This is a genomic window from Solirubrobacter phytolaccae (assembly GCF_027587195.1).
In the GTDB taxonomy this organism is placed as follows: domain Bacteria; phylum Actinomycetota; class Thermoleophilia; order Solirubrobacterales; family Solirubrobacteraceae; genus Solirubrobacter; species Solirubrobacter phytolaccae.
In genome coordinates, this window is record NZ_JAPDDP010000051.1 from 1 (window position 1) to 52581 (window position 52581).

The following is a 52581-nucleotide window of genomic DNA, read 5'->3' on the forward strand; positions in this document are numbered from 1 at the left end:
CATCGGCGTCCGCCGACGCGCCGACGCCGGCCGTCGTCGCCGGCTCGCCGCCCGCGAGCTCGGCGTCCGCCGTCGCCGCCGCGACGCGCGTCCCGTCGACGCCGCCCGTCTCGGCCTCGAGCGCCACGCCCAGCGCGTCCGGGTCGACGGTCAGCACGTCCGCGAGGCTCTTGCCGGACACCGGCTCGGCGGCGGTGAGCAGCAGCTGGCCGTCCGCGGTGCGCACGCCCTCTCCCGCCGGCACGGCGGTGAGCAGGCCGCTGGCCTCGAGCGCCGCTTCCAGCCCGTCGCGTTGGGCGGCGGTCAGGCCGTCCGCGAAGTCGACCAGCTCCCACAGCGCCGGGCCGTCGGCGTCGTCGCGCCACTCGGCCAGGCCGGGCCGGCCGTTGACGCCGCGCGCGAGCTGCTCGAGCTCCTCACGCGCCGCGACGAGCGCCGCGTCGATCCCCGCCAGGCCATGCTCGGCCGCCGCGCGCGCGGCGCCGATCCGCTCGCGGTGGTCGTCGTGGATGATCGCGACCGGCGCGAGGTCCAGCGCGGCGCTCTCGCCTTCGAGCCCGGCGACGATCTCCGCGACGCGCTCGCCGTCCGCCACGAGCTCGACCAGGTCGCCCGCCCACCAGCGCACCTGTTCCTCGACGTCGTTGCGCGCCGCCGCCACGGCCTCGCTCGCCGCTGCCGCTTCCGCCTGCTTGGCCTCCAGCGCGCCGACAAGCGTGCCGGCGTGCCGCTCGGCCCGCTCCAGCGCCTCGACGCTGCGGTCCAGGTCGGCGTCCAGCTGCGCGGCGCGGGAGAGGAGCTGCTCGCGATGGCGGCGGTCGCGCTCGGTCTCCTCCACGTGCGCCGTGAGGTCGTCCAGGGACTCCGGCCACGGCTTGACCGGCACGCCGGACGCGTCCAGCCCGACCTCGATCGCGGTCTGCGCGGCCCGCAGCTGCGCCTCCGCCTCCTCGGTGTCGGACGTCAGGCGCTGCAGCTCGCCGCGCCGCTCGTCCAGGTCCTCCCGGAGGCTCAGCGCGCGCTGGTTGAGCGCGACGTAGGTCTTCTCGGCGGCCTGCGCGGCCGCGGTCGCCTCGTTGAGCCGCTGCGCGCCCGGGCTGTTGAGCTTGCGCATCAGCGCCTCGCGCTGGCCCTCGAGGCGCTCGCGGCGCGCGTCGGCGTCGACGAGCTGCTCGTCGTGGCGCACCTGGTCGCGCTGGAGCTGCTCGCGGTCGGCCTGCAGCCCGGCCTCGGCCTTCTCGGCCGACGCGCGGATCCGCTCCGTGTCGAGCAGCCGCGTCGCGCGCTCATGCGCGAGCCGTGCCACGTACCGCTCGTAGACCTCGCCGAACGCGACCGCGGCGTCCCGATCCGCGCGCAGGCCCTCGATCCGCCCGCGCATCCGCTCGAGCATGTCCAGCCGGTCCGCGCCCTCCTTGACCAGCGTCAGGTCCAGCTCCGGCAGCGAGTTCGTCAGCTGCTCGTCGAAGACCTCGGGCGTGAGCACCTCGGCCAGCTTCGGGCGACGCAGCAGGAACAGCAGGTTGACCATCGACTGGTACGCGTCCATCGACGGGAACCCGAACAGCGCGTCGTTGACGGCGCGGCGGTAGTCGATCGCGGTCGTGTACGTGCGCCCGCTGGTGCCGAGCGCGGTCGGCAGCGAGCGGCGGCCGAGCGGCTGCCCGTCCGGCGCGAGATCGACCTCGCCGACCGCACGCGCGGGATCGAGGATGCGCGCGCCACGCAGGATGAAGAACCACGTGCTGTCGGTCGTCTGGCTTCCGCCCGACTGCCCACCGGACGCGCCCATGCCGATCGTCACGTACTCGGTGTCGCCGTCCTCGCCGACCGGCATCAGCGTCTCCAGCCACACGTACCCGACACGCTTGGTGTAGACGTCGCCGAGCGACAGGTTCCAGGCGAACGGCCGGCCCTGCTTGCCCGACGTGTCCACGCGGTACTCGGCGATGTTGCCTTCGAGCAGCAGCGGGAACGTGAGCTCCAGCGCGCGCGACTTGCCGACGCCGTTGGCGCCCTTGATCACGAGCTTGCCGTCCTCGAAGACGAAGACCTCGTTGGCGTACTCGTAGAGGTTGATCACGCCCATGCGCGTGAACTGGCCGCGCGTGGTCACAGCAAACTCTCCTGGGGATCAGCGGGTTCTTCGGTCGTGCCGACCGCCTCGCGGAAGCGCCCGAACGCGGGCAGCAGCCGCAGCGTGGCGCCGTCGGTGGCGAGCAGGTCCAGCGCCGCGAGCTGCTCGACGGCGTCGCGCGCCATCGTCTCCTCCGGCTTGGCGAAGTACTTGGGGTGCGCGGTCAGCAGGTCGCGCGCGGCGCGGCGGACGTCCTCGGTCGTGAACCCGGTGCGGCCGTGCTCGGCGGCGAGTCCCGCGCCGATCAGCAGCGCCGCCTGCCGGTCGCGCTGGAACGTCGGGAAGCGCACGTCGGTGGCCTCGGCCGCGGTCGGGTCGATCAGCGCCGTGCCCTCCTGCCGGTGCTCGGCGACGAGCCCGGTCAGCGCGCACACGCGGTCGGCGATCGCCCGCCGCTGGTGGCGGAAGTGCAGCTGCTCGTCCAGCGAGAGGTCCTTGAAGTAGACGGCCGGGTCCTCGGCGAGGCGGCGGGCGGTGCTCAGGCGCAAGCGGGTGCGGCGACCGTCCTCCGACGGCGGGAACGGCTCCGCGAGCGCGCGCCGCTGCATCTCCTCGCGGTCGGCGTCGGCGATCAGGAAGCTCGGGGCGAGCCGGTCCAGGCGGACGCGATCGATGTTGTAGAGCGCCTCGACCGCGCGCGGGTCGCCGGTCGCGAACGCCTCGCGGTCGCCGTCCACGACCGCCAGCACGCCGTGGTCCTCCAGCCAGCGCAGCACGTCGCACAGCACGCGGCGATGGGAGGACTGGGTGTAGTCGAGCGTCTCGCCCTGCTGCGTGACCGCGCGCCGGACCTCCTCGGCGAGCGTGGAGATGAGCGCCTGCGGGCGCGCGGCGTCGCGTTCGAGCTCGGCCAGCAGGCAGAACAGCACGAGGTAGTGGCGGTAGCCGAAGCTCGCCCACCAGTCGCGGGTCGGGCCGCCCTTGGCCTCGGGGCGCACGCGCGGGCCGCGACCACGGGGATCGGCGATGCGCGGCCGCTTGCGCAGGCGCGCCATGTCGCGCTCCACCTCCAGCCGGTAGCCGAGCACCTCGAAGACCTCGGCGATCACGTGCTCGCGCTCGCGCCAGAGGACCTCCATCAGCTCGGGCTCGTCGCGGCGCTCCAGCCAGCCGTCGCGCAGCAGCAGGCGCAGGGCCTTCTGCCGGGCCTCGAGGGAGTCGGGCGAATCGCTTCGCGGATTCGCTCTCACGCCGCTTCGCGTCGTCCCGTCGCTCACGCGGGCTTGACCTCGAGCTTGAGGTCGTCGAGCTCCCACTCGCCCGCAGCGGTGCGCAGCCGCGCGCGACCGGGCTGCGGGGTGAGCTCGACCGTGAGCTCACGGCCGGCGTCCACGTGCCGCCACGGGCCGGGATCCTCGATGCTCGTCGCGCGGGTCCCGCACTCCATGATCCACTCGTCGATCGCGGCGATCGTCTCCTCATCGAGGATGTGGAACTCGCTGAGGCGCTTGCCGTGCAGCGCGAGCAGCCGGGTGCGCAGTGCGGCGTCCGCGCGGGCGTCCTCCTCGGCTTCCACGCGCGCGAGCTGCCGCGCCTGCGTGACGTCGGGGATGCGCGTCGTGCGGCCCTGGTTCGTGCGGCTCGACGGCAGCCGCAGCGTGCGGTCCATCAGCAGGCCGGGCACGGTCCACCACGACTGCGTGGCGCCGTTCTCGAGCTGGTCCTCGTCGGGGTCGGGCACCGAGAGGTGGCGCGCGGGGGACATCGCGAACGCGAGGTGGAAGAGCTCCGGGCCGGAGTCGGGGTCCTCGACCAGCATCGCCGCCAGGCGCCGGTAGTCGCTGGAGCGGTCCAGCCGGCCCGACTGCTCGGACGCGAGCCGGTTCCACGTGTCCAGCAGCCAGTCGACCGCGCCGTTGATCGACCGGCGCAGCTGCTCCCACGGCGTCGTCTCGCCGCGGCCGACGAGCCAGTCGTGCGCCTGGCGCCACTCCTCGCGGACGGCCTCCGCGCGAATGCGGTCCGCCTGCTCGGGCGCCTGACGGTAGCCCGCGACCTGCCCGCCGGCGGCGACCACGGCCGCGACCAGCGCGTCCAGGTGCTCCTCCACCGTGCGCGCGGCGACGGTGAACCGCGCGTGCGACTCGCGCTGCATCGGATCGAAGTGCTGCAGGTGGTCGACGACGCGCGCCTTGTAGGCCAGGAACGGCTCGCGCTCCAGCCGTTCGCCGAGCGTCATCACCTCGCCCAGCTCGCGCATGAAGGCCGAGATGCCCTGCACCGTGTCGGCGATCTCCGCGCGCAGCGTGACCAGCAGCTGCTCGGCGCGCTGGCCGTCCACGGGGCTGGTCTGGGAGAGCTGCGCGAGCTCGTCCAGCGTGCCCGCGATCCGGCGCAGGCGCTGCTGGCCGAGCGACGCGACCCGGCGCTCGAGCGTGAGCACGCGCTGGGCCGCCTCCCACGAAGCCTCACCCGCCGCGGTGATGTCGTACGTGTTGCGGGCGCGCTTGAACTCGGCGGTGCTGCCGGCGCGGCCCGTGTCCGCCTGGCGGTCGACGGCCTCCCACTCGTAGAGCTGCTCGAGCGCGACGACCAGCTCGTCCACCGTGGGTGCGCTGTCGGGCGCGACGTCCTGCCACATCACGAGCAGCTCGCGCGGCGCGAGGCGCAGCCCGAAGCGCCGCTTGTGCGTGACGAACAGCTCCATGATCTGCACGTACCGCTCGGCGTGCGGCGCCGTCAGGTAGGCGAAGACCTTGAAGCGGCCGGGTTCCGGCGCAGGCTCCGGCGCGGGCGCGAAGTCGGGGACGTGGACGTCGAGTTCGGACACGGACCTAGCGAGGCTAGGGGCCGCATCGGCGGACCCGCTACGGATTCTCGCTGTTTGCGGTGATGATCCAGCAGGCCGCCGTGTAGCGAACTTCGCCGTTTTGCAGGAAGGGATCGAACGCGGGACGCACGACCTCGATCACCCGCGCGCGGGTGGTGTCGTTGGCCTCCTGCAGGGCCATCCCGACCGGGCCGAGCCGCGTGTAGTAGCCCTCGAGGGCGTCCTCGGGCATCGTGCTCTCGACGTCGAGCGGCTGCAGTTCGACGTCGCTCCAGCCGGCTTGGGTGAGAATGCCGCGCACCCGGTCGGCGTTCCCGAACGCGAACTGCCCGGCGGCCTCGTTCGTGCGGTCGGGAAGGTCGGGCATCAGCGGCTTGGCCGCGCGCTCCGCGGTGGTGTGGAACGGGTTGTCCTCGGCGCCGCGCCAGGCGATCACGCGCAGGTGCGTGCCCGCCCGCGCCAGGTTCGTGAACGCCGCGACCGGGTCTTCGAAGAACATCACGCCGAAGCGCGAGATGACGAAGTCGAACCGCTCGTGGAACGGGTGGGACTGCGCGTCGGCGACGATGAACTCGGCCGCGTCCGTGCGCTTGCGCGCGGCCTCGATCATCGGCGCGGAGATGTCGACGCCGACCGCGCGGTCGGCCTGGCGCGCGACCGCCTCTGTCGTCGATCCCGTGCCACAGCCCACGTCCAGCACCGAACCAGCCACGCCGTCGATGAGCGGCGGGATGAACGGCGCCATCGCCCGATCGAGCAGGTCCTGCATCTCGACCCACGCGTTCCCGCCGGTCGTGTTCCACCGCGTCTTCTGATCCATGTCGGCTACCGTGCCACTTCAAGTCGACTTGAGGTCAAGGTCATGGACATCGGCGAAGTCTCTCGCACCACGGGCGTCGCGCCCTCCGCGCTCCGCTACTACGAGCAGCGTGGCCTGATCGAGCCGGTCGGCCGGACCGGTCTGCGCCGCCAGTACGACGACGCGGTCGTGGAGCGTCTGCGCCTGATCGCCCTCTGGCGCCGCTCGGGCTTCTCGCTCGACGAGATCACGGGGATGTTCGGCGCGGACGGCGAGCCACGCATCGAGCGCGCGGCGCTGACCGCGAAGGCCGACGAGCTGGACGAACGCATCCGCGAGCTGACCGCGCTCCGCGACGGCCTGCGCCACGCCGCCGACTGCCCCGCGCCGTCGCACCTGGAGTGCCCGACCTTCCGGCGTGCCCTCGCGGACGCGACGTTCCCCGCGCAGCTGAGCTAGTCAGCCCCGTCGGACAGCACCACATCGAGGTGCTCCTGGATCAGCTCGTTCTGGCGGAAGTGCAGCCCGACCAACGTTCCCCATGTGTGATCGGACATCGGGCCGTCGACGCGCCACAGCTTCCGAGAGCGTGTCGGCACGCCGAGCGGAGCATCCGGCCGCGCCCCGGTGGGCTCGTACGTGGTGGCGTCGTACTCGCAGAGCTTGCCGTCAACATGGGTGAACCGGCGCGCGGCGGTGTCACGTTCGGCGTGCAACTCGCGGTTGGCCGCAGCCACGAGCGGCTCACCGTGGCGGTCGGCGGCGGGACGTACCTCGCGGATGTACAAGCGCTTGACCCGGTCGGCGCCGTCATGACGACTGCGCCGCTCCCAGTCGAACCAGGTGCCCAGGAGCGGGTCGAAGAGCCGCTCGACCGTGTCCTGACGAGCGGCGTGGAAGGTGCGAACCCCCACGTCGTGCGGGTCGAGCGAGTCCAGGTTCCCCGCGTCGATCTTGATGCCGTACCAGTAGTCCTCCAGCAGACGGGCCGGCACCGAGTCCGTGTCGGTGATGCGAAACGGATGGACCGCAAGCGCAACGGTCAACTCCTCCTGCCGCGCCAGCTCGAGCAATGTGTCGACGAGCTCCCGCGCGGGAGCGAGCAGCGGGTGCGGGTAGATCGCCGCGTTGCCGTAGGCGAAGGCCGCCTCGCCGAGCAGCGCCTCGTCGACCACGTCTGCGGGCTCCAGTCGAACCAACCCGTCCTTGGTGACGCGTTCCCAGAGCGTTGGATACTCCGCGAACGTCGGGTCGGCCGGCGACGGCAGGTCGAACGAGCGGTCGATCAGCGCCTGCCACGCACCGTCGAGGGCACGCTGCAGGGCGGCGAAGGCCACCTGCCGGGCTCCCACCACGACATCGGCATGACCACGACTGAGCTCCTCGGGCGGGAACATCGCACGCAGATAGGGCTCAAGATCGTCCGCAAGGCGCTCCGCGTGGCCGGCGGTGATGGCACCGACCACCGTCGCGACATAGGCTTCGGCTTCGTCCTTTTCCACGCGATGAGACGGGTACGCACCGTCGGCCATGTACTCCGTCACCTGGAAGTAGTCGTCCGCGACGCTGGTTCGCAGCAGTTGCGAGTCTGGGTCCAGCGGGGGCGGCCGAAACGGCATTGAGTCAATGGTGACGGACTAGTCTGCCGCCATGGCCAGCTACGAGTACCGCACCGACGTGATCACCCACGGCTTCCTCGGACGGAAGGATGAGGAGCTGGACCGCGGCGCGCTGGAGAAGCGGCTGAACGAGCTCGGCGCGGAAGGCTGGGAGTTCGACAAGCTGCTGCCCAACCTCGCGCTGCACGGAGAGAAGGACGGACACCTGCTCGTGTTCCGCCGCGCTTCGCACGGCTCATGATCGGCTGCTCGAGGGCGTGCCAGGTGAGCGCGGCGGCCGCGATCGACAGCGCGCCGACGAGCGCGCACGTGGCCGCGAAGTCGCGCTCGGGGAGCAGGTCGTGGGCCTGCAGGCCGAGCAGGATCGGGTAGTGCCACAGGTAGACGCCGTAGGAGAGCGTGCCGAGGTCGGCAAGCGGGCGCGCTGAGAGCAGCCGCGGGGCGTGCGGGGTCGAGCACGCGACGACGATCGCCGCGAAACCGACGCCCGCGGGGAGCGGGCCGAGCGCGTTCCCGAGTCGGCCGATCGCGTAGGTGACGACCAGTGCCGCGCCGCCCACGAGCAGCGCGCGGACGAGCCATTTCGGCACCGCGCGGCCCTCGGTCAGCACCCGCGCGATCATCCCGACGCCGAAGAGCCCGAACACGTCCAGCAGCGTCTGCTGGACGACCGCTGGCTCCGGCGTGAGCTTCGACCACGCGACGCTCGCCGCCGTGAGCGCCACGAGGACAGACAGCCGCCGTCGCGCGACCAGCCCGATCAGCGGCACGAATGCGTAGAACGTGACCTCGATCGCGAGCGTCCAGGTCGGCGGGTTCAGGTGCCCGGCCAGCTCCGGCGAGTAGTTCTGGGCGAACACCGCGAAGCCGAGCAGCTGCGGCCAGTGGTCGATGTCCCGCGCGTGGCCGGTTCCGGCGAGCAGCACGAGCGCGGCGACGACCGTCAGGTAGTAGAGCGGCAGGATCCGCGCCGCCCGCAGCGCGTAGAAGCGACCGACCCGGATCTGCCGCCCGGAAGCCCACGGCCCGTACACCAGGAAGCCGGACAGGCAGAAGAACAGCGCGACCCCGAGCGACAGCTGCAGCCACAGGTTCCACGGCTCCGGGTTGCCGGAGTACTGCCAGCAGTGATGGACGACCACGCCGAGCGCCGCCAGCGCCCGGAGTCCATCGAGCGCCGGGCGTCGAGTGCGATCCACCCTTCAACCGTGGCCGCCGACCCTCGGAGTTCCCTGGGAGCCGCCTTATCGAGCGATGACGATCGGCCCGGTGCAGAGCCCGCGCGCGGCCAGCTCGTCGGCGATCCGCGGCACGGCGTCGACGGCCTCGGGCCGGTCGTGCAGCAGCAGGATCCCGCCGGGCCGCAGGTGCTCCGCGGCGTCGGCGATCGCGTCCGCCGACGCGCCGCGCGAGTCGTGCGTGTCCACCGTCGCGAGCACCTGCCGCAATCCAAGCCGCGCTGCCACGCGCTCAACCCGCGCGTCCGTCGCCAGGTACGGCGGGCGCATCAGCGTCGGCGTCCGTCCGGTCAGCGCGCCCAGCACCCGCTGCGCCTCTGCCAATTCGAACGCCACCCGTGCGTCATCGAGCGCGGTGAGCCGCCGATGCGTGAACGTGTGGTTCTCGACCCACATCCCCGCGCGCGCCTCCGCCCGCACGAGCTCCGGATGCGCCGTGGCTCGCACCCCCACGTTGAACATCGTCGCGCGCAACCCACGCCGCTGCAACGCTTCCAACAGCGCCGGCGTCGTCGGCGCGGGCCCGTCGTCGAACGTCAGAGCGACGGACCCGCCACTGCATCGCGCCGGCGTGGCGGGCCGTGCCGAGGCGACGAACACCAGCAGGCAACAGGCCACGAGCACGGCAGGGCGCAACAACACGTCCAGCCTACGCCCAGGAACGACAAAAGCCGCCCATCTGGACGGCTTTCGTGCATAGCGGGGGCAGGATTCGAACCTGCGACCTTCGGGTTATGAGCCCGACGAGCTACCTGACTGCTCCACCCCGCGGCGGACGTAAAAGAATAGCAGCGCTTCAGCGCCCCTCAAGGCGCGGAAGCTCGATCGCTGGGCAGCGATTCATGACCACGCGCAGACCCGCGGCACGCGCGCGCGAGGCCGCTTCCTCGTCGATCACGCCGAGCTGCATCCAGACCGCCTTGGCGCCGATCGCGATCGCCTCGTCGACGTGCGCGGACACCGCGGAGGAGCGGCGGAAGAGGTCGACGACCTCGATGCCCTGGTCCGCCGGCAACGCCGGATGGCAGCGTTCGCCGAGCAGCTCGTCGCCCGCGTCGGGGTTGACCGGGATGACCCGGTAGCCGCGCGACTGCAGCATGGACGCGATCCGATGCGAGTCGCGCCACGGCTGCGGCGAGCAGCCGACGACGGCCCAGGTCTTCAGCTGCGTGAGGATGAACTCGACGTCGTCCATCAGAGGAGCGCCTCCAGCCGTTTGGCGTTGCGGGGCGCGAACGCCTCCCAGTCGTTGTTGAAGTAGGCGAACACCTCGGCCGAGGTTCGCACGTCGCGCAGCCGGGCCGCCCACTCGCGCAGCTCGGTCTCGCTGTAGTTGCCCCGCCGGCCGCGATGGCCGTAGTGGAAGCGCACGAAGGTCCAATCCGTGGTGAGCTCGAGCGGCTGCCACGGCCGCTCCGGATGGTCGCCGTAGACGAGCGCGCAGCCGTACGCGCGCAGGATCGAGTAGACGTCCTCCGTGAACCAGGACTCGTCGCGAAACTCCCAGGCGTGGCGTCCCGGCGGCAGCAGGGCGCAGGTCTCGGCGAGCCGGTCCTCGTCCCGGTTGAAGTTCGCGGGCAGCTGCCAGAGCACCGGGCCGAGCTTCGGCGAACCTACGAGTGGCGCGATCGCGTCGTAGTACTTGCCGATGCCCTCCTCCACATCCTGCAGCCGGCGCACGTGCGTGAGGTACCGGGAGGCCTTGACCGTGAAGATGAAGTCCGCGGGCGTGTCCTGCACCCAACGCGACACGGCCTCCGGCTTCGCCAGCCGGTAGAAGGTCGAGTTGACCTCGACGGTGCCGAACTCGCTCGCGTAGTGCGACAGCCAGGCGCGCTGCGGCAGCTTCGGCGGGTAGAAGGCCTCGCGCCAGTCCTTGTATTGCCAGCCCGAGCAGCCGACATGCACCGGGCGATCCATCCTGCGACCCTACCCACGACATGGCCCGCGTCTTCATCTCTCGCGACCTGCCGTTTCCCGCGCTCGACCGCCTGAAGGAGCAGCACGAGGTGGACGTGTGGGAGGAGCGCACGCCGCCGCCCGCCGACGCGTTCCTCGCGCGTGCGCAGGAAGCCGACGCGCTGCTGCTGACGGTGACCGAGAAGGTCGACGGCGACTTCCTCGACCAGGCGCCGTCGGTGCGTGCGATCGCGAACTGCGCCGTCGGTACGGACAACATCGACCTCGAAGCCGCGGCCCAAAGAGACATCCCGGTCGGCAACACGCCGGGCGTGCTCACCGACGCCACCGCGGACATCGCCTTCGCGCTCCTGCTCGCCATCGCGCGCCGGCTGCCCGAGGGCGAGGCGGAGGTCCGTGAAGGCCGTTGGGCGCCGTGGCACCCGGGCCACATGCTCGGCGGCGACCTCGCCGACACGACGCTCGGCATCATCGGCTGGGGCCGGATCGGCCAGGCGATGGCGCGCCGCGGCGAGGGCTTCGGGATGAAGATCGTCCACTCCTCGCGCTCGTCGGGCATCCCACTCGACGAGCTGCTCGAAACCAGTGACCACGTCTCCCTGCACACGCCGCTCACTCCGGAGACGAAGCACCTCATGGGCGCTCCGCAGTTCGCGCGCATGAAGAAGACCGCCTACTTCGTCAACACGAGCCGTGGCGGCACGGTCGACCAGGCAGCCCTGAAAGACGCCCTCAAGAACGGCGAGATCGCCGGCGCGGGCCTCGACGTCACCGACCCCGAGCCGCTCCCGGCCGACGACCCGCTGCTCACCGCGCCGAACCTGCTCGTCGTCCCGCACGTGGGCAGCGCGACCGTCCGCACGCGTTCGCGGATGGCCGACCTCGCCGTGGACAACTTGCTCGCCGCGCTCGCCGGCGACGAGATGCCCAACCGGGTCGCATGAAGCGCGTCGCCGCGGTCGACATCGGCTCGAACTCCACGCGTCTGCTGATCACGGACGGCACGCGCGAGTCGATCGTCACGCGCCTGGGCGAGGGCGTCGACGCGACCGGCCGGCTCGGCGAGGCGCCGATGCAGCGCGTCCTCGACGTCCTCCACCGTTACAAGGAGCAGATCGACGGCGCGCCCGCCGCCGCGGTCATGACCTCCGCCGTCCGCGACGCGCAGAACGGCCCCGAATTCGCGCGCCGCGTCCAGGACACCCTCGGCTTCCCGGCCCGGATCCTGTCCGGCGACGAGGAGGCCGAGCTCACCTTCACGGGCGCGACCGCACAGCGCGACGACCAAGATCCCGTCCTGGTGATCGACATCGGCGGCGGATCGACCGAGCTCGTGATCGGCCGGCGCGACGCCGTGACCTTCCACGTGTCCACCCAGATCGGCGTCGTGCGCCACAGCGAACGCCACCTACGCAACGACCCGCCGACGGCCCAGGAGCTCCAGGCGCTCCGCGCGGACGTCACGCTCCCCGAGCACCCGCCCGCCACGCGCGCGATCGCCGTCGCCGGGACACCCACCCAGTGCGCCGCGATCGACCTCGGGCTGGACGAGTACGACCCCGCGCGGATCGAGGGCCACATCCTCACCGCCACGCGCCTGAACGAGCTCTACGCGGACCTCGCCTCCAAGCCGCTCGCGGAGCGCCAGAAAACGCGCGGATTGGACCCCGCCCGAGCGCCCGTGATCGTGGCGGGAATCGCCATCCTGCTCGAAGTGATGGCGTCCTTCGGGTTGGCCCAGGTCGAGGCGTCCGAGCACGACATCCTCTACGGACTCGCGCTCTCAACCCTTGCCGACGCTCCGTAAACCGGTCCAAATTGTCCGTGTATGGACATGTGTTCGATTGGCAGTCGGAAGCGTCAAGGTGGAGAATCCTGCCTGTCGGAAGGGCGGTCGTGCCTCCCGCCGCCGTCCACCGACGCATAGGTCCGGGCGATGCCGCATCATCGGCGCCTCCCGCCGCCTGGACCACCCAATAAGGCCCCATCAAGGCACGTACCCCTGCCCGTCCTGACGGGGCCATTTTGAAGCCGCCCGCCCCCGCCGCGGGCGGCTTCTCTTTAAGGGGTCATAGCTACATTCGGGACATGGCCGATCGAGAGTTCGAGCTTCCCCCGACGGTCACCCACGCCGCGATCTCGCAGGTACTCGCCGGGCAAGCGCCGTATGACGAGCTCAGCGACTACGCACAGGCCGTCGTGCGTGCCTCCTGGACTGAGCGGACCGCCGCGCGCGTTGCCAGCGCGGATTTCACCGAGCGTCTCCGGGCCGCGGGGCGGCCCTGGCATGAGGCGGACGTCGAAGGCGCCACCGTCGTGCGTGGCGACGATTCAACGTCGCCGGAGGCCTAGCTGTAGTGTTCCTGAGCACGTTGTTCATCCGGGCCTCCTTGGAGGCTGGTGGTTCTCGAGGCCGCCAGACCCAAGGAGGACACCGGATGAAGTTGCACGGTAACGCAGCTCTGTCATTGCGACAGCGGCTGCGCACGCGAGTTGATCGCACGTGCCCAGGCGTTCAGGCCAGGTTGGCAGAACGCGGGTACACGACGGTCGGGTCGGTGGAGACGTTGACGAGCGCCGGCTTGCCCGCCGAGAAGGCGCGGTCCAGCGCTCCCCGTAACGCGCCCGCCTCGGTCACGAGCTCGCCGTGGCCGCCGAGCGCCTCGACGACGGTGTCGTAGCGCGTCTCCGGCCGCAGGTCCGCCGCGACCGACCAGCCGTTGTACAGGTACTCCATCGGGTGCTTCTCGAGCGCCCAGATCCCGTTGTTGCCCATCACGGCGACGACGTTCACGCCGTGGCGGGCGAGCGTGTCGAACTCCATGCCGCTGAAGCCGAACGCGCCGTCGCCGACGAGCAGCACGACCTGGCGGTCCGGGTACGCGAGCTTGGCAGCGAGCGCGTAGCCCGGGCCGGACCCCAGGCACCCGAACGGACCCGGGTCCAGCCAGCAGCCCGGCTCGTACGAATCCACGACGCGGCCCGCGAAGGACACGAAGTCGCCGCCGTCGCCGATCACGATCGCGTCCCGGTCGAGGACCTGGGCGAGCTCCCCGTACACGCGCATGGGATGGAGCGGCGAGCGGTCGTCCCGCAACTGCTCGCGCTCGCCCTCGCGCTTCGTCGTCTCCTCTGCCCGCAGCTTCTCGACCCACCCGCGAGTGGACGGCCCGTCGCCGACCAGCCCGCGCAGGATCGTCGTGAGGTCGCCGTAGAGCTCGGCGGCGACCCCGCGCGGATGCTCGCGCTGGGGCTCGGCGACGTCGATGATCACGACGTCGGCCTCCTCGGCGAACGCCTTGCCGAAGCCGAGCCGGAAGTCCATCGGCACGCCGATCACCAGCGCCACGTCGGCCTCGGACAGCGCCGTCTTGCGGGCGCGCGCGAAGGCCAGCGCATGGTCGGCCGGCAGGCACCCGCGCCCCAGCCCGTTGAGGAAGACGGGGATCCCGCGCCGCTCGACGAGCTCGCGCAGCGCGCCCTCGCCGTGCCCCCAGTACAGGTCGGTGCCGGCCATCACGACCGGCCGCTCGGCCTCGCTCAGCAGTGCGAGCACGCGCTCGATCGCGTCACCGTCGGGCTGCTCGGCCCGCGGCGCCTGCACCTCCCGGGCTTCCTCGACCTCGGCCTCCGAGAAGACGACGTCCAGCGGGAAGTCCAGGAACACCGGGCCGGTGTGCGGCTTGCCGGCGACCGCGAACGCCTCGTCGACGAGGCCGGGGATCTCGGGCGTGGCGCCCGCGGTGGCGGCGAGCTTGACGACGGGCCGGACGAACGGCACGTGGTCGATCTCCTGCAGCGAGCCCTGCCCCCAGCGGAACGCGGGCGCGCGCCCGCCGAGCACGATCATCGGCGAGTGGTTCTGCTTCGCGCTGGCCATGGCGCTCATGCCGTTGGTGACGCCGGGCCCGGCGGTCAACGCCGCGACCCCCGGTTGACGCGTGACCTTCGCCCACCCTTCGGCGGCGAACGCGGCCGTCTGCTCGTGCCGGGTGTCGACGATCTCGATCCCCTCGGTCGTGCAGCCCTCGTAGATCGAGAACAGGTGTCCGCCCGAGAGCGTGAAGAGGCGGGATACGCCGTGCGCCTTCAACCGGCGGGCGATGAGGCGGCCGCCGTGCAGCCGCGTGGCTTCGTCGTCCATAAGCGCGGCGGAATCTATCCCCCCGGGCGGGGGGATCGCGCCGCCTGCGCCTATCGCGGCACCGCGTGTGTGATTAGCGTCACTGGGGTGAACGACGAGCCCACCCTCAGCTTCACCGACGCCGACCTGGAGCTGCTGCTCGCCGAGGCCGACCGCGAGGATCCGATCCTGCGCGACGGCCGCCCGGGGAACATCGAGCAGCCGCGCGAGTCGCTGGACGCGCAGATCCTGGCTGCGCTCGTCAGCCCGTAGCTAACGTCCGGCAGCGGCAGCGTGCAGACGCGCGGTCGCGGCCGCGTCGCCTACTCGGTCCTCGCCCCAGAAGACACCGCGATCAACCCAGAGCGCGGGCAAGCGGTCCGCGCCTGAGCCGAGCAGACGGCGCGAAGCCGCCTCCATCGCCCCGTCGCGGCGCTCCTCGCGCGCGGCCTTCAGGCACCCGTCGAGCCGCAGCCCGGCGGCGGCGGCCGCCTCGGTGAGGATCTCCAGGTCGTCCAGATCGAACCCGCCCGCAAACGCGAGCCGGGTCGCGGCCAGCACGAACGCGCCCCCGCGCCCCTGCTGGGCGGCGTAGTGCGCGACGCGCATCGCGGCCGGGACGGCCATCGGCCAGCGCTCGGGCCATTGCAGCGGAAGGCGCAGCGCAGCGGCGCGCTCTTCAGCGTGGTCGACGATCTCTTGGACATCGCCGAAGTCCGCGGGCATGGACGCGCATCGCAGCGTGCGCGAGCACGCCGGCGTCCATGTCACCTCATCAAATGCTCGTTCGACTCGTTCCGCCGCCAAGTAGGTAAACGGCGACGCGAGGTCGAACAGGAACTCCGCCCTAACGGCGTCCCCCATCGCCTCCGGCCGGCGCCGCGCGCGGCGGTCCTCCAGCCGTATGACCTCACCCATTCCGTGCATCCTCGATCTCGTGTCGTTCCCCAGACGCGAAAGCAATTGCCCCCGTCGCATGCATACAACGTGCGAAGCGGCGGGAACTTGCGCTCGTGATCACATTCCTGTCATCGGCCGTAATTGTCGATACCAGCAACCTTCCGTCGGAGAAACAGGTATTCTGCGCGCACTTCAAGGCCGCATCAGGGAGGCCTCTCATACCACCAGTTCCACCGCCCAAACGTCACCCATACGATCAGTGGTCGCCAGATGCGCGCGCCTTGGATCTCGTGGGCGATAAATGGACGTTACTCATCATCCGTGATCTCGCCGCCGGGCCGCGCCGGTTCGTCGAGCTGCAACGTGTTCTGCCCGGGATCTCAACGGAGCAACTCCGTTCCCGGCTGAACCGCATGGTCGCGGACGGCCTGCTCACACGCCAGCGCTACCGCGAGGTACCGCCACGCGTGGATTATGAGCTGACGGAGCGTTCACGCGAGCTCATCCCCGTCCTGGGCGCGCTCGCGCAATGGGGCTACGACTGGACTTGGAGCGCTCCGCGCCCAGGCGAGGACGTCAACGTCGGCGCGATCTTCCGCCTGGCTCCGGGCATCCTGCAGCCGCCCGCGGGCCTCGAGGGAACGGTCGAGCTGATCGTCGAGGCCGAGGGTGACCAGCCGGAGCGTCAGTACCTGGTGACGATCAAGGGCGGTGGTGTCGAGGTCTCCGAGGTCGGTGGCGCGCAACCCACCGCGACCGTCCGCGGCACCGTGGCGGCATGGGTGCGTGCGCTCGGCCCCGAAGGCTCCACCGAATCGCTCCAGATCTCGGGTCGCGACGGCCTCGCCGGCGCGGTTCTCAGCGGCTTCGCCCGAAAGGGCACCGGCGCCGCTTCGGCGGCGGCGTAGTCCGCGCTCTGACCCAGCGGCACGCGCTGCAAGGCGCGTTGCCGCCGGTGTCCGTTGCCGGACAAAAGCGCTTTTAGCGGAGCAACGCGGCGCGGACGTCGTCCGCGGAACTTCCGTTCACCCGGATGATCTTGTCGCGCGAGGTCTGACCGCGGACAACCTCGACGGCCGACCCGGGCACGCCGACGGTCTTGGCCACGAACGCGCACAGCGCGGCGTTCGCCTTCCCGTCCACGGGCGGCGCGGTGACGCGGATCACGATCGCCTCGCCGCGCGCCCCGACGACCTCGTTCCGCTTGGATCGAGGCTGCAGTCGAATTGCCACATCAGCCATGAAGTGCCCGGGGTGGGACTCGAACCCACACGCTCCAAAGAACAATCGGGTTTAAGCCGATCGCGTCTGACCAATTCCGCCACCCGGGCCGGGACGGGAGTTTAGGCGCCCACAGGCAGTCGCTAGCCTGGGCAACGCCGCAACTTCCCCGCCTGCCGACGGTTCTCGCAGGTGGCAACGTTCTGCCGCTCTGTATTCGCTTGGAAGCTTCCGCTCTACAGCACTCTGGCCTGCACGGCCGCTCCCCCCTGCTGCGCCTGCAGTCGGATGAGCGCCTCGTCGCGCTGATCCGCCGTGGCAACCACGGGGCGTTCGAGGCCCTGGTCGCGCGCTACCAGTCGCGGCTGCTGGCGTTCTGCCGGCACATGCTGTCCTCGAAGGAGGACGCGGAGGACGTGCTGCAGGAGGTGTTCGCAGCCGCGTTCAACGCGATGCTGGCGGACGAGCGTGAGATCAACGTGCGGCCGTGGCTGTACCGGATCGCTCGCAACCGTTCCCTGAACCACCTGCGGCGCACGCAGGCGGTCGGGATGGACTCGATGGACATCCACCTGTCCGAGGGTGGGCTCACCACCGCCGACAAGGTGCACAAGCGCGAGGAGTTCCGGCTCCTGATCGCGGACGTCCAGGACCTGCCGGAAACCCAGCGCACGGCGCTGCTGCTGCGGGAGATCGACGCGCTCTCCTACGAGCAGATCGCCGAGGCGATGGAGACCACGGTCCCGTCGGTCAAGTCGCTTCTCGTGCGCGCCCGCGTCTCGCTCGCCGAGGCCGCCGAGGCGCGGCTGCTCTCCTGCGAGGAGGTCCGGATCGAGCTGGGCGAGGTCGCCGAGGGCCTCAAGCGCACGACCGCCCCGGTCCGCCGCCACCTGCGCACGTGCGAGCGCTGCGCGACCTTCCGCAAGCACCTGCGCACGAACAACAAGGCGCTCGCCGCGCTGTTCCCGATCGGGCCGCTGCTGATCCTCAAGAAGCTGCTGGTCACGAGCCATCTCGGTGGCGCGGCCGCCGCCACGGGCACGGGCGCCGCCGCGGGCGCGAGCACGGCCGGCGCCGGCGCGGCGCTGCAGGTCGGCTTCGGCACCGTCGCCTCCAAGGTCGGCGCGGGCCTCGCCGCCGCGGCGATCGTCACCGCCGGTGCCGTCGAGGTCCAGCACGCGACCAAGCCGACCGAGTCCAAGACGCAGGTCGCGAAGGTCGAGTCGGCGCCGAAGGCCGCCGCGCCCGCCGCCGTCGCGACCACCGCCCCGGTGCCGGTCGCCTCCTCCCCGCAGCCGATCACGGCCACGGACGAGCGCAAGATCCTCACCCCCGATCCCGGCAAGGACAAGGACGCGGCCGAGCCGAAGGCGACCGCCACGTCGACGCCGTCCGCCACGGGCACGCCGTCGGCCACCGGCACGCCCGCCGCGACCGGCACGGCCACGCCGACGGCCCCCGCCGCCGAGGGCCGCGGCGGCGACACCACGGCGCTGCCGACCGACACGCAGGGCACCGCCGAGACCGGCAACCCGACCTTCCAGCCGACCACGCCGCCGCCGAGCACCAGCACCGGCCCGGCGTTCGCGAACACGCCGCCGGCGCCGAGCCCGCAGCCCGAGCCGACCCCGACGTCGACGCCCGAGCAGACCGCGACGCCCGAGGCGCCGCCCGCTCCGGTCACGACGCCCGCGCCGGACGCCGGCTCGCCGACCCCGACGCCCGCCGCGCCCGAGCCGTCGTCGACGACGGTCGACGAGCAGCCGCCCGCGGGCGACGAGTAGCCCGCCGCGACGAACGCCGGCGAGCGCCGCCGACGGTCGCGTCGCCGCGGCAAGCGCCGATGCCCCGCCTGCGGTCGTCGCCCCGCCGCGTCGTCCGCCGACGGCGCCGAGTGCATCCCGCCGACCGTGCTCGCGTCCGCTAGTAGAGCGCCAGCGCCTCCGCGTGCTCGCGCTGGCGCGCCGAGGCCGGCTCGTCACCCGCCGCTTCCGCCAGCGGCAGCCACGTGAACGGGCCATCCCAGTCCGCGGTCAGCTCGCCCAGGCGCGCGTGCGCGGCCTCGTCGCTCACGTCGTCCGGCACCGCGAGGTGGCCGTAGATCCCGCGGCACGTCTCGCCGTCGACCTCGAGCTCGTAGTCGGTGCTGTAGCGGACGTCGATGACCCAGCCCTCCTCGCCGAGCGTCTTCGCGAAGGCGGCCCAGGCGTCGTCGCCGGGGTCCACGCCGTCGAACGGGTACGCGCGCCGCGGTCCTTCCGCCAGCACGTGCACGACCGGGAACGTCACCAGCTCGCCCTCGGCGGCGGTGCCGATCGGCCCCGCGTCGAACACGACCCGGTCGCCGGCGTGCTGGGGCTCCTTGCCCAACCCGACGTTGAGCACGCGCGCGCTCACGGGCCCGGTCCGCAGCGCCACCACGAAGTCGTCCACGGCGAAACGGAGTCGGACCAGCCCGTATTCCTCGTCGATCGGCCCGGAGTCGGACTGGAGCTCGATGTCGAGCGCGGCAGCCGACTCGCGCGCCGCGTCCCAGTCCCCGACGATCGTCGCCGGCACGAGCCGGTCCCAGTGATCGCTGTCGGTCACCTCATCGCCCGCGTGCTCGAGGACGCCGTTGCGGTGGACGAGCGCGGCGTCGAAGTCCTTGAGCTCCTCGCAGGCCAGCGCGGCGAGCCGGCGCGCGTTGAGCGCCTCCGGGTCGCGCTCGAGGATCAGCTCGCACAGCTCGCGGGCGCCCTGGCTGTCGTCCGCCCGGTACGCGGCGCGCGCGCCGAGCCACGCCGCGTGCAGCTCGTCCAGCGGCCGCACGCGCTCCGCGAGCGCCTCGACCTCCTCGCCGACCTCGCCCGCGTCGATCAGCGCGTGGCCGAACGTCGCCTGCGCGTCGACGTCGTCCGCGTGGGCGTCGGCGAACGCCCGCAGCACCTGCAGCGCGTCCTCGCGCCGGCCGACCGCGTGCAGGGCGCGGTGCAGCCCCCAGGCCACGGCCAGCTCGTCGGGCCAGCGCCGGCGTGCCGCCTCCAGCCGCTCGAGGTCCTGCTCCGGGCCGCTGCCCACGTCGGCCTGCCACGCCTCCAGGAACGCGTCGGCGGTGTCCGGCAGCACCGGCTCGCGCTCGCGCATCCGCTCCAGCCCGGCCGCCAACGCCCGGAGCTGCTCCTCCGCCCGCTCGGGCTCGCGCAGCCGCGCCGCCAGGGCACGCATGTCCTCGAGCGCCCGCTCCGCCGTCACGCGCGCGCCGCGCCACAGCGCGAGCCGCCCGTGGACTGCCCCGATCCGCACGCCGTCCCACGCGCGCCCGCGCTCGACCTGCGCCGCCACCATCCGCTCCAGCAGCCCGCCGAGACGCCAGTCGTTGGTGAACCGGCCACGCCGCACGAGCCGCTCGACGGACTGCACCCAGCTCCGCTGGTAGCGCGGCTCACGCAGCGCGACCTCCGGCTCGAGCAGCTCGTCGAGCGCTTCGTCGAGGCGCCCGAGCCCGATCAGCGCGTCCGCGCGCGACAGCCGGCGCCAGCGCGCGAACGTGTCGTCCTTCTCGTTCGGCCGCGGGCGCGCCGACTCGAGCGCCTCCTCGTAGCGACCGAGGCCGAGCAGCGGATTCGTCACGTCGGACTCGGCGTGGCTGAAGTCCCGCCCCGCCGCGGCCGCCGCGGCCCGCCCCTCGCGCGCGACCGTCAGCGCCTCCTCGTGACGCTCGAGGTCCGTCAGCGCCTCGACCTTCTCCACGATCATGCAGTGGAAGCAGTCCCAGGACGGATCGATCCGCTCCAGCGCCTCCTCGACCACCGCCAGCCGCTCGTGCGCGTAGCCCGGGCCGTCCGCGCCGCTGTAGGCGCGCGCGAGGTCCTGCACCGTGCACACCGACTGCGGGCACGCGCGGTGCTCGTCCTGGTGGCTGAAGTCGAGCGTCTCGACGGCGTACGGGACCTTCTCGAACCCGTCGCCCGTGGCCTGCAGGTGCCAGTGGCGGATGAAGATCTCCACCCACGGCAGCCCGGCCGAGCGCGCCAGCCCGAGCGCCTCCGGGACGATCGCCTCGACCTCGGCGTTCTGGTCGTCGAGCGCCGCCGTGGGGAGCCGCTCGATCAGCTCCGCGAGCCGCTCGTTGCCGCTCTCCTCGAGCTTCTCCTGCGTGTCCCACACCCAGGCCCAGATGTTCACAGCAGCCTCCTCACCGCATCGCCGACACCGCTCAACGCCTCCAGCAGGTCCACCCCGGCGCGGGTCTCGCGCTCGCCCGCCGCCATCAACGCGAGCACCGCGCGCAGCAGCCCGAGCGCGACCTCGACGTCCCGCCCGTCCCGCCGCGCCTGGAGCAGCGCGGCGATCGCCGGCGAATCCACGTTCACGTACAGCCGCGCTTCGTAGGTCCCGTCGATCGTCGCCGTGTGCGAGCGCGCGAGGTGCAGCGCGGCGGACGCGATCCGCTCTTGCGCCGCGTCCGCTTCCAGCCGCGCCTTGAGCTCCGCCTCGCGGTCCGGGACGAGCACGAACGGCATCTCGACCGGCTCGAAGCGCGCCGGAATGAGCTCCTGGCGCTCCTTCGCGAGCTGCTCGGCCAGCCAGCCCGCCTCCTCGAGCTCGACGCGCTGGAACAACGCGCGGTCGCCGGTCGAGGTGCCGAGCTCGACGACGTCGACGCCGTGCCGCGCGCACCAGCGCCGCACGAACGGCACGACGGCGTAGCGCGTCCCGGTGGCGATCGGGCGCTTGAGCGCGCGGAAGCGCATCTCCTCGAACCCGCCCGTGCCGAGCCCGACGTGCGCGCGGCCGTCGCCGCCGTCGACGAGCTCGCGCACGGTCAGCTCGCCCTCGCTCGTCGGCACGCGCAGGTCGGCGGCGAGCAGCGCCTCCAGCCCTTCGTCGGCGAGCGCGGCGCCCAGCAGCCCCTCGTTGTGGCGAGCGAGCACGCGCGACCAGGCCTCCGGCTGCTCGGACGCGACCCGCGCGAGCCCGGACACGAGCGCCTCGTGCAGCGCGGCCCGCGCCGCCTCCCACGCGTCGTCGCGTTGCAGGTCCTCGCGGCTGGCGGTCGGCGTGAGCACGTCGGACTCGACCGCACCGGAGACGAAGCCCGCCCAACGCGGCAGCAGGTCGCGGGCGTCGTCGTCGAGCAGCATCCCGCGCACGTAGACCGCGAGCCGCCGGTTGTCCCAGGAGCCGTACGTCAGCACGTCCTGGAGCCACAGCAGCCCGCGCACGCCGCCGCCGTCGACCTCGAGCGTGCACAGGGGCCGGAAGGACGGGTCCATCCGCTCCGCGAACGCCAGCGCCTGCTTGCGCGCCTGCACGGGATGGACGGCCACCGCTTCCCCGGTCGCCCGCCACGGCGGCGCGTCGGCGTTGACCGGCTCGCCGTTGACCTGCACCGGCACGCCGAGCAGCGCGCAGTAGCGGCCGACGATGCCGGCGAGCACCGCGGGGTCGGCCAGCTCGCGGTGGTCGGCGGTGAGCTTGAGCACGACCTCGGTGCCGACCGGCCGCTCCGCGCACGGCTCCACGCTGTAGCGCTCGCCGGTGGTGCTCGTGTACTCGTGCGCCGCGTCCGGCGCCTGGTAGGACGCGGTGCGCACGACGGTGCGCTCGCCGATGATGAACGCGGAGAGGAAGCCCAGGCCGAACTGGCCGATCAGCTCGTCCGAGCGCTCACGCAGCCCGCGCGTGTAGCCGACGCCGACCGTCGCGAGGAAGCGGTCGATCTCCTCGCGGGTCATGCCCGCGCCGTCGTCGCTGACGGTCAGCGTGCCGGTCCGCGGGTCCGACGTGACGTCGATCCGCCCGCCGCTGAACGCGGGGTCCTCGATCCGGCGGCGCGTGATCGAGTCGTGCGCGTTCTGCACCAGCTCGCGGACGGCGACCGCGGGCGTCGAGTAGAGATGGCCGCCGAGCACGGTCATCAGACCGGCGAGGTCGACCTGCGTGGATTGGAGCTCCGTGGTGGCCACGGAGTGTGTTGATGCCCCGCTTTGCGGTCAGTGAATCCGCGCGCCGAGCGGCACGTCGGTGTCGGGCGCGAGCAGGATCACGCGCCCTGCCTCGTCCGAGGCGCCGAGGACGAGCACTTCCGAGCGCACCGGGCCGATCTGACGCGGCGGGAAGTTCACGACCCCCACCACGCGCCGCCCGAGCAGCTCGTCGCGCGAGTAGTTCGTGATCTGCGCGCTGGAGCGCTTCTCGCCGAGCTCCGCGCCGAAGTCGATCGTGAGCTTCCAGGCGGGCTTGCGCGCCTCCGGGAAGTCCTCGACGCCGACGATCCGGCCGACGCGCATGTCGACGGCGGCGAAGTGGTCGTAGTCGATCTCGGTCATGGGCCCTCGGTGCCGAAGCGGAACGAGCGGTACGGCGTCTTGAGCTCACCGGTGGTGCCGACGTCGCGCGCCTTGTTCGCGCCGCCACCCGGCGTGGCCAGCAGCAGCAGCTTCACCCCGGTGCGCGCGCCGGGCACCGGCTCGGGCAGGAGCACCACGCGGCCGTAGAGGCGCGGTTTGCGGGAGGCGCGGAACGCGAGCGAGTACCCCGCGACACGGTTGATGCGCACCTTGCCTTCCTCGACCGGCTCGAGGTCCGGGAAGCGCTCCTTGAGGCGGTCGATCTCCCGCGAGGCCTCGATCGGCAGCACGCCGCCGACGTCGCCCTCGTAGGCGGGCAGCTCGAGCGGCTCGACGATGAAGTCGTCCTTGCCCTCGCGCTGGAGGTGGAACAGGGTGTCGTCCTCGACGCGCTGCATCGAGTCCGGGTAGCGCAGGTTGAAGGCGATCGGCTCGCGGACGACCGTGCGCGTCCCGTCCTCGGTCGACCCGCGCAGCAGGAGCACCGCCGCGGCCAGCACCAGCAGCGCCAGGATCGCGATCGCCACCCAGCGCGAGCGCGAGGGAAGACCTTTGAGCTCCTCCTGGAGCGTCGGGCGGTGTTCAGGCGCGACGAGCAAGCTCAGTTGCCGATGGAGAACAGGGCCTCGAGGTCGTGCTGCGAGAACGCCTCGAAGGCGACCATCGTCTCGGTGTCCTTGATGCCCGAGAGCGCGGAGAACCGGGAGGTCACGACGTCCTGCACTTCCTTCTGGTCACGCACCCGCAGGATCGCGACGAAGTCCCAGTGCCCGGTGACCGAGTACGCCTCGGCGACGCCGTCGACGTCGGCCAGCTGGCTGCCGAGCGTCGCCAGGCCCTCACGCTCGGCCTTGATGAGAACGACGGCGTGGGTCATTTGACGTGATGGGTGTCGCCGGGGTTGAGCACGTACACCTGCGAGTAGCCGGCCTGCTCGACGTCCTGCTTGAACGCCTGGGCGTCCGTCGCCACGAGCGCGAAGGTGTCGTAGTGGATCGGGATGACCTGCGACGGGTTGATGAACTCGACCGCGGTCACCGCGTCGTAGCGATCCATCGTGTAATGGCCGCCGATCGGGACGAGCGCGAGGTCGACCTTGTCGCCGCGCTGGCCGATCAGCTTCAGGTCGCTGAACAGCGCCGTGTCGCCGAGGTGGTAGATGAGGTGGCCGCCGTAGTGGATCAGCAGGCCCGCCGGCATGTGCGCCGTGCCGGCCGGTGACACCGCCGTGTGCCACGCCGGCACGAGCTTGACCCAGCCCCAGTCGAACTGGACCGTGCCGCCAAGGTTGGGGTCGCGCACGTCGACGCCGGACTCCCGGATCTCCGCGGCGAGCTCGACGATGGCGACGACGACCGCGCCGGTACGCGTGGCGATCTCGACCGTGTCGCCGAGGTGATCGCCGTGCCCGTGCGTGACCAGGATCACGTCGGCCGGGACCTCGTCGGGCTTGGCCGCGGCCTTCGGGTTGTGGTTCAGGAACGGATCGACGAGGACGTCGGCCCCGCCACCGGAGAGATGGAAGGCCGAATGGCCCAGCCACCGCACGTCTGCAGGCATCTAGCTGTCCTCCTTGTCGATCAGCTGGTGCGCGAGCTCGAAGCCCACCGCCGCCCCGATCATCATCGTGACGCGGATCTCCTCCGCGAGCAGCGTCTGCACGGCCTGGAGCCGTTCCTCGATGTCCGCCTTGCCGGCGGCCTCCAGCACCTGCGCGTGGTGCGCGGAGCCGAACCACTCGGCTTCGTTGAGCGCGATGTTGAGGATCCGCTGCAGCGTCGGGGCGTTGGCCGCCACGATCCGCTGGGCTTGGTCGAGCTGCTCGGGGTCGGTGAGCGCCTGGACGGCGGCTTCGACCTCAGCCTCGGTGTACGCACGGCGTTCGGCCACTGCAGGCCATCATACGAGCGTGATGGCTTTCTTCCGCCCGGCCGACCCGCGCGCGCTCGTCGGATGACGAGCCGCAAAGGCCAGGCGCGCCGCGCGCAGGTGGTCGACATCGCGCTCCATCGGTTCGCGGCGCACGGCTACCGCGGCGTGTCGCTGGCGACGATCGCGCAGGAGGCGGGGATCTCCGAGGCGGGACTGATCCACCACTACCCGACCAAGCCCGCCCTGTTGCTGGCCGTGCTCGATCACTACGAGGCCGGCTCGATCGAGCTGATGAAGGCGGCGCGGGAGACCTCCGACGGCTCGTTCACCGGCGCATGGCTGGCGCTCGCGGCCAGTCACGAGGCCGATCCGACCTACATCCGCCTCTTCACGGTCCTCGCCGCGGAGAGCGTGGCGCCCGAGCATCCGGCGCACGTGTGGTTCGTCGAGCGCTACGAGCGCGTCCGCGGGCGGATCACCGAGGCGTTCGCGGCCGACCAGGCGGCCGGCCGCATCCGCCCCGAGCTGAGCCCCGAGCTGTGCGCCCGCCAGCTCGTGGCGATGTTCGACGGGATCCAGCTCCAGTACCTGCTCGCGGGCGGGGCGCTCGACCTCGTCACCCCGCTCCGCGAGCTGCTGGACTCGTTTACGGACTCGTCGTCGAGAGCGTGAACGTCACCGTCCGGCTGTAGGTGCCGGTGCGCAGCGCGTCGTTGGCGCCGATCGCCTGCTTGAACGTGATCGGCACCTTGGCGTTGGCCACCGGCGCGGTCCACTGCGCCGTGCCGAGCTCCACCCGCAGCGGCTGCGGGAGGCTGAACGCGCCGTTGGTCAGGCGGCCGGGGTCGCTCACGCTCAGCGTCGCGTCCCCCGCGCTGGAGGTCACGGTCGCCTCGCTCGTCGCCGTGTACTCCTTCGCCACGCCCGGCTGGAAGGGCGCGAACGTGGCCGGCCCGCTCAGCGCGAGCGAGAGCGTCGCCGGCACCGTGCCGCCGACCGTCCCCGGTGTCTCGACCGACGCCGCGTAGGGCACGAGCGTGAACGTGTTGAAGAAGATCTCCGGGAACGGGTCGTTCGGACCGTGCTCGGCCGGGTTGGTCCACTTCGTCACGAAGTACAGGTCGTGCGCGCCCTGCGGCTTGCGCGCGTCGAGCAGGGCCGTCTGCACCTGGTAGATGCGCTGGAGCGAGGCGGCCGGCTTGGTGTCCGGCATCACGACGCTCGTGATCAGCGGGCCGGTCGGCGAGTCCGCGCGGACCTCCATCGTGCCGCCCGAGCCGCGCGAGCTGATGCTCATCCGGATCGCGCCGATCGTGGCGAGGTCGTAGTTGCGGAACATGAACCAGTGGCCCGGGCCCTGCATGAACGTCTGGCCCGTGTAGAGGCCCGTGCCCTCGCCGAGCGGGTAGACGTTCGTGGCCTGCGTGGGCGGGGAGTACTCGGCCGCGTCGGTGGCGGTGAGCGCGGGCGCGTCGCCGTTGCCGAGGTCGGTGTACGTCGCCTCGAGCACTGTGAACAGGTACAGGTTGCCGTTGTGCGCGGAGTCGCGGTCCGGCGTGACCGTGGCCGTGCAGTCGGCGCCCGGGTTGACCGTCACGTCCGGGTGCGCGTGCGAGTTGTGGCCGAGCGAGAGCGTCACGGCGATCTTCGTGCAGTCGGCCTTCGTGCCGTCCTCGGCGTCGCTGACCGCGACCTTGAAGGTGAGCGGCTGGCCGAGCGCGCGCGGCGTGCCGTCGGCGGGCGAGACGATCTTCACGACCGGCCGCGTGTTGCCGACCGTGATCGGGAAGTTCTGGATCGAGGTCGCGCCATTGGCGTCCGTCACCGTCAGGCGGGCCACGTACTGGCCGGCCGTCGTGTACGTGTGGCTCGCCGTGACGCCGGTGGCGTCGGCCGTGCCGTCGTTGGTCCAGTCCCAGCTGTAGGTGAGCGCGTCACCGTCGGGGTCGGTCGAGCCGGTCGCGTCGAAGCTGACCGTGAGCGGCGTGCCGCCGGAGTCCTTGTCCGCCTTCGCCTTGACCGTCGGACGGCGGTTGCCGGCCGCGTAGGTGACGCGGTAGAGCCCGGTGTCGTCGTTGTTGGCGCCCCAGCCGTTGCCGTAGGCGAGCACGTAGAGCGCGCCGTCGGCGCCGAACTGCATGTCCATCGGCTTCACGAACGTGTGCACCGGCAGGAAGAACTCATGGTCCTTGACGGAGCCGTCGCCGTTGAAGGCCGCGGTCGCGACCCAGTCCGTGGTCCAGTCGAAGAAGAAGTAGCGGCCGTCGAACCACGCCGGGAACTTGGACGTCGACGGGTTGCTCGCGTCGTAGGTGTACTTCGGCCCGGCCATCGCGCCGCCGCCGAACAGGTCCTCGAAGGGGGTCGTGGGCGAGCCCGCGCTGTAGGTCCACCACATCGTGCGCGCCGTGTTGTCCGGGATGTCGAGCAGGCCCGGGTTGACGAACGTGCCCGCGGCCGGGGTGAGGTTGTTCGGCGAGTTGTTGACGAGGTTGCCGCAGTCGTAGAAGCCGCGTGACGCGCCCGCGACGTAGTCCCAGTCGCCGTAGGGCTGGCCGGGCACGTAGCAATAGGGCCAGCCGAAGTTGGCGGGCTTGGTCGTGCGGATCATCGAGACGTGGCCGGCGGGCCCGCGCGTGGCGTCGGCGAGCGTCGCGTCCGGGCCGTAGTCGGCGAACCACAGCTCGCCGCTGGAGGTCGCGTCGCCGATCGTGAACGGGTTGCGCAGCCCCATCGCGTAGATCTCGCGCAGGGTCTTGCCGCCGCCGTCCTCGGCGCCGGTGAACAGGTTGCCCGCCGGGATGTCGTACGTGCTGCCCTCGCCCACGGTCGCGCCCGGCTCGCTGCGCGGATGGATGCGCAGGATCTTGCCGTTCGGGTTGTTCGTGTTGGCCGAGGTGGCCTGGGCGTCGTTGGCGATCTGGCCCGGGCGCTCGTCCATCGGCGGGTAGCCGAAGCTCGCGCAGCAGCCGGTGTTGTCGCCCGTGGCGATGTAAAGGTCGCCGTTGGGCGCGAACTCGAGGTCGCCCGCGCTGTGGCCGCCACCGGCGTAGGCCGGGTGCTGGACGTTGTAGATCGGCTTCTCGGAGGCGAGGTCGAGCGTGTCGCCGGTGAGCGTGAAGCGGCTCACGCGGCTGATTCGGCTGACCGCGTAGGCCGGCGCCGTCGGGACGTAGTGCGCGTAGATGTGGTGCGAGGTGGCGAAGTCGGGCGCCGCCGCGAGGCCGACGAAGCCCAGCTCGCCGGGCACGCCCGTCGCGAGCTGCCCGGCGACGACGGTGGTGCCCGTGGCGGGCTTGAAGAGCTTCAGGCGGCCGTCGCGCTCGGCGAGCAGGACACGCCCGTCGGGCAGCGTCTCGATCCGGATGCCCTGCGTGATGTTGCGGTCCAGCAGGCTGACCTCGAAGCGGTCATCCGCCGGGGGTGCACCTTGCGCGCTGGCCGTCGCAGGCACGCCGACGAGTGCCGTGGCTGCGAGCAGCAGCCCGGTCATGGTCCGTCTCACTTCTCCCTCTCCCCTTTTGCGTGAGTACCAGACCAAAGTACCGAGCGATCACTCGGTTTGACAAGTGGATACTCGGTATATATAACGAGTATCTAGATGCGTTTCCCGCTCCTCGCCTTGCTTGCCGGTGGACCCGCTCACGGGTACGAGCTCAAGCAGGCGCTGGAGCAGCGGTTCGGATCCGTGCTCCCGCCGATCAACGCGGGGCAGATCTACACGACGCTCTCGCGCCTGGAGCGCGACGGGCTGGTGGGCGACGACGCCGTCGCGCAGAATGGGCGGCCGAACAAGCGCGTGTACTCGTTGACCGAGGCCGGCCGCGCGGAGCTGGGCGGCTGGGTGGCCGACGCCACCCCCGCGGCGCGGCTCAAGGACGACTTCTTCATCAAGCTGGTGCTCGCCCGGGCCGCGGGGATCGCGGACCCGGCCGAGTTGATCGCCCGCCAGCGCGACGCCTACCTGCAGGCCCTGCGGGAGCTGGACGACGTCGCGCTTACCACCAACGGCGACGAGACCGCCGCGCTGCTGATCGAGGGCGCGGCCCTGCACCTCGAGGCCGATCTGAAGTGGCTGGACCTCTGCGAACAACGACTGGGGAGCTGACCCATGGAGCCCGTGATCGTCACGCGCGGCCTCACGCGGGAGTACGAAGGCGGCGTGCGTGCGCTGGCCGGCATCGACGTCTCGGTGGAAGAAGGCGAGTTCGTCGCCGTGACCGGCCCGTCCGGCTGCGGCAAGTCGACGCTGCTGAACCTGCTCGGCGGGCTGGACCGGCCGACCGCGGGTGAGATCGAGTTGGGCGGCCGCCGCGTCGACGGCTTCTCCGAGGCCCGTTGGGCGCACGTGCGCCGCGACGAGCTCGGCTTCGTCTTCCAGTTCTTCAACCTGATCGGGAACCTGTCCGTGGCCGACAACGTCGAGCTGCCGGGCCTGCTCGCGGGTCTGTCGGCGCGGGAGGCGCGGGTGCGACGCGGCGAGCTGCTCGAGTCGCTGGGCATCGGCGAGCTCGCGGACGCGTCGCCGACCCGTCTGAGCGGCGGCCAGCAGCAGCGCGTGGCGATCGCCCGCGCGCTGATCAACCGCCCGAAGGTGCTGCTCGCCGACGAGCCGACCGGTGCGCTGGACTCCGCGAGCGCCCGCGAGGTGATGGCCGTCCTGCGCGAGGCACACGACGAGCGCGGCCAGACGATCGTGCTCGTCACCCACGATGCCCGGGTCGCCGCCCGCGCCGACCGCGTGCTCGCGATGCGCGACGGCGCGGTCGCCCACGAGACGCGCCTGGAGCAGGGCGACGCCACGTCCGTCTCACGCCTGATGCAGCTGGAGGTGTGAGATGCGCACCGCCTTCTTCCGGCTCGCTCGCGCCGACCTGCTCGCGCGGCCCGGCCAGACGGCCCTCACCGCGGTCGCGATCTTCGCCGCCGCGACCGCGCTCGTCGTCACGCTCGCGCTTCGGGCCGGGCTCGACGATCCGTTCGCGGACGCGATGGCCGAGACGCGCGGCGCGCACATGGCGGTGTACGGCGAGCTGAGCGACGCCGACGTCGCGCGGCTCGCCGCGCTCCCCGGGGTCGTCGCGTCCGACGTGCGTTCCCGCCGCAACGATCAAGCGCGCCTCGGCGGGACGACGGTCGAGGTCGGGCTCGAGACGCTGCCGGCGACGAACGCGCCCGTGGACCGGCCACACGTCACCGAGGGCCGGCGCCCGGCCGCGCCCGGCGAGCTCCTGGTCGAACGCAGCTTCGCGCGCGAGACGGGCCTCCACGTCGGGGACCGGTTCGCCCTCGGCACGGTCGTCGGGCTGGCGGTCACGACCGAGCAGGCGACCTATCCGCGCTGGGACCCGGGCCTCGTCTGGGCGCCGGCCGTCGACGCGCCCGGCCGCCGGGTCGGCGTGCGCCTGCAAGACCCCGAGGCCACCGACGCGTTCGCGGCCGCCGCCCGGCGCGCGTTGCCGGGCACGCGGCTCGCGTTCACCGACTGGCACGGCGTGCGCGACACGATCACCGACCAGACGCGCACGAACGCGATCGTGATCGGGATCAACACGCTGCTCGCGCTGTTCGCGGTCGGCTTCACGGTGGCGACGGTCATCAGCGGACGCGTGCTCGCGCAGCGGCGCGAGATCGGGATGCTCAAGGCGGTCGGCTTCACGCCGCGCGGCGTCGTCGCGCTGCTCGTCGGCGAGTACCTCGCGATCGGGCTCGTGGCCGCGCTGCTCGGGCTGATCGCGGGCGCGGCGATCGCGCCGCTGCTGCTCGAGCCGATGGCGAACGTGCTTGCGACGCCCACGCCGAGCGCGCTCCGTCCGCTCCCGCTGCTGCTCGCGCTGGTCCTCGTCCTCGCCGCCGTCGCGCTCTTCACCGCCATCCCGGCGCTGCGGGCCGGCCGCGTGAACACGGTCGACGCGCTCGCGCTCGGCCGCGCCGGCGGCTCCGGCCACGCCTCCCGCGCCGCGCGGCTCGCCGCCGCACTGCGCCTGCCGACGGTCGCCCGGCTCGGCGTCAAGGACGCGTTCACGAGCCGCTCGCGGGCGACGCTGACGATCGCCGCGCTCACCTTCATGGTCGTCACGCTCGTCGCCGCGCTGTCGGTCGAGGCGACGTTCCACCGCGTGATCGACGACCCCGCGCTGCGCGCCAAGCCGTGGGACGTGCGCGTGGAGGCCCCGCAGGCGCTCGCGGCCGTGCAAGACGACGCGGACGTCGCGGCCGCCACCACCGTCGCCGGCCTGCAGGTCACCGGCCCGCGCGGCGAGCTCGAGGCGCGCGTCCTCGGCGACGGCTTCCAGGCCTTCTCCTACGCCGTCCCCGACGGCCGGATGTTCGCCAAGCCCGGCGAGGCGATCGCGGGCCGCGGGCTCTACGACGCGCTCGGCCTGGACGTCGGCGACCGCCTCACCGTCCAGGTCTCCGGCCGCCCGGTCACGCTCACGCTCGTGGGCCGCCACGTCGAGCCCGACAACGACGGCGAGGTCCTGATCTTCCCCGCCGCAAGCCTTCCCGAGCCGGTCGAGGCCGCCGCCGTGATCGCGAACTTCACCCCCGGCTCCGACCAGGCCGCCGCCGCCCGCCGGATCGAAGGCGCGACCGGCGCCCAGGCCGAGCTCCCCGAGGAGGAGGTCCGCGGCGAACGCGCCGACATCCGCCCGATCCTGTTCGGCTCGAGCCTCCTGCTCGTGGCCGTCGGCCTCGTGAACCTGCTCGCCACGCTCCTGCTCGTCACCCGCGAACGTGCCCGGGACTTCGCGATCTTCAAGGCCGTCGGCCTGACGCCGCGCGGCGTGCTGGGCGTCGTCAACGCCGGCGGGGCGGCGCTGGGCGCGATCGCGATCGTGGTCGGCATCCCGCTCGGGCTGCTGATCTTCCGCGGCGTGATGACCGGGATGAACCCGAGCGAGGGCACCGACGTGATCGGCACGCCCGGCCCGTTCGCGCTCGCCCTGTGCGTGCCGTTCGTGCTCGCCGTCACGGCGCTGGCGAGCTTCGTGCCCGGCCGCACCGCGGCGCGCACGTCGACCGCGACCGTGCTGCGGGCCGAGTAGGAGCTAGCGGACGCGGAGCCGCGCGAACACGACCCCGAAGATCATGCCCGCGACGCCGCCGACGATGCCGGCGATCCCGGACGCCTCCGTGGAGGCCAGCGGCAGCAGGACGAGGACGGCCGCGATCGCGAGCACGCCGAGCAGGTCGCTCTCGTCCTCACGACCACTGCGGCGGCCGAGCACGTCGCGCATCGCCCAGGCCGCGAGCAGGCCGAGCGCCGCGCCGTTCGCGCCACGCGCGATGCCCTCGTCCGCAAACTCGACGGCGACGTACGCGCCGCCCGCGCCGCACACGAAGAAGACCAGCAGGACCGCCCACCAGCCGTGGCGCTTCTCGAGCAGCCAGCCGAACAGCGCGATCGCGCCGACGCTCACGAACTCATAGCCCGAGGCCGAGACGATCTGGAACTTGTCGTTGACGCGCGCATAGCCGAACAGCGACGTGAACGCGCGCCACGGCTCGTCGATCCCCTGCCCGTAGTTGAACGGCCCGAGCGGGATGAGGCTGGAGATGATCCCCACGGTCACGACGAGCGGCGCCAGGACGAGCAGCCAGACGGCCCACGCGCGCTGATCGGCGCGGATGCCGGGGATCTCGTTCGGCCGCAGGCGCGGCAGCTGTGGACGCGCGCGCTTGGCCTTCGCCGCCTTGGGCACGCCACCACGATCGAGCTTGGGCGCGCGCTTCTGGATCCGGGTTCCGCAGTACGGACACTCGGTGATGTACGGCGACACCTCGGCGCCACAGCTCTTGCAGACGAGGTAGAGGTCTGGACCGCTGCTCATGAGGGGCATCCAAGTCTACGCCGCCCGCGCGCCCGGCTCGACGCCAATTGGTGCTCAGCTACCTGTGGCCTCGACGATGTCCTGCAACAGCTCGCTGTAGTCGCGGTTCGCCTCGTACACCTTGCGCTGCCTCTGGGCGCCGTTGCCGCGCTCCAGGAGGTCCTTGATCCCGTCCAGCTCGGCCTCGGCTCCGAGGTCCTGCGCGTGCTCGCGCAGCCGGTCCAGCAGCCGCTCCGCGAGAGCCTTCGCGGACACCGTCTCGCGGTGCGGGAGGTCGACGAGGTTGCCTTCGAGCCCGTGCCGGGAGGCGAGCCACTTGTTCTCGTCGAGCATCTCGTACGGGTACGGGGCGAGCTCCTTGCCCGCCTCGAAGTGCTCGGAGAGCTCCTTGACCATCGCCTGGATCAGCGCCGCGAGGGCGAGCGTGTGCTCGACGTGCGTCTGCGCGTCCATCGCGCGGATCTCGACCGTGCCGAAGTTCGGATGCGGCCGCACGTCGTACCAGAGCCAGGTGTAGTCCTCCATGACGCCGGTGTCGACCATGAACGCGATTCGCTCCTGGTAGTCGTCCCAGTCCTTGTAATAGGGCGGGATGCCGACGCGCGGGAAGGCGCGGAAGATCGGCATGCGCGTGGAGGCGAGCCCGGTGTCGTCGCCGCGCCAGTAGGGCGAGTTGGCGCTCAGGGCGAGCAGGATCGGCACGTGCACCCGCATCCCGTTGGCGACGTGGATCGCCTTGTTCGGGTCGTCGAGCCCGATGTGCACGTGCAGGCCGAAGATGATCTCCTGGCGGGCGACGAAGCGCAGCTCCTGGACGAGGTCGCGGTAGCGCGGCGCGGCCGTGATCCGCTGGTCCTCCCAGCGCGCGAGCGGGTGCGTGCCGGCCGAGCCGATCGCGAGCCCCTTCTTGTCCGCGGTGTCTCTAACCTGACGCCGAAGCGACCGCAGCGCCGCCCCGGCCTCGCGCAGATCCGCGCACGGGTTGGTCGAGATCTCGAGCACGGACTCCATCAGCTCCGGCTTGATCTGGCCGTCCGGCGAGTCTTCCAGCAGGTCGTCGATGGCGTTGACCAGCGCGTACGAGTCGGGGTCGAGGATCATCAGCTCTTCCTCGATGCCGACCGTGTACGCGGGGCCGGTGAACTTCGGCTCCATGTGGTCGGGAAGAGTACGAGCCCAGAGAGCGTTCATACTTGGTCCGGGTTCTAAGCAAAAGAGGAGTGAAGACTGATGGCCCTCGGTTACGACGGGAAGCTCTACATCTTGGCCTTCGATCACCGAGGGTCGTTCCAGAAGAAGATGTTCGGGATCGAGGGCGACCCCACGCCTGACGAGACCAAGATCATCGTCGACGCGAAGCAGCTGATCTACGAAGGCGTCGAGAAGGCCGTCAAGGCCGGTCTCGATCCCAAGACGGCGGGCGTGCTGGTCGACGAGCAGTTCGGCGGCACGATCCCCGAGACGTCCAAGGAGCACGGCCTGTCGCTCACGATGCCGGCCGAGAAGTCGGGCGTCAACGAGTTCCAGTTCGAGTACGGCGAGGACTTCCCCGCCCACATCGAGAAGTACGACCTGCTCGCCACCAAGGTGCTCGTCCGGTACAACCCGGACGGCGACGCCGAGATGAACGAGCGTCAGACCAAGCGCCTGAAGGAGCTCGCCGACTGGCTGCACGCCAACGGCAAGAAGTTCCTCTTCGAGCTGCTCGTCCCGGCCGAGCCGGCCCAGCTGGAGTCCGTCGGCGGCGACACCGACCGCTACGACGCCGAGCTGCGCCCGGAGCTCATGCGTCGCGTCATCGAGCACTTCCAGAACGAGGGTGTCGAGGTCGACATCTGGAAGATCGAAGGCGTCGACACGCAGGAAGACGCGCAGCTGCTCTCCGACCAGGCCCGCAAGGGCGAGGGTCGCGAGAACGTCAAGAGCGTCCTCCTCGGCCGTGGCGCGTCGGACGAGAAGGTCGACCAGTGGCTGCAGGCCGCCGCGCCCGTCGAGGGCTTCATCGGCTTCGCCATCGGCCGCTCGATCTGGTGGAACCCGCTCAAGGCCTACCTCGACGGTGGCGACCGTGAGGAGCAGTCCCAGAAGATCGCCGACAACTACCTGCGCTTCGTGAAGGTCTACGACGAGGCTTCCTCGTCGGTCAGCGCCTAGCTCTAGAAGCCCGGCAGCTTCATCTCCTCCGTGGGCGGCGCTCCCTGCACCGGGAGCCGCTCACGGCGGGCGATGCCCGACTCGATCGCCGCGGCGGCCACCGCCGCGGCGACGGCCGGCGCCACGTTGCGGTTGAACACGCTCGGCACGATGTACTCCGGCCCGAGCTCCTCCTCCGGGATCACGCTCGCGATCGCGCGGGCGGCGGCGAGCTTCATCGCCTCGTCGATCCCCCGGGCGCGCACGTCCAGCGCGCCGCGGAAGATGCCCGGGAACGCCAGGACGTTGTTGATCTGGTTCGGGTAGTCGCTGCGGCCCGTGGCCATGATCGTCACGTGCTCCCAGCACGCCTCGGGCTGCACCTCGGGCGTCGGGTTGGCCATCGCGAACACGATCGCGTCCTTGGCCATCGTCTTGACCGCGTCGGCGGAGAACGCGCCGGGCGCGCTCACCCCCACCACGACGTCCGCGCCGACCAGCGCGTCGTTCGCGGTGCCCCTGAGGCCGCGCTTGTTCGTGCGCGCCGCCATCGCCGCCAGCTCGCCTTCCAGGTCCGGGCGATCCGGGTGCAGGATGCCGTTGATGTCGCACGAGATGAGGTCCTCGACGCCGTGCTCGAGGATGATCTTCGCGCACGCCAGGCCCGCCGCGCCCGCGCCGACGACGACCACACGCACGTCCTCGGCGCGCTTGCGCACGACGCGCAGCGCGTTCAGTAGCGCCGCCAGGACGACGACCGCGGTGCCGTGCTGGTCGTCGTGGAAGACCGGGATGTCCAGCGATTCCTTCAGCCGCCGCTCGATCTCGAAGCAGCGCGGCGCCGCGATGTCCTCGAGGTTGATGCCGCCGAACGTCGGCGCGACCTGCTCGACGAGCTTGACGATCTCGTCCACGTCGGTGGTGTTCACGCACAGCGGGAAGGCGTCGACGCCGCCCAGCTCCTTGAAGAGCATCGCCTTGCCCTCCATCACCGGCATCGCGGCCTCGGGGCCGATGTCGCCGAGGCCGAGCACGGCGGTGCCGTCGGAGACGACCGCGACCGTGTGGCCCTTGATCGTCAGCGTCCAGGCGGCCTCCGGGTCGGCGGCGATCGCGCTCGAGACGCGCGCCACGCCCGGCGTGTAGGCCATCGAGAGGTCGTCGCGGGTCTTGATCGGCACCTTGCCGACGACCTCGATCTTGCCGCCCTTGTGCATCAGGAACGTGCGGTCGGAGACGCTGACGACCTTGATGCCGTCCAGCGCCTTCACGGCGTTCACGACGCGCTCGCCGTGCTGCGCGTCCACGCAGGCGACGGTCACGTCTCGGGTCACGCCGCGCTGGTCGACGCGGACGAGGTCGATCGCGCCGAGGATCGCGCCCTCGGCTCCGACCGCGTGCGCGACGGAGGCGAACGCGCCCGGCAGCTGGCGCAGCTCGATGCGCATCGTGAAGGAGTAGGAGGCCGAGGGTTGAAGCCCCGCGGGCGCCTGCAGGCTGGACATGACGCCTGATGGTGTCACGCCAGACGTTATGGTTACTCCATCATGCGCATGCGTCAGAGCATCGCCGAGATCGAGGACCAGTTCTTCGAAGAGATCGAGGACGACCGCGAGCGTCGCGAGAACCTCCGCAAGCGAGCGGAGCGCCGCGCGGCCGAACGGCACGCGAAGCGCACCCACCGCCACGGGTCGATGCGCTTCTTCCTGCTCGTGCTCGTCCTGATCGCGACCGCCGCGATCGTGACGTACGCGATGTTCACGACGCTGTATTACGTGCTCAGCCCCAGCTGAGCACGTCCCTGTCTATTTGTTCGCGCTCAGACGCTTGAGCGCGTCGTCGACCTCGGCGCGCGCACTCGCGCCCGCGGCCACGTTCTCCTGCTGGATCTCCAGGTAGACCTCCTTGCGGAATACCGGAATATCCCGAGGGGCCTGAATGCCGATACGGACCTTCTCGCCCATGATCGACAGGACGGAGACCTCGATGTCGTCGCCGATCATGATCGACTGGTTGGACTTACGTGTCAGTACCAGCATGCCGCCGCCTCCCTGGCGAATTCTGACTCGTCCCACGGGGCAGACCCGCTTCTGTCCGCGTGGTGAGCACTGGTGAGGCTAGTAGTGGTTGGAGTATCCGGTATGGGGCGTGCACCCGATGAGCCCCTTAGAGGTTGGACCCTATGCGCTAGTCTCCGGGCCTCTTATGAGCCGCCGGTCCCTGCGTCCTCAGCTTAACCAGATCCGCGGGTGGGTGCGACAGGGTCGCACCGACGCGTGGATCGCACACCAGCTGGAAGTGACCGTCCAGCAGATCCAAGCCTTCAAGCGCGAGCAGGGCCTTGAGCCCGACGCCGATGAAAACGGCGCCGCCGTCGAGGAGGTGGACCTGCGCGCAGAAGATGACGCGCAGATCGCCGCCGAGCTCGAAGCGGATGCCAAGCGCAAGGCTGAAGAAGAGGCCCGTGCCGCCGAACAGGCAGCACGTGAAGCCGCTGAAAAGGAAGAAGCCGCCGCCGCCGCTGCAGCTGAGGCAGCCGCCGCCGCGGATGATGAAGATGACAAGCCCAAGCGCGGTTCGCGTCGTCGGGGTGGCCGGTCACGGCGCCGCTCCGCACCCGCGGGTCCGCTCGAAGGCACGTTCGACCATGGCGAGGAGGGCTACGGACTGTGGCTCGACCCCGCTGTGCAGGATGATCCGATCTACGCCGAGCATTGGGCGGGCCACCGTCCTGTCGAGATCACGATCGAGGAAGACCAGATCGTGATCCGCCGCGCCGGCGCGAGCGAGGACTCCGACGAAGACTGACGCGTCTGCCGCGATCGCCTGGCGGCGGTCGCAGGATGCGTTGCAATGTGACAGCGTCGAGCCGTGGCGACACGGCTCGGTGCTGCGCACACCCTCCGTCCCGAACTACTGGGACATCAACGTGGTGCGCGTCGAGGAAGCGGGCGTGCCCGCGGAGACGATGCTCGCCGCCGCGGACCGGTACCTGGCCGACTGCGAGCACCGCAAGCTCTACGTCGAAGACGAGGCCACGGGGGAAGCCACGCGGCCGTTCTTCGACGCCGCGGGCTGGCTGACCGAGCGCTACACGATGATGCGCCGCGTGGGCCCTCCCTCGCCGGTCGCACACGACGTGCGCGAGGTGCCGCTGGACGCCACCCGCCCCCTGCGCCTCGAGTGGTACGGCGAGCACGGTGACGCGGCCTTCATGGCCGCCCAGGAGCCCGTGTGGGCGCGGCGTGGCATGCGGGCGTTCATGGTCGGCGCCGACGGCTTCGTCACGTTGGCTCCCGGACCGGGGGCGATCGAGATCGAAGGCCTCTTCGTCACGCCGGATGCTCGCGGGGACGGTGTCGGCGCGTCGCTGGTCGGCGCGGCGCTGGCGGCGGGCGGCGAGGACGTCGCGTGGATCGTGACCGACGACGAGGGTCAGGCACGGCCGCTCTACGAGCGCCTCGGGTTCGTCACCGCGTGGCGCTACTACAACTTCGTGCGCACGCCGGCTAGGTGATGCGGCGCCCGCCGGCGAAGTCGCGCGCCCCGCGGGCGTAGCGACCGAACGCGGCGTCGGCGACGATCCGCGCGTCCCACGCGAACGGCTCGTCCGGCGCTTCCTCGACCGCGAGGTCGGTGCACCAGCCGGTGCCCTCGTCATAGAGCTCGACGAGCTCGTCGAGGGTGAACGCGCCGCCGACCCGGCGGCGGATCTCGCTCTGGATGGCGCGAGTCACGCGTTCCAGCGTGGGGACCTGCTCGGGGTACGCATCGTCGAGCCGGCGCACCCCCTGATCCCACTGCTCCCGTGCAGTCTCGTACGACGACACAAAGAACAGTGTATTTCGCCCTCCCATCGTCTTCGCCCCTGGGCCCCGGCTGTGTCTGGGCCCCGGCGGCGAATCCGACGTCCGGTCGACGTTACGGGGGCTACTTCAAGCCCTCAACGATGTAGGCCCGCTCACCGGCCTTGACCATGCCGAGGCGGCGCGCCTCGCGCTCGATCGCGCCGGGGGCGCGCAGCTCGGCCTTGCGCTCGCGCAGCTTGTCGTTCTCGGCGCGGAGCGTGGCCACGGCGTCACGTTGACGCGCGGCCTCCTTGTAGGTGGAGATCCAGGTCAGCGCGGGACCGATGTAGAGGTAGAGGACGAGCGCGAAGACACCAAGGAGCGCCCAGCGTCCAAGGCGGTCCCAGCGAATCCCGAGGGTACGGCGGGGAGGCATACCTGCCGCGTTCGTTCGACGCGGCAGGCGTCCTTCCTCTGCAACGAATGGATCAGGAGCGGAAGATCGAGCGACCGGGGTAGGTCGCGTCGGCCCCGAGGGCCTCTTCGATGCGCAGCAGCTGGTTGTACTTGGCGACGCGATCCGAGCGCGAGGGCGCGCCCGTCTTGATCTGGCCGCAGCCCGTGGCGACGGCGAGGTCGGCGATCGTCGTGTCCTCGGTCTCGCCCGAGCGGTGCGACATGACGGCCGTGTAGCCGTTGGAGCGGGCGAGGTCGATCGCGGCCAGCGTCTCGGTCAGCGTGCCGATCTGGTTGACCTTGATCAGGATCGAGTTGGCCGTGCCGGTGTCGATGCCCTTCTGCAGGCGCTTGACGTTGGTCACGAACAGGTCGTCGCCGACGAGCTGGACCTTGTCGCCGATCGAGTCGGTGAGCTGCTTCCAGCCGTCCCAGTCCTCCTCGTCCATGCCGTCCTCGATCGAGAGGATCGGGTAGCGGGCGGCGAGGTCGGTCCAGTACGCGGCCAGGTCGGAGGCGCTGAGCGTGCGGCTCTCGCCGGCCAGCTCGTAGTTGCCGTTCTTGTAGATCTCGGAGACGGCCGGGTCCAGCGCGATCGCGACGTCGGTGCCGGGCGTGTAGCCCGCGGCCTCGATGCCCTCGATCAGCGCCTGCAGCGCCGCCTCGTTGGACTCGAGGTCCGGCGCGAAGCCACCCTCGTCGCCGACGGCGGTGTTCAGGCCGCGCTTCTTGAGCGTCGCCTTGAGGTTGTGGAACACCTCGGCGCCCGTCTGCAGCGCCTGCGCGAACGAGGTCGCGCCGACCGGGATGACCATGAACTCCTGGAAGTCCACGTTGTTGTCGGCGTGCGCGCCGCCGTTGACGACGTTCATCATCGGCACGGGCAGGATGTGCGCCGACTCGCCACCGAGGTAGCGCCACAGCGGCAGGTTCTCTTCGACGGACGCCGCACGAGCGGTGGCGAGCGACACGCCGAGGATGGCGTTCGCGCCGAGGCGGGACTTGTTCTCCGTCCCGTCCAGCTCGATCAGCTTGCCGTCGAGGCCCGCCTGGTCGGAGGCGTCGAGGCCCGCGACCGTCTCGGCGATCTCGCCGTTGACGTTGCCGACGGCCTTCGTGACGCCCTTGCCGAGGTAGGCGTCGCCGCCGTCGCGAAGCTCGGTGGCCTCGAACTCGCCGGTGGAGGCGCCGGAGGGCACGGCCGCGCGGCCGTGGGCACCAGAGCGCAGCGTGACTTCCACCTCGACGGTGGGGTTGCCGCGGGAGTCAAGGATCTGGCGCGCGTGTACGGATTCGATCTGGCTCATCTCTCCAGCAGGGTACGGGCTCGCGTGTAGTAGCCGAGTTGCGCCTCCGTATCCAGCGCGTCCCACGCTTTCCCGTCGCGCTTGGCGATCTCCTCCGCCGCCTGGACCCGCTCCTGGAACCGGTCGGCGGAGGCCCGCAGCGCGAGCTCCGGGTCGACCTTGAGCTTGCGCGCCACGTTGATCGCCGCGAACAGCACGTCGCCGACCTCGTGGAACGTCTCCTCGCGCGTCTTGGCCGCCTCCAGCTCCTCCAGCTCGCCCGTCACGCCGTCGTAGGGCACGTGATCGAAGTCGAAGCCCGTGGAGGCCGCTCTGCGCTGCGTCTTGAGGGCGTAGAGCGGCCCGGGCAGGTTCTCCGGCACGTCCCCGAAGATCCCCGGCTCACGGCCGTCCTCGCCCTTCTTGATCTGGTCCCAGTTCTTCAGCACCTCGCCCGACGAGTCGACCTCCACCTCGCCGAAGATGTGCGGATGCCGGCGCACGAGCTTCGCGTGCGCGTGGTCGGCGACCTCCGCAAGCGACCCCGTCCCCCGCTCCTCGAGCAGCAGCGACAGGAAGTGCACCTGGAAGAGCACGTCGCCGAGCTCGTCGACCATCTTCGCGTCGTCGCCCGACTGCGCAGCGGCGGCCAGCTCGTACGCCTCACCGACCGTGTGCGGCACGATCGAGCGCTCGTCCTGCTCGCGATCCCAGGGGCACTCGCGCCGCAGCTTGCGGGTCAGCTCGTCCAGACGCGCGACGGCGTCACCACCAGCGGATTCCATGCGCCCGAAGGCTAGTGCCCCGAGTGGGAGACGACGAAGTACTGCTCGGGCCCGAAGGTGTCCTCGCGCACGCGCACGATCCGGCCACCGTGGGCGCGCTCCCAGCGCGTGATCGCCGTGGCGCGAGCGAACGCCAGGAGGGCGACGCCGAAGAGCAGGGCGACGGTGAGAAAGAGGAACGGCGGGAAGATGAAGGCGACACAGGCCGTGCACAGCGCGGACACGAAGGCCATCGGTACCCGCCCGAGCAGTTGCCACCGGGTCGGCGGACGCGTGTCGGCCGGGAGCGGCTCGGCCCTGGCGAGCGCGCGGGCCTCCACGCGGAGGCGCCATACCGTCGATGCGAGCAGGACGGCGACCACGACGCCCGCCAGCCACAGGTAGTCCGCGCCGGTCGTGAGCGCCACCACGAGCACGCACAGGCCGACCAGGCCCTCGACCACGCCCTCGAGGCGCAGCTCCTTGGCGGCAGGCCAAGCGGTCACGTGCGCTCCGCCCGGCGAGACGCGATCAGGCCGTACGCGAGCAGCGGCAGCCCGAACGCCAGAGTGAGCGCACTGCTCAGTCGTTGATCCTTGACCACTGCCGCGCAGCTTAAACAGAAAACGCCGCCCCGAGGGACGGCGTTCACGCTGAACCTATGAAGGTCGGATGATCGGGGTGGGGCGGAGGGGCCGCCCCACCTTCGAATGACTAGGAGCCCTCGGGCACCGTGCCGGTCACCGACGGGGTCGGGGTGGCCTTCGGGCCGTTCTTGCAGTCAGAGGTCTTGTAGCCCTCGGAGCACTCCGTCTTTTCCTTCCAGCGAGCGGTGAAGTCCTTGACGAACGTGTCGAGGGCCTTCTGCTGGTTCTGAGACTGGAGCGTCTGCTTGATGGTCTCCTTGGCCTCGGCGAGCGTCTGCTGCGAAGCGGCGGTGACGTTCGTGACCGTGAAGACGTAGTAGCCGTACTGGGTCTTGACCGGACCGACGAGCTCGCCCTTCTTGGCGGAGAAGACGGCGTCGTCGAGCTCCTTGTCGAGCGTGCCCTTGGCCTGGGCCGGGAGCTTGCCGCCGGAGGCCTTGGAGGTGTCGTCGATCGAGTACTTCTTGGCGACCGCGGTCCAGGAGTCGCCACCGTCGAGCGCGGCCTTGGCCTTGTCGGCTTCCGCCTTGCCCTTGGTCAGGACGACGCGGAGGTCACGCTTCTCGGGCTGCGCGAAGCGCGCCTTGTTCTTGTTGTAGAAGTCCTGGATCGCCTTGTCGGAGACCGTGTCCTTGCCCTTGACGACCTTGTCGCGGATCTTGTTCGACAACAGGTCGAGCTTGACGCGCTGCAGGATGTCGGCCTCGGTCTGGCCCGAGGTGGCGATGAACTTCTTGTAGTCCTCTTCCTTGGGGAAGGACTGCTTCTTCTGCTCGTTGAAGGACTTCTTGACCTCGGCGTCCGTCACCTTGACGTCCAGCGAGCCGGCCTCGCCCTGAATCCACTGGAACGAGATCAGCAGCTGCATGACCTGGCTGCGGAGCTGCTCGTACTCCTGCTTGCACTGGGTCTTGAGCTGGTCGTCCGTCACCTTCGGCTGACCCTTGGCGGGCGCCGGCGTCGCCTTGCGCTTCGCGGCGATGCACTTCTTGTAGTCGGCTTCAGGGTCCGGGACGGCCGCGTTGGCCTGGCCCGTCGACTTCGCCGCCACCGTCATCCAGTGGGTGAATTCCTTCTTATCGATGGCTTCACCGTCGACGGTGGCCACGGCGTTACCGGGCACACCACCACATGCGGCGAAGGTCGCCCCAACGCCGACAACGGCGGTGAGGCTAAGAGCGATGCGAGCAGCCTTGATCATGTTGTCCTGAGAAGGGGTTCGTTGGACGTACGGTATTGCCGAGGCAGAACCGCCCGGCGCAAGCGAGGAAATTGACCTTCTCCCGGCTGGGCATGGTAGCGGCGGGTTCTGGGTACCCGACATCTTTTGACTCGACCTTTAGGCAGCTACGTAGACACTCAACAAAGCGTCGGCTGCCCGTACTACTGCGGGGAATCTCTCTGACGGATCGTCAGGGACGCGAAGTGACAGCTGCGAACGCCCCGCCTCGTAGTTCGCGCCGGGCAGGATCTCCCGCAAACGGCGCGCGGTGGCGGCGTCGAGCTCGATCGGCGTGACCGCGAGCCGGCCCTGCTTGAACGACACCGCGGTCGCCCCCGCACGGCCGAGCTTGATCCGCGCCTGCTGGAGCGTGATCAGGTTGTCCAGGGGGTCAGGGATCTCACCGAAGCGGTCCTCGAGCTCGGTGCGCAGCTCCATCAGCTCGCTGTTCTCGCGCGCGCCCGCGATGCGACGGTGCACATCGACCTTCGCCTGCTCGTACGGGATGTAGTCCGCGGGGACGTACGCGTCGACGTTGATGTCCAGACGCACCGGCTCGGGCGGCTCCGCACCGTCCTCCTCCGGATCCATCGCGCGCACGGCCTCGTCGAGCATCTGCATGTACAGCTCGAAGCCGAGCGCCGCGACGTGGCCGGACTGCTCGTCGCCGAGCAGGCTGCCGGCGCCGCGCAGCTCGAGGTCGCGCATCGCGACCTTGAAGCCCGCGCCCAGCTCGGTGTAGTCGCTCAGCGCGCTCAGGCGATCCGCCGCCTCGGGCGTGAGCGCGGCGGCGGACGGATACAGCAGGTACGCGTAGGCGCGCTCGCGCGAGCGGCCGACGCGGCCACGGATCTGGTAGAGCTGCGACAGGCCGAAGAGGTCCGCGCGGTCGACGATCAGCGTGTTGGCCTGCGGGATGTCGATGCCCGACTCGATGATCGACGTCGACACGAGCACGTCGGCCTCGCCGCGCAGGAAGGCCATCATCCGCTCTTCGAGCGTCTTCTCGTCCATCTGCCCGTGCGCGACGGTGAACGTCATCTTCGGGCACAGCGAGCGCAGCCGCTCGGCCGTCTCCTCGATGTCGTCGACGCGGTTGTGGAGGAAGAACGCCTGGCCCGTGCGCGCGATCTCGCGCTCGAGCGCCTGCTTGACCAGCTGCTCGTCGTACTCGCCGACGTACGTCTTGACGGGGCGGCGCCCCTCGGGCGGCGTCTCGATCACGGAGATGTCGCGCAGGCCCGCGAGCGACATCTGCAGCGTGCGCGGGATCGGCGTCGCGCTCATCGAGATCACGTCGACCTTGAGCTTGAGCTGACGCATCAGCTCCTTCTGCTTGACGCCGAAGCGCTGCTCCTCGTCGACGATCAGCAGCCCGAGCTCCTTCGCGCGCACGTCGCGCGAGAGCAGGCGGTGCGTGCCGATCAGGATGTCGACCTTGCCGTCAGCAAAGCGCTTGACGGCGTCGCGCTGCTCGGCGGCGGAGCGGAAGCGCGAGACGTGCTCGATCTCGAACGGCTGGTCGCGCAGGCGCTCGGCGAACGTGCCGTAGTGCTGCTGGGCGAGGATCGTCGTCGGCACGAGCATCAGCACCTGCTTGCCGTCGCTCGCCGCCTTCACCGCCGCGCGCAACGCCACCTCGGTCTTGCCGTAGCCGACGTCACCGCAGATCAGCCGGTCCATCGGCCGGTCGGACTCCATGTCGGCGATCACGTTGTCGATCGCGTCGCGCTGATCGGGCGTCTCGCGGTACGGGAACGCCTCCTCGATGTTCCGCAGCTCCTCGGAGAACTCCGGGAACGCGTGGCCGCGGCGGCGCTTGCGCTCCGCGTAGAGGTTCAGCAGCTCGCCGGCGAGCTCCTGCGCGGCGCGGCGGGCGCGGGCCTTGACCTTGTCCCAGCGCGTGCCGCCGAGCTTGGACAGGGTCGGCGCGCCGCCGTCGGCGCCGAGGTAGCGCGAGATCTTCGCCAGCTGGTCGACCGGCATGAAGACCTTGTCGTCGCCCTGGAACTCGAGGTTCAGGTAGTCACGCGTCGTGCCGGCGACGGTCTTGGTGTCGAAGCCGGCGAAGCGCGCGACGCCGTGGTCCTCGTGGACGATGAAGTCGCCGGTCCGCAGGTCCGTGAAGCTGCGCAGCAGGCCGCGGCCCTTGCGCGTGGGCCGGGTGGAGGCCTTCTTGCGGTGGATGAGCCGGTGCTCGGGGAAGGCCGCGAGCTTCAGGCCCGGCGCCACGAAGCCGTCGCGCAGGTTGGCCTCGGTGAAGATCAGGCCCTTGCGCGCGCCGTTCAGCGACGCCTTGACGCGATCCAGGTTGTACGCGGCGCGCTCGGCGGCGCCGATCTGCGGCCAGGCGACGACGGTCGTGTAGTCGCTGCGGACGAGCTTCTCGAGCTCGGACTCCGCCTCGCCGAGGTTGCGCGCGGCGAAGTCGGCGGCCTGCCCGCGGATCTCGATCGGCTGGTCCTGCGAGATGCTCGAGAGCCGCACCTGCGCGCGCTCGGCGAGCGCGGCGTTGATCGTCTTCGGGTTGACGTAGAGGTCGCGCGCGTCCTGGTCGTCGAACGCCGTGCAGACGTCCTCCCAGTGGTCGCGCAGCGTCGGCTCGACGTCCTCCTCGGCGGCGACGATGATCTGCGTGCGCTCCGGGATCACGTCCAGGAGCGCCTGGAACTGGTCCACCGGGAGCAGCTCGGCGATGTCCGGCCGGTCCTCGGGCGCGTCGGACGCGGCGATCTCGGCCATCTCGCGGTGCTCGGGCGCGAGCTCGGCCGCGGGCGAGATCTCGACGCACTCCGTCTCCCCCAGGCTGCGCTGGGTGAAGGTCGAGAACCAGCGCAGCGCCTCGATCTCGATGTCGAAGAGGTCCACGCGCACGGCGCGTTCCTCCGTGGCGGGATAGACGTCGAGCAGGCCGCCGCGGATCGCGAACTGCCCGCGCTCGTCGACCTGGTCCACGCGCTCGTAGCCCGCGGCGACGAGCTGCTGCGCCGTCTCCTCCAGGTCGATCAGGTCGCCGACGCGGAGCATGAAGCCGTGCGGGCGCAGCTTCGGGTCCGGGACCTTCTCGGAGAGCGCGGTCGCGGAGACCACGACGACGGGCTGCTCGGAGCCCTCGGGCGTGTCCGTGAGCGCGTCGAGCGCCGCGACGCGCAGGCCGACGAGGTGCGGCGGCGGGGTGAGGTGCGACTCGTAGGCGACGCCGCGACTCGGGTAGTACCGGACCGGGCGCGGGTTCAGCCACGCCTTCAGGTCGGACGCGAGATCACGCGCGGCGCGGTCGTCGCCGACGACGATCAACGCGGGGCGCTTGGCGTCCTGGTCCGCGAGCGCGGCCACGACGAACGGGCGCAAGGACTGTGAGACGAACGCCGTCCCGCCTTCGCTGGCCAGCTGCGCGGCGGCGGGATCATGTTCGAGATGGCTTAGAAAGCTCCGGAGCAACCTCTCCAGGTTAGAAGGGCTATAGTTTCGGTCCTGTTGACCAAAACTGTGTTCGAGCTCTTCGGGGAGCCAGTCTCCTGGGCCGAGCTGTTCGGCTTCATCACCGGCATCGCCTGCGTGGCGCTCGCCGTCGCCCAGCGGATCGAGACGTTCCCCGTCGGCATCGCCAACAACGTCTTCTTCGTGATCCTGTTCACGGATGCTCGCCTGTACGCCGACGCGGCGCTCCAGTTGGTCTACATCGCCCTCGGCGTGATGGGCTGGATCGCGTGGGCGAAGTTGAAGCCCCAGGGGCTCTCTGTGCGGCGCGCGGGGTCCCGGCTGCTGCTCGCGACCGCGGCGGGAGTCGGCGTCGCGACGCTCATCCTCATCCCGATCCTGCGCGCGGCGCACGGTGCGGCGCCCGGGTGGGACGCGCTGACGACGTCGATGTCGCTCGGCGCGCAGCTGCTGCTGAACCTCAAGCGGCTGGAGACCTGGTACGTGTGGATCGCCGTGGACGTGATCTACGTCCCGCTGTACTTCAGCCGTGACTTGAACCTGACCGCGCTCGTCTACATCGTCTTCCTCGCGTTGTGCATCCAGGGATGGAGGCAATGGCGCACCGTCACGGTCTAGTCCTCGGCAAGTTCCTGCCGCCGCACGGCGGGCACCACGAGCTCGTCGACCACGCGCTGGAGCGGTGCGACCGGGTCACGGTGCTCGTGCTCGGGTCGGTGACCGAGCGGATCCCGCTGGCCCTGCGCCGCGAGTGGATGCGCGCCCGGCATCCCGCCGCCCGCGTCGTGGCGGGCTGGAACGAGCTCCCGATCGACTTCGAGGACCCGCACGTCCACGACCTGCACATCGCGCTGATGGAGCGGCTGCTCAACGAGCCGATCGACGCCGTCTTCACCGGCGAGGCGTACGGGGACATGCTCGCCGAGCGCTGGGGTGTCGAGCACGTCTGCAACCCGCGCTCCGGCCTCATCTCCGGGACGCAGGTGCGCGCCGATCCCGCCGCGTTCTGGGACCAGCTGACGCCGCCGGTCCGCGCGTACCTGTGCCGGCGCGTGGTGATCACGGGCGCGGAGTCGACGGGGACGACGACGCTCGCACGCGCGTTGGCGGACCGACTGGGCACGAGCTGGGTCCCGGAGGTCGGCCGCGAGGTCACCGAGCAGCGCGGACTCGAATACACGTGGACCAACGCGGACTTCGCGATGATCGCCCGCCGCCAGCAGCGCAACGAGGACCGGGCGGCGTTGACCTCCGGCCCGATCCTCGTCTGCGACACCGACGCGCTCGCCACCTGCATCTGGCAGGAGCGGTACCTCGGCCGCTCGACCGCGGACGTGGAGGCGATCGCCGCCTCACGCACCTACAACCTGACGGTGCTCACCGCCGACGACATCCCGTTCGTGCAGGACGGGTACCGCGACGGCGAGCACATCCGCGGCTGGATGACTCAGCGCTTCCGCGAGCGGTTGCGCCAACCCTGGATCGAGGTCCGCGGCACCGTCGACGAGCGCGTCGAGGCCGTGCTCACGGCGCTGTCGTCGAGAGCGTGAAGGTGACGGTCGTGCTGTAGCTGCCGGTGCGGAGCGGGTCATTCGCGCCGACCGACTGCTTGAACGTGATCAACGACTTCGCCGCCGTCACCGGGCCGGGCCAGAAGCTCGGGGCGATGTCCACCCGCAGCGGCTGCGGAAGGGAGAACGCGCCGTTCTTCAGGTGGCCGGGCTCGGAGACGGAGAGCGTCGCGTTGCCGGCCGTCGAGAGGACGGTCGCCTCCGTCGACGCCGTGTACTCCTTCTCCACGCCGGGGAGGAACGTGCCGAGCGACGGGGCGGTGCCGAGGGTCAGCTCGAGCGCGCCGCCGACCGCGCCGCCCACGTTGCCGGTGACACCGGTCACGGCCGCCGTCGACGGCGTGACCGCGCCGCTGCCGGCGAAGCTGACCTTGGCCGCGCCCGGGGCCGCGACGCAGCCGCCCTTGCCCGTCGTGCGCTCGACACCGTCGACGAGCAGCGTCTTGCCCGGGAAGCCCAGGTCGGTGTGCTCGCGGTTGACGAGGCAGACCTCATTGTCGTGGCGCAGGATCGTGGACGGGGCCGGGATGCCGGCCGCGGCGACGATCAGCTCGGGCTGGTTGGTCTGGACGCCGTCGGCGCCCATGGCGCGGGCGCGGTGGAACTCGTTGACCTCCTCGGCCTCGCCCGCGTCGTACGCGTGCGGCATGACGACGCCGCAGTTGTCGTGGATGGCGGCGATCGACTCGGCGTCGTACTCGTCGCGGCGCGAGCCGAAGACCGGCGCGACCTTCGCGATCTCGTACATCAGGAACGACGGCTCCCAGCGATCGCGGTTGTAGATCATGCGCGCGCCCGGGGCAGCCGACCAGATGTTGATGTCGGCCGAGTTGAAGATCGACTTCGCGACGAGCCCGTACTGCTGGACGAGCTCCGCCACGCCACGCGCGTTGCGGATCTGCTTGAAGTCCAGCTCGACGCCACCGCCGACGCGCTTGGCCAGCGCCAGCACCTCTTCGAGCGAGGCGACCTGCGAGCCGTCGTACGGGCCGCCCGTCCAGGGCGCGTAGTCGGCGGCGTTGAGCGCGCGGACCTCGTCGTAGGTGAGCTCCGTGACGTTGCCGGTCCCGTTGGTGGTGCGGTCGACGGTCGAGTCGTGCAGCGCGACGAACTTGCCGTCCTTGGTCTCCTGGATGTCGACCTCGACCAGCTCCACGCCGAGCGCGAACGCGTACTCGTAGGCCGCGAGCGTGTTCTCGGGCGCGTACGTGAGCGAGCCGCGATGGGCCGAGATGATGGGGCGCTCACGGCCCTTGTCGGGCGTGCCGACGTTGGTCCAGCGGGCCGGCTCGGCCGTCTGGTCACACGCCGGGAGCTGGACGATCGGCGTGCGCTCGGCGATCAGCGCGCGCATGCCGATCACCTGCGGGTCGTCGGACGGGGGCGGAGTCGTCTGCGCCTGCGCCGCGGCGACGGGCATCGCGAGCAGCGATGCCGCCACCGTGAGGGCGAGTCTGATGTTCATGGCCGCATCCTTCGCGGAGACGGCGGGTCATCGGGTGAAGATCTAGTTGGCGCGTCGGGCGAGCAGGTTCAGCCTGACGTAGTTCGCGCGGACCGGAGCGTCCATTTTCTCTAGGACCGCGTCCACGAACGGCGCGCGCTCGTCCTCGGACAGGCGCTCGAGGTGCGAGCCGAGGATCACGGTCGTGAAGTACTCGCGCGGGTCCGGCGGGTCGACCGGCCACGGCTGCAGCCACGTCCAGATGTCCGTGAAGCCGGCGCGGGCCAGCCGCTGGGTGGTCTCCTCGGGCGCGGCGAAGTTCCACGGGCCGGGCCACCCGCGCAGCGCCGGGTGGTCGACGGCGTCGATCGCGACCTGCACGTTGGCGATGTTGCCCGCGCCGCCGCACTGCACGGCGAGGCGACCGCCGGGCCGCAACGCGTCGTGCAGCCGGGTGAACAGCCGCTCGTGGTCGCCGATCCAGTGGAAGGTCGCCGTCGAGAGGATCGCGTCGAACGGCTGCGTCACGGTCAGGTCGAGCAGGTCGACGGCGAACGCCTCGACGCGGTCCCCGAGGCGCTCACGCGCCTGGTCGACCATCGCCTGGCTGCCGTCGACGGCGATCACGGTGCCGTTCGGGACGCGCTCGAGCAGCGCCTCGGTCACGCGGCCGGAGCCGCAGCCGGCGTCGAGGACGCGCTCGTCGCCCCGGAGGTCCAGCCGGTCGATGACGTCCCGCGCCATCGCCAGCTGGGGGTCGGACATGCGGTCGTAGGAGGCGGCATTCCATTCACGGGGCGGCATACATATGTACGTTATCGCATACGCGCGTTACTCGACGGACGGCGTGGGCGTGGGCTTCGGGCCGTTGGCGCAGTCGCTGGTGCGGTAGCCCTCGGCGCACTCGGTCTTCTCGCGCCAGCGTGCGGTGAAGTCCTCGAGCCACGCCGTGAACGCCTTCTGCTGAGCCTCGGCGCCGAGCGTCTGCTGGATCGTCGGCTTGGCCTCGGCGAGCGTCTGCTGCGTCGGCGCGACCATGTTCGTCACGGTGAAGACGTAGTAGCCGTACTGCGTCTTGACCGGACCGACGAGCTCGCCCTGCTTCGCGGAGAAGACGGCGTCGTCGAGCTCCTTGTCCAGCGTGCCCTTCGCCTGAGCCGGGAGCTTGCCGGCGGAAGCCTTGGACGTGTCGTCGATCGAGTACTTCTTGGTCACGGCCTTCCACCCGTCCCCGCGCTCGAGCGCCGCGTGTGCACGGTCGGCGGCGGCCTTGTCCTTCGTCAGCACCACGCGCAGGTCGCGCTTCTCAGGCTGCCCGAAGCGAGCCTTGTTCTTGGCGTAGAAGTCGCTGATCGCCTGGTCGCTGACCGTGTTCGCACGCTTGACGACCTGGTCGCGGATCTTGCCACCCAGCAGCTCCGAGCGGACACGAGCCTTGACGTCGGCCTCGCTCTGCGTCGTCTGCTTGAGGAACGCCAGGTAGTCGGACTCCTTCGGGAAGGCCTGGCGCTTCTGCTCGGCGAACGCTCTGTCGACCTCGGCCTTGGTGACCTTCACGTCACGCGCCTCGGCCTCGCCGTCGATCCAGCGCAGGGACACGAGCAGCTGCACCACCTGGCCGCGCGCCTGGTCGTACTCCTGCTTGCACTGGGTCTTGAGCTGCTCGTCGGTGACCTTCGGCTGCCCCTTCGCCGGGGTCGGCGTCAGCTTGCGCTTGGCCGCGACGCACTTCACGTAGCCCGGCGCGTCGAGCGGTGGCGGCGACGGCTGCCCCGCGGAGCGCGAGACGACCGTCATCCAGTGCTGGAAGTCCTGCTTGGTGATCGGGTCACCGTCGACGGTCGCGACCGAGTTTCCGGGCACGCCGCCGCACGCGGCGAGCACGAGGCACGCCGCGCCGAGGGGGAGGAGCTGCTTCATTGGCTGAGAGAGGAGAAGGGGTTGGAGGTGCAGGACCCCGCGCGCAGGAGCGCTTCCTGTGCCGAGCACGGCGGGGACGAGGCGGGCGCCGAGGGCGCGATGGTCGTCCCGCGCGGGACGAGGGCGAAGAGGGCGAGCGTCGCGGTGGCGACCGCGACCGCGAAGAGGGCGGGCGGGCGCCGGCGACGCGCCGCGGTGCGCCGGCGGGCGGCGGACAGTAGCTCCGCCTCGAGGGCGTGTTCGAAGCTCATATCCCGCTCTCCAGTCGCTGCCGCAGGCCGGTGAGCCCGCGGCTGACACGTTTGCGGATGACGGACTCGGTCGTCGCGGCGCGGCGGGCGATCACGGCGTAGTCGTCCTCGTCGAGGACGCGGGCGAGCACGGCCTCCCGCTGATCGGCGGGGAGCGCGGCTAGACCTTCGCGCAGGATCGGCGAGGCCGCGTTCGCGGTGGCGAGCGCCTCGACCCGGTCCAGTGCCTCGTCGGTGAGCGGGATCGCCTGCATCCCGAGCCGCGTGCGGGCACGATCCTCGACGGCGCCCTTCTGCGTCGCGTGGGCGAGCTGCCGGCGGGCGATCCCGTACAACCACGCGATTGCGGGACCCTTGTCCGGACGGTGACGATGCGCGCCGCTCAGCGCAGCCGCGAACGTCTCCGCGGTCAGGTCGGCGGCGGTCTCCGCGCAGCGCGTGCGACGGGCGAAGTAGGCGAGCACGCCCGCGACATGGCGGCGGTAGAAGACCGCGAACGCCTCGGGCTGCGCCTTCGTCGCCGCGAGCAGGTCGTCGTCGGAGCGCACATCCATTCTGCAAAGGACTTAGTCACCGCGCGACGGCTTGTGACCTAAGGATTCGATTAATCCCACGGGCGCCGTGCCCGCTGTTCTTCGTCCTGCTGGCCCCCACGGCCGGCGCGACCGTCACCGCCGTGCCCGAGCCACCCTTCCCGAAGGGCACGTCGAACACCTTCTGGTTCCGGCGTCGCGGTGCCGGGGCCTGGCGTGGCCGTGCTGGTCGGCGCCGGCCCCGGCGTTGCCGGGCGTCGGCGACCCGCCCGGGGTGGGAGTCGGCGTGCTGCCGGGGCCGCGCGGCACGAGCGGCGGCGGCTCGGCCTGCGCCACGCCGGTGACCGGCGGGCCGG

The 52581-nt window shown here is 71.1% G+C and carries 53 protein-coding genes, 2 tRNA genes and 1 pseudogene; 18 read left to right on the forward strand and 38 right to left on the reverse strand.

Translation table 11 applies throughout. From position 1 onward, the window contains the following. From OJ997_RS23490 to OJ997_RS23505, 4 genes are all read right to left on the reverse strand, one after another. Positions 1–2116, reverse strand: a 2116-nt coding sequence (locus OJ997_RS23490; protein ID WP_270027693.1) for a TIGR02680 family protein, incomplete at its 3' end; no start/stop codon positions are given. After that, a complete protein-coding gene (locus tag OJ997_RS23495; protein WP_270027694.1) occupies positions 2113–3327 on the reverse strand; it encodes a TIGR02678 family protein in 1215 nt (404 codons plus the stop codon). The genes OJ997_RS23490 and OJ997_RS23495, both read right to left, overlap by 4 nt. Positions 3328–3350: 23 nt before the next feature. After that, the gene (locus OJ997_RS23500) at positions 3351–4907 is read right to left on the reverse strand and encodes a TIGR02677 family protein (protein ID WP_270027695.1); all 1557 of its coding nucleotides are present in this window, start codon (positions 4905–4907) and stop codon (positions 3351–3353) included. Positions 4908–4944: 37 nt separating this feature from the next. Further along, positions 4945–5727 (reverse strand): class I SAM-dependent methyltransferase, encoded by a 783-nt coding sequence (locus OJ997_RS23505; protein ID WP_270027696.1) that lies wholly within the window; start codon positions 5725–5727, stop codon positions 4945–4947. Positions 5728–5769: 42 nt separating this feature from the next. On the opposite strand from OJ997_RS23505, the gene OJ997_RS23510 reads away from it, so the two are divergent. Further along, complete coding sequence (locus OJ997_RS23510) at positions 5770–6165, forward strand: helix-turn-helix domain-containing protein (protein WP_270027697.1); 396 nt, start codon at positions 5770–5772, stop codon at positions 6163–6165. Here the strand turns inward: OJ997_RS23510 and OJ997_RS23515 are convergent. After that, the gene (locus OJ997_RS23515) at positions 6162–7325 is read right to left on the reverse strand and encodes a hypothetical protein (protein ID WP_270027698.1); all 1164 of its coding nucleotides are present in this window, start codon (positions 7323–7325) and stop codon (positions 6162–6164) included. The two genes, OJ997_RS23510 and OJ997_RS23515, sit on opposite strands and share 4 nt — an antisense overlap. A 31-nt stretch (positions 7326–7356) precedes the next feature. Here OJ997_RS23515 and OJ997_RS38250 point away from each other — a divergent pair, with 31 nt between their 5' ends. Continuing rightward, positions 7357–7566 carry a DUF4177 domain-containing protein gene (locus OJ997_RS38250; protein ID WP_505011401.1) on the forward strand — a complete coding sequence of 70 codons (210 nt, stop codon included), beginning with the start codon at positions 7357–7359 and terminating at the stop codon, positions 7564–7566. 43 nt (positions 7567–7609) lie between these two features. Here the strand turns inward: OJ997_RS38250 and OJ997_RS23520 are convergent. From OJ997_RS23520 to OJ997_RS23540, 5 genes and pseudogenes are all read right to left on the reverse strand, one after another. Then, a pseudogene (locus tag OJ997_RS23520) lies at positions 7610–8524 on the reverse strand (acyltransferase family protein); the annotation flags it as partial. Positions 8525–8569: 45 nt separating this feature from the next. Then, on the reverse strand, positions 8570–9202 hold the full coding sequence (locus OJ997_RS23525; RefSeq protein ID WP_270027700.1) for a polysaccharide deacetylase family protein: 633 nt from the start codon (positions 9200–9202) through the stop codon (positions 8570–8572). 58 nt (positions 9203–9260) lie between these two features. Beyond that, positions 9261–9334: transfer RNA gene (locus OJ997_RS23530), tRNA-Met, on the reverse strand. 25 nt (positions 9335–9359) lie between these two features. After that, on the reverse strand, positions 9360–9758 hold the full coding sequence (locus OJ997_RS23535; protein WP_270027701.1) for a CoA-binding protein: 399 nt from the start codon (positions 9756–9758) through the stop codon (positions 9360–9362). Then, a complete protein-coding gene (locus OJ997_RS23540; RefSeq protein ID WP_270027702.1) occupies positions 9758–10483 on the reverse strand; it encodes a DUF72 domain-containing protein in 726 nt (241 codons plus the stop codon). The genes OJ997_RS23535 and OJ997_RS23540 overlap by 1 nt, the downstream gene beginning before the upstream one ends. 20 nt (positions 10484–10503) lie before the next feature. Between OJ997_RS23540 and OJ997_RS23545 the strand changes: the two genes are divergently transcribed. From OJ997_RS23545 to OJ997_RS23555, 3 genes are all read left to right on the forward strand, one after another. After that, a complete protein-coding gene (locus OJ997_RS23545; protein WP_270027703.1) occupies positions 10504–11427 on the forward strand; it encodes a 2-hydroxyacid dehydrogenase in 924 nt (307 codons plus the stop codon). Then, a complete protein-coding gene (locus tag OJ997_RS23550; protein WP_270027704.1) occupies positions 11424–12290 on the forward strand; it encodes a Ppx/GppA phosphatase family protein in 867 nt (288 codons plus the stop codon). The genes OJ997_RS23545 and OJ997_RS23550 overlap by 4 nt, the downstream gene beginning before the upstream one ends. A gap of 281 nt (positions 12291–12571) precedes the next feature. Further along, positions 12572–12835, forward strand: coding sequence for a hypothetical protein (locus OJ997_RS23555; RefSeq protein WP_270027705.1), 264 nt, complete (start codon positions 12572–12574; stop codon positions 12833–12835). A 163-nt stretch (positions 12836–12998) separates the two neighbouring features. On the opposite strand, the gene OJ997_RS23560 is transcribed toward OJ997_RS23555, so the two are convergent. Beyond that, positions 12999–14627 carry an acetolactate synthase gene (locus OJ997_RS23560; RefSeq protein ID WP_270027706.1) on the reverse strand — a complete coding sequence of 543 codons (1629 nt, stop codon included), beginning with the start codon at positions 14625–14627 and terminating at the stop codon, positions 12999–13001. A gap of 87 nt (positions 14628–14714) precedes the next feature. Here OJ997_RS23560 and OJ997_RS23565 point away from each other — a divergent pair, with 87 nt between their 5' ends. After that, positions 14715–14879: a hypothetical protein gene (locus OJ997_RS23565; RefSeq protein ID WP_270027707.1), complete on the forward strand. Its 165-nt coding sequence runs from the start codon at positions 14715–14717 to the stop codon at positions 14877–14879. On the opposite strand, the gene OJ997_RS23570 is transcribed toward OJ997_RS23565, so the two are convergent. Next, positions 14880–15584 carry a DsbA family protein gene (locus OJ997_RS23570; RefSeq protein ID WP_308213582.1) on the reverse strand — a complete coding sequence of 235 codons (705 nt, stop codon included), beginning with the start codon at positions 15582–15584 and terminating at the stop codon, positions 14880–14882. It abuts the gene before it with no gap. 35 nt (positions 15585–15619) lie between these two features. On the opposite strand from OJ997_RS23570, the gene OJ997_RS23575 reads away from it, so the two are divergent. Further along, positions 15620–16414 (forward strand): winged helix-turn-helix transcriptional regulator, encoded by a 795-nt coding sequence (locus OJ997_RS23575; protein ID WP_270027708.1) that lies wholly within the window; start codon positions 15620–15622, stop codon positions 16412–16414. Between the two features lie 73 nt (positions 16415–16487). On the opposite strand, the gene OJ997_RS23580 is transcribed toward OJ997_RS23575, so the two are convergent. Both OJ997_RS23580 and OJ997_RS23585 read right to left on the reverse strand, forming a co-directional pair. After that, positions 16488–16748: a DUF167 domain-containing protein gene (locus OJ997_RS23580; RefSeq protein WP_270027709.1), complete on the reverse strand. Its 261-nt coding sequence runs from the start codon at positions 16746–16748 to the stop codon at positions 16488–16490. Between the two features lie 4 nt (positions 16749–16752). Continuing rightward, positions 16753–16837 (reverse strand) — tRNA-Leu (locus tag OJ997_RS23585). Between the two features lie 111 nt (positions 16838–16948). On the opposite strand from OJ997_RS23585, the gene OJ997_RS23590 reads away from it, so the two are divergent. Further along, a complete protein-coding gene (locus OJ997_RS23590) occupies positions 16949–18511 on the forward strand; it encodes an RNA polymerase sigma factor (RefSeq protein WP_270027710.1) in 1563 nt (520 codons plus the stop codon). A gap of 139 nt (positions 18512–18650) precedes the next feature. Here the strand turns inward: OJ997_RS23590 and OJ997_RS23595 are convergent, their stop codons facing one another. From OJ997_RS23595 to OJ997_RS23625, 7 genes are all read right to left on the reverse strand, one after another. Next, complete coding sequence (locus tag OJ997_RS23595; protein WP_270027711.1) at positions 18651–20894, reverse strand: hypothetical protein; 2244 nt, start codon at positions 20892–20894, stop codon at positions 18651–18653. Beyond that, positions 20891–22630: an ATP-binding protein gene (locus OJ997_RS23600; RefSeq protein ID WP_272600185.1), complete on the reverse strand. Its 1740-nt coding sequence runs from the start codon at positions 22628–22630 to the stop codon at positions 20891–20893. The genes OJ997_RS23595 and OJ997_RS23600 overlap by 4 nt, the downstream gene beginning before the upstream one ends. Positions 22631–22705: 75 nt before the next feature. Then, positions 22706–23041 (reverse strand): tRNA-binding protein, encoded by a 336-nt coding sequence (locus OJ997_RS23605; protein ID WP_270027713.1) that lies wholly within the window; start codon positions 23039–23041, stop codon positions 22706–22708. Beyond that, positions 23038–23661, reverse strand: coding sequence for a hypothetical protein (locus OJ997_RS23610; RefSeq protein WP_270027714.1), 624 nt, complete (start codon positions 23659–23661; stop codon positions 23038–23040). The genes OJ997_RS23605 and OJ997_RS23610 overlap by 4 nt, the downstream gene beginning before the upstream one ends. 2 nt (positions 23662–23663) lie before the next feature. Then, complete coding sequence (locus tag OJ997_RS23615; RefSeq protein ID WP_270027715.1) at positions 23664–23939, reverse strand: Lrp/AsnC family transcriptional regulator; 276 nt, start codon at positions 23937–23939, stop codon at positions 23664–23666. Further along, positions 23936–24622 carry a metal-dependent hydrolase gene (locus OJ997_RS23620; RefSeq protein WP_270027716.1) on the reverse strand — a complete coding sequence of 229 codons (687 nt, stop codon included), beginning with the start codon at positions 24620–24622 and terminating at the stop codon, positions 23936–23938. The genes OJ997_RS23615 and OJ997_RS23620 overlap by 4 nt, the downstream gene beginning before the upstream one ends. Continuing rightward, a complete protein-coding gene (locus tag OJ997_RS23625; RefSeq protein WP_270027717.1) occupies positions 24623–24952 on the reverse strand; it encodes a hypothetical protein in 330 nt (109 codons plus the stop codon). Between the two features lie 63 nt (positions 24953–25015). Here OJ997_RS23625 and OJ997_RS23630 point away from each other — a divergent pair, with 63 nt between their 5' ends. Then, entirely contained in the window at positions 25016–25606 is a 591-nt protein-coding gene (locus OJ997_RS23630) for a TetR/AcrR family transcriptional regulator (RefSeq protein WP_270027718.1), read from the forward strand. Here OJ997_RS23630 and OJ997_RS23635 read toward each other — a convergent pair. Next, on the reverse strand, positions 25581–28427 hold the full coding sequence (locus tag OJ997_RS23635) for a PQQ-dependent sugar dehydrogenase (RefSeq protein ID WP_270027719.1): 2847 nt from the start codon (positions 28425–28427) through the stop codon (positions 25581–25583). The two genes, OJ997_RS23630 and OJ997_RS23635, sit on opposite strands and share 26 nt — an antisense overlap. A 108-nt stretch (positions 28428–28535) precedes the next feature. Here OJ997_RS23635 and OJ997_RS23640 point away from each other — a divergent pair, with 108 nt between their 5' ends. Genes OJ997_RS23640 through OJ997_RS23650 form a run of 3 tightly spaced genes read left to right on the forward strand, consistent with a single transcriptional unit; the run spans position 28536 to position 31983 of the window. Beyond that, entirely contained in the window at positions 28536–29042 is a 507-nt protein-coding gene (locus OJ997_RS23640; protein WP_270027720.1) for a helix-turn-helix transcriptional regulator, read from the forward strand. Positions 29043–29045: 3 nt separating this feature from the next. Beyond that, entirely contained in the window at positions 29046–29771 is a 726-nt protein-coding gene (locus tag OJ997_RS23645; RefSeq protein ID WP_270027721.1) for an ABC transporter ATP-binding protein, read from the forward strand. 1 nt (position 29772) lies between these two features. Continuing rightward, positions 29773–31983: an ABC transporter permease gene (locus tag OJ997_RS23650; protein ID WP_270027722.1), complete on the forward strand. Its 2211-nt coding sequence runs from the start codon at positions 29773–29775 to the stop codon at positions 31981–31983. Between the two features lie 3 nt (positions 31984–31986). Here OJ997_RS23650 and OJ997_RS23655 read toward each other — a convergent pair whose 3' ends face one another. Beyond that, complete coding sequence (locus OJ997_RS23655; protein WP_270027723.1) at positions 31987–32769, reverse strand: rhomboid family intramembrane serine protease; 783 nt, start codon at positions 32767–32769, stop codon at positions 31987–31989. Between the two features lie 54 nt (positions 32770–32823). Beyond that, positions 32824–33924: a carboxylate-amine ligase gene (locus OJ997_RS23660; protein WP_270027724.1), complete on the reverse strand. Its 1101-nt coding sequence runs from the start codon at positions 33922–33924 to the stop codon at positions 32824–32826. A gap of 75 nt (positions 33925–33999) precedes the next feature. Between OJ997_RS23660 and OJ997_RS23665 the strand changes: the two genes are divergently transcribed. After that, entirely contained in the window at positions 34000–34923 is a 924-nt protein-coding gene (locus OJ997_RS23665; RefSeq protein ID WP_270027725.1) for a 2-deoxy-5-keto-D-gluconate 6-phosphate aldolase domain-containing protein, read from the forward strand. Positions 34924–34925: 2 nt separating this feature from the next. Here the strand turns inward: OJ997_RS23665 and OJ997_RS23670 are convergent, their stop codons facing one another. Next, positions 34926–36407 (reverse strand): NAD-dependent malic enzyme, encoded by a 1482-nt coding sequence (locus OJ997_RS23670; RefSeq protein ID WP_270027726.1) that lies wholly within the window; start codon positions 36405–36407, stop codon positions 34926–34928. A 42-nt stretch (positions 36408–36449) separates the two neighbouring features. On the opposite strand from OJ997_RS23670, the gene OJ997_RS23675 reads away from it, so the two are divergent. After that, positions 36450–36695, forward strand: coding sequence for a hypothetical protein (locus OJ997_RS23675; RefSeq protein WP_270027727.1), 246 nt, complete (start codon positions 36450–36452; stop codon positions 36693–36695). A 12-nt stretch (positions 36696–36707) separates the two neighbouring features. Here the strand turns inward: OJ997_RS23675 and csrA are convergent, their stop codons facing one another. Then, positions 36708–36941, reverse strand: a complete 234-nt coding sequence (gene csrA / locus OJ997_RS23680; RefSeq protein ID WP_121249441.1) for a carbon storage regulator CsrA — start codon at positions 36939–36941, stop codon at positions 36708–36710. Between the two features lie 166 nt (positions 36942–37107). Between csrA and OJ997_RS23685 the strand changes: the two genes are divergently transcribed. After that, entirely contained in the window at positions 37108–37710 is a 603-nt protein-coding gene (locus tag OJ997_RS23685) for a hypothetical protein (RefSeq protein ID WP_270027728.1), read from the forward strand. Between the two features lie 79 nt (positions 37711–37789). Beyond that, positions 37790–38419, forward strand: a complete 630-nt coding sequence (locus tag OJ997_RS23690) for a GNAT family N-acetyltransferase (protein WP_270027729.1) — start codon at positions 37790–37792, stop codon at positions 38417–38419. Here OJ997_RS23690 and OJ997_RS23695 read toward each other — a convergent pair. The 7 genes from OJ997_RS23695 to mfd all read right to left on the reverse strand — a co-directional run bounded on the left by OJ997_RS23695 (position 38412) and on the right by mfd (position 46506). Further along, positions 38412–38732: a hypothetical protein gene (locus tag OJ997_RS23695; protein ID WP_270027730.1), complete on the reverse strand. Its 321-nt coding sequence runs from the start codon at positions 38730–38732 to the stop codon at positions 38412–38414. The two genes, OJ997_RS23690 and OJ997_RS23695, sit on opposite strands and share 8 nt — an antisense overlap. Before the next feature lie 100 nt (positions 38733–38832). Next, the gene (locus tag OJ997_RS23700) at positions 38833–39126 is read right to left on the reverse strand and encodes an FtsB family cell division protein (RefSeq protein WP_270027731.1); all 294 of its coding nucleotides are present in this window, start codon (positions 39124–39126) and stop codon (positions 38833–38835) included. A gap of 52 nt (positions 39127–39178) precedes the next feature. Then, on the reverse strand, positions 39179–40453 hold the full coding sequence (gene eno / locus OJ997_RS23705) for a phosphopyruvate hydratase (protein ID WP_270027732.1): 1275 nt from the start codon (positions 40451–40453) through the stop codon (positions 39179–39181). Beyond that, positions 40450–41217, reverse strand: coding sequence for a nucleoside triphosphate pyrophosphohydrolase (mazG, locus tag OJ997_RS23710; RefSeq protein ID WP_270027733.1), 768 nt, complete (start codon positions 41215–41217; stop codon positions 40450–40452). The genes eno and mazG overlap by 4 nt, the downstream gene beginning before the upstream one ends. 11 nt (positions 41218–41228) lie before the next feature. Further along, entirely contained in the window at positions 41229–41702 is a 474-nt protein-coding gene (locus OJ997_RS23715) for a hypothetical protein (RefSeq protein ID WP_270027734.1), read from the reverse strand. 208 nt (positions 41703–41910) lie between these two features. Continuing rightward, complete coding sequence (locus OJ997_RS23720; protein ID WP_372517926.1) at positions 41911–42951, reverse strand: peptidyl-prolyl cis-trans isomerase; 1041 nt, start codon at positions 42949–42951, stop codon at positions 41911–41913. A gap of 231 nt (positions 42952–43182) precedes the next feature. After that, a complete protein-coding gene (mfd, locus tag OJ997_RS23725) occupies positions 43183–46506 on the reverse strand; it encodes a transcription-repair coupling factor (protein ID WP_270027736.1) in 3324 nt (1107 codons plus the stop codon). Positions 46507–46542: 36 nt separating this feature from the next. Here mfd and pnuC point away from each other — a divergent pair, with 36 nt between their 5' ends. Both pnuC and OJ997_RS23735 read left to right on the forward strand, forming a co-directional pair. Then, complete coding sequence (pnuC, locus tag OJ997_RS23730) at positions 46543–47124, forward strand: nicotinamide riboside transporter PnuC (protein ID WP_270027737.1); 582 nt, start codon at positions 46543–46545, stop codon at positions 47122–47124. Then, a complete protein-coding gene (locus OJ997_RS23735) occupies positions 47103–48056 on the forward strand; it encodes an AAA family ATPase (protein ID WP_270027738.1) in 954 nt (317 codons plus the stop codon). The genes pnuC and OJ997_RS23735 overlap by 22 nt, the downstream gene beginning before the upstream one ends. Here the strand turns inward: OJ997_RS23735 and OJ997_RS23740 are convergent. From OJ997_RS23740 to OJ997_RS23760, 5 genes are read right to left on the reverse strand one after another with little or no spacing between them, the layout of a single operon-like run. Next, the gene (locus OJ997_RS23740) at positions 48031–49542 is read right to left on the reverse strand and encodes a glycerophosphodiester phosphodiesterase (protein ID WP_270027739.1); all 1512 of its coding nucleotides are present in this window, start codon (positions 49540–49542) and stop codon (positions 48031–48033) included. The genes OJ997_RS23735 and OJ997_RS23740 overlap by 26 nt on opposite strands. Positions 49543–49584: 42 nt before the next feature. After that, entirely contained in the window at positions 49585–50325 is a 741-nt protein-coding gene (locus OJ997_RS23745) for a class I SAM-dependent methyltransferase (RefSeq protein ID WP_270027740.1), read from the reverse strand. A 27-nt stretch (positions 50326–50352) separates the two neighbouring features. Beyond that, on the reverse strand, positions 50353–51441 hold the full coding sequence (locus tag OJ997_RS23750; protein WP_270027741.1) for a peptidyl-prolyl cis-trans isomerase: 1089 nt from the start codon (positions 51439–51441) through the stop codon (positions 50353–50355). Then, positions 51438–51692, reverse strand: a complete 255-nt coding sequence (locus OJ997_RS23755; protein ID WP_270027742.1) for a hypothetical protein — start codon at positions 51690–51692, stop codon at positions 51438–51440. Before OJ997_RS23755 ends, OJ997_RS23750 begins: the two co-directional genes overlap by 4 nt. Next, positions 51689–52246: an RNA polymerase sigma factor gene (locus tag OJ997_RS23760; protein WP_270027743.1), complete on the reverse strand. Its 558-nt coding sequence runs from the start codon at positions 52244–52246 to the stop codon at positions 51689–51691. Before OJ997_RS23760 ends, OJ997_RS23755 begins: the two co-directional genes overlap by 4 nt. Between the last annotated feature and the right edge of the window lie 335 nt (positions 52247–52581).

Bases quoted from the DNA above. Each gene is read 5' to 3' on its own strand.
- csrA (WP_121249441.1), bottom strand. From the start codon at position 36,941: ATGCTGGTACTGACACGTAAGTCCAACCAGTCGATCATGATCGGCGAC.
- OJ997_RS23515 (WP_270027698.1), bottom strand. From the start codon at position 7,325: ATGCCGTTTCGGCCGCCCCCGCTGGACCCAGACTCGCAACTGCTGCGA.
- eno (WP_270027732.1), bottom strand. From the start codon at position 40,453: ATGAGCCAGATCGAATCCGTACACGCGCGCCAGATCCTTGACTCCCGC.
- OJ997_RS23700 (WP_270027731.1), bottom strand. From the start codon at position 39,126: ATGCCTCCCCGCCGTACCCTCGGGATTCGCTGGGACCGCCTTGGACGC.
- OJ997_RS23605 (WP_270027713.1), bottom strand. From the start codon at position 23,041: ATGACCGAGATCGACTACGACCACTTCGCCGCCGTCGACATGCGCGTC.
- OJ997_RS23665 (WP_270027725.1), top strand. From the start codon at position 34,000: ATGGCCCTCGGTTACGACGGGAAGCTCTACATCTTGGCCTTCGATCAC.
- OJ997_RS23745 (WP_270027740.1), bottom strand. From the start codon at position 50,325: ATGCCGCCCCGTGAATGGAATGCCGCCTCCTACGACCGCATGTCCGAC.
- OJ997_RS23630 (WP_270027718.1), top strand. From the start codon at position 25,016: ATGACGAGCCGCAAAGGCCAGGCGCGCCGCGCGCAGGTGGTCGACATC.
- OJ997_RS23510 (WP_270027697.1), top strand. From the start codon at position 5,770: ATGGACATCGGCGAAGTCTCTCGCACCACGGGCGTCGCGCCCTCCGCG.
- OJ997_RS23635 (WP_270027719.1), bottom strand. From the start codon at position 28,427: ATGACCGGGCTGCTGCTCGCAGCCACGGCACTCGTCGGCGTGCCTGCG.
- OJ997_RS23600 (WP_272600185.1), bottom strand. From the start codon at position 22,630: ATGACCGTGCTCGGCGGCCATCTCTACTCGACGCCCGCGGTCGCCGTC.
- OJ997_RS23735 (WP_270027738.1), top strand. From the start codon at position 47,103: ATGGCGCACCGTCACGGTCTAGTCCTCGGCAAGTTCCTGCCGCCGCAC.
- OJ997_RS23760 (WP_270027743.1), bottom strand. From the start codon at position 52,246: ATGGATGTGCGCTCCGACGACGACCTGCTCGCGGCGACGAAGGCGCAG.
- OJ997_RS23650 (WP_270027722.1), top strand. From the start codon at position 29,773: ATGCGCACCGCCTTCTTCCGGCTCGCTCGCGCCGACCTGCTCGCGCGG.
- OJ997_RS23750 (WP_270027741.1), bottom strand. From the start codon at position 51,441: ATGAAGCAGCTCCTCCCCCTCGGCGCGGCGTGCCTCGTGCTCGCCGCG.
- OJ997_RS23640 (WP_270027720.1), top strand. From the start codon at position 28,536: ATGCGTTTCCCGCTCCTCGCCTTGCTTGCCGGTGGACCCGCTCACGGG.
- OJ997_RS23560 (WP_270027706.1), bottom strand. From the start codon at position 14,627: ATGGACGACGAAGCCACGCGGCTGCACGGCGGCCGCCTCATCGCCCGC.
- OJ997_RS23620 (WP_270027716.1), bottom strand. From the start codon at position 24,622: ATGCCTGCAGACGTGCGGTGGCTGGGCCATTCGGCCTTCCATCTCTCC.
- OJ997_RS23645 (WP_270027721.1), top strand. From the start codon at position 29,046: ATGGAGCCCGTGATCGTCACGCGCGGCCTCACGCGGGAGTACGAAGGC.
- OJ997_RS23615 (WP_270027715.1), bottom strand. From the start codon at position 23,939: ATGACCCACGCCGTCGTTCTCATCAAGGCCGAGCGTGAGGGCCTGGCG.
- OJ997_RS23535 (WP_270027701.1), bottom strand. From the start codon at position 9,758: ATGGACGACGTCGAGTTCATCCTCACGCAGCTGAAGACCTGGGCCGTC.
- OJ997_RS23655 (WP_270027723.1), bottom strand. From the start codon at position 32,769: ATGAGCAGCGGTCCAGACCTCTACCTCGTCTGCAAGAGCTGTGGCGCC.
- OJ997_RS23685 (WP_270027728.1), top strand. From the start codon at position 37,108: ATGAGCCGCCGGTCCCTGCGTCCTCAGCTTAACCAGATCCGCGGGTGG.
- mazG (WP_270027733.1), bottom strand. From the start codon at position 41,217: ATGGAATCCGCTGGTGGTGACGCCGTCGCGCGTCTGGACGAGCTGACC.
- OJ997_RS23580 (WP_270027709.1), bottom strand. From the start codon at position 16,748: ATGGCTGATGTGGCAATTCGACTGCAGCCTCGATCCAAGCGGAACGAG.
- OJ997_RS23755 (WP_270027742.1), bottom strand. From the start codon at position 51,692: ATGAGCTTCGAACACGCCCTCGAGGCGGAGCTACTGTCCGCCGCCCGC.
- OJ997_RS23555 (WP_270027705.1), top strand. From the start codon at position 12,572: ATGGCCGATCGAGAGTTCGAGCTTCCCCCGACGGTCACCCACGCCGCG.
- OJ997_RS23570 (WP_308213582.1), bottom strand. From the start codon at position 15,584: ATGCGACGGGGGCAATTGCTTTCGCGTCTGGGGAACGACACGAGATCG.
- OJ997_RS23545 (WP_270027703.1), top strand. From the start codon at position 10,504: ATGGCCCGCGTCTTCATCTCTCGCGACCTGCCGTTTCCCGCGCTCGAC.
- OJ997_RS23675 (WP_270027727.1), top strand. From the start codon at position 36,450: ATGCGCATGCGTCAGAGCATCGCCGAGATCGAGGACCAGTTCTTCGAA.
- OJ997_RS23505 (WP_270027696.1), bottom strand. From the start codon at position 5,727: ATGGATCAGAAGACGCGGTGGAACACGACCGGCGGGAACGCGTGGGTC.
- OJ997_RS23660 (WP_270027724.1), bottom strand. From the start codon at position 33,924: ATGGAGCCGAAGTTCACCGGCCCCGCGTACACGGTCGGCATCGAGGAA.
- OJ997_RS23740 (WP_270027739.1), bottom strand. From the start codon at position 49,542: ATGAACATCAGACTCGCCCTCACGGTGGCGGCATCGCTGCTCGCGATG.
- OJ997_RS23550 (WP_270027704.1), top strand. From the start codon at position 11,424: ATGAAGCGCGTCGCCGCGGTCGACATCGGCTCGAACTCCACGCGTCTG.
- OJ997_RS23670 (WP_270027726.1), bottom strand. From the start codon at position 36,407: ATGTCCAGCCTGCAGGCGCCCGCGGGGCTTCAACCCTCGGCCTCCTAC.
- OJ997_RS23540 (WP_270027702.1), bottom strand. From the start codon at position 10,483: ATGGATCGCCCGGTGCATGTCGGCTGCTCGGGCTGGCAATACAAGGAC.
- OJ997_RS38250 (WP_505011401.1), top strand. From the start codon at position 7,357: ATGGCCAGCTACGAGTACCGCACCGACGTGATCACCCACGGCTTCCTC.